Origin of the sequence: Streptococcus mitis (assembly GCF_000722695.1) — a bacterium.
In the GTDB taxonomy this organism is placed as follows: Bacteria; Bacillota; Bacilli; order Lactobacillales; family Streptococcaceae; genus Streptococcus; species Streptococcus mitis_O.
Window position 1 is genome coordinate 1 of sequence record NZ_JPFU01000004.1, and the last position, 57,671, is coordinate 57,671.

54 protein-coding genes, 4 tRNA genes and 2 pseudogenes (1 of these 60 running past the window's edge) are annotated in these 57,671 nt (G+C 39.9%); 49 read left to right on the top strand and 11 right to left on the bottom strand.

What is annotated here, in order from left to right:
• The first annotated feature begins 83 nt into the window (after window positions 1-83).
• The 30 genes from SK629_RS01325 (at window position 84) to SK629_RS11120 (ending at window position 27,601) form a co-directional block, all read left to right on the top strand.
• Window positions 84-155: transfer RNA gene (locus SK629_RS01325), tRNA-Gly, on the top strand.
• Between the two features lie 7 nt (window positions 156-162).
• Window positions 163-248: transfer RNA gene (locus SK629_RS01330), tRNA-Leu, on the top strand.
• A gap of 11 nt (window positions 249-259) precedes the next feature.
• Window positions 260-333, top strand: a tRNA-Arg gene (locus SK629_RS01335).
• A gap of 15 nt (window positions 334-348) precedes the next feature.
• Window positions 349-422: transfer RNA gene (locus SK629_RS01340), tRNA-Pro, on the top strand.
• Between the two features lie 606 nt (window positions 423-1,028).
• Window positions 1,029-2,306, top strand: coding sequence for a group II intron reverse transcriptase/maturase (ltrA, locus tag SK629_RS01345; protein ID WP_042900260.1), 1,278 nt, complete (start codon window positions 1,029-1,031; stop codon window positions 2,304-2,306).
• A gap of 495 nt (window positions 2,307-2,801) precedes the next feature.
• On the top strand, window positions 2,802-2,993 hold the full coding sequence (locus SK629_RS01350) for a hypothetical protein (protein ID WP_012972435.1): 192 nt from the start codon (window positions 2,802-2,804) through the stop codon (window positions 2,991-2,993).
• Window positions 2,990-3,184 carry a hypothetical protein gene (locus SK629_RS01355; RefSeq protein ID WP_042900261.1) on the top strand — a complete coding sequence of 65 codons (195 nt, stop codon included), beginning with the start codon at window positions 2,990-2,992 and terminating at the stop codon, window positions 3,182-3,184. Before SK629_RS01350 ends, SK629_RS01355 begins: the two co-directional genes overlap by 4 nt.
• A complete protein-coding gene (locus tag SK629_RS01360; RefSeq protein WP_042900262.1) occupies window positions 3,171-4,055 on the top strand; it encodes an ABC transporter ATP-binding protein in 885 nt (294 codons plus the stop codon). The genes SK629_RS01355 and SK629_RS01360 overlap by 14 nt, the downstream gene beginning before the upstream one ends.
• Window position 4,056: 1 nt before the next feature.
• The gene (locus SK629_RS01365) at window positions 4,057-4,794 is read left to right on the top strand and encodes an ABC transporter permease (protein WP_042900263.1); all 738 of its coding nucleotides are present in this window, start codon (window positions 4,057-4,059) and stop codon (window positions 4,792-4,794) included.
• Window positions 4,794-5,891 carry a sensor histidine kinase gene (locus SK629_RS01370; RefSeq protein ID WP_042900264.1) on the top strand — a complete coding sequence of 366 codons (1,098 nt, stop codon included), beginning with the start codon at window positions 4,794-4,796 and terminating at the stop codon, window positions 5,889-5,891. The genes SK629_RS01365 and SK629_RS01370 overlap by 1 nt, the downstream gene beginning before the upstream one ends.
• Window positions 5,892-6,491, top strand: coding sequence for a response regulator transcription factor (locus SK629_RS01375; RefSeq protein WP_042900265.1), 600 nt, complete (start codon window positions 5,892-5,894; stop codon window positions 6,489-6,491).
• A 312-nt stretch (window positions 6,492-6,803) separates the two neighbouring features.
• The gene (rpsL, locus tag SK629_RS01380; protein WP_001142332.1) at window positions 6,804-7,217 is read left to right on the top strand and encodes a 30S ribosomal protein S12; all 414 of its coding nucleotides are present in this window, start codon (window positions 6,804-6,806) and stop codon (window positions 7,215-7,217) included.
• A 19-nt stretch (window positions 7,218-7,236) separates the two neighbouring features.
• The gene (gene rpsG, locus SK629_RS01385; protein WP_000087873.1) at window positions 7,237-7,707 is read left to right on the top strand and encodes a 30S ribosomal protein S7; all 471 of its coding nucleotides are present in this window, start codon (window positions 7,237-7,239) and stop codon (window positions 7,705-7,707) included.
• Between the two features lie 275 nt (window positions 7,708-7,982).
• Complete coding sequence (gene fusA, locus SK629_RS01390) at window positions 7,983-10,064, top strand: elongation factor G (protein WP_000090355.1); 2,082 nt, start codon at window positions 7,983-7,985, stop codon at window positions 10,062-10,064.
• 103 nt (window positions 10,065-10,167) lie between these two features.
• Complete coding sequence (locus tag SK629_RS01395) at window positions 10,168-14,559, top strand: PolC-type DNA polymerase III (RefSeq protein WP_042900266.1); 4,392 nt, start codon at window positions 10,168-10,170, stop codon at window positions 14,557-14,559.
• A gap of 74 nt (window positions 14,560-14,633) precedes the next feature.
• Window positions 14,634-15,137, top strand: coding sequence for a DnaA ATPase domain-containing protein (locus tag SK629_RS01400; RefSeq protein WP_042900267.1), 504 nt, complete (start codon window positions 14,634-14,636; stop codon window positions 15,135-15,137).
• Window positions 15,138-15,152: 15 nt separating this feature from the next.
• Entirely contained in the window at window positions 15,153-16,103 is a 951-nt protein-coding gene (locus tag SK629_RS01405; protein ID WP_042900268.1) for a helix-turn-helix transcriptional regulator, read from the top strand.
• A 7-nt stretch (window positions 16,104-16,110) separates the two neighbouring features.
• The gene (locus tag SK629_RS01410) at window positions 16,111-17,421 is read left to right on the top strand and encodes a DUF262 domain-containing protein (protein ID WP_042900269.1); all 1,311 of its coding nucleotides are present in this window, start codon (window positions 16,111-16,113) and stop codon (window positions 17,419-17,421) included.
• The gene (locus tag SK629_RS01415; RefSeq protein WP_042900270.1) at window positions 17,415-19,286 is read left to right on the top strand and encodes a DUF262 domain-containing protein; all 1,872 of its coding nucleotides are present in this window, start codon (window positions 17,415-17,417) and stop codon (window positions 19,284-19,286) included. The genes SK629_RS01410 and SK629_RS01415 overlap by 7 nt, the downstream gene beginning before the upstream one ends.
• 89 nt (window positions 19,287-19,375) lie before the next feature.
• A complete protein-coding gene (locus SK629_RS01420) occupies window positions 19,376-19,639 on the top strand; it encodes a type II toxin-antitoxin system RelB/DinJ family antitoxin (protein WP_042900271.1) in 264 nt (87 codons plus the stop codon).
• Complete coding sequence (locus SK629_RS01425) at window positions 19,632-19,910, top strand: type II toxin-antitoxin system YafQ family toxin (protein WP_042900272.1); 279 nt, start codon at window positions 19,632-19,634, stop codon at window positions 19,908-19,910. The genes SK629_RS01420 and SK629_RS01425 overlap by 8 nt, the downstream gene beginning before the upstream one ends.
• A 20-nt stretch (window positions 19,911-19,930) precedes the next feature.
• Window positions 19,931-20,083, top strand: a complete 153-nt coding sequence (locus tag SK629_RS01430) for a hypothetical protein (protein WP_042900273.1) — start codon at window positions 19,931-19,933, stop codon at window positions 20,081-20,083.
• Window positions 20,084-20,104: 21 nt separating this feature from the next.
• Window positions 20,105-21,346 carry an aminopeptidase gene (locus SK629_RS01435; RefSeq protein ID WP_042900274.1) on the top strand — a complete coding sequence of 414 codons (1,242 nt, stop codon included), beginning with the start codon at window positions 20,105-20,107 and terminating at the stop codon, window positions 21,344-21,346.
• 9 nt (window positions 21,347-21,355) lie between these two features.
• Window positions 21,356-21,586 (top strand): GlsB/YeaQ/YmgE family stress response membrane protein, encoded by a 231-nt coding sequence (locus SK629_RS01440; RefSeq protein WP_042900275.1) that lies wholly within the window; start codon window positions 21,356-21,358, stop codon window positions 21,584-21,586.
• A gap of 72 nt (window positions 21,587-21,658) precedes the next feature.
• Window positions 21,659-22,381, top strand: a complete 723-nt coding sequence (locus tag SK629_RS01445) for a pseudouridine synthase (protein WP_042900276.1) — start codon at window positions 21,659-21,661, stop codon at window positions 22,379-22,381.
• 111 nt (window positions 22,382-22,492) lie between these two features.
• The gene (gene pepC, locus SK629_RS01455) at window positions 22,493-23,824 is read left to right on the top strand and encodes an aminopeptidase C (RefSeq protein ID WP_042900277.1); all 1,332 of its coding nucleotides are present in this window, start codon (window positions 22,493-22,495) and stop codon (window positions 23,822-23,824) included.
• A 141-nt stretch (window positions 23,825-23,965) separates the two neighbouring features.
• Window positions 23,966-25,282 (top strand): ISL3 family transposase, encoded by a 1,317-nt coding sequence (locus SK629_RS01460; RefSeq protein WP_033687283.1) that lies wholly within the window; start codon window positions 23,966-23,968, stop codon window positions 25,280-25,282.
• Window positions 25,283-25,543: 261 nt separating this feature from the next.
• Entirely contained in the window at window positions 25,544-26,122 is a 579-nt protein-coding gene (locus SK629_RS01465) for a DUF4230 domain-containing protein (RefSeq protein ID WP_050492332.1), read from the top strand.
• 166 nt (window positions 26,123-26,288) lie between these two features.
• Window positions 26,289-26,534, top strand: coding sequence for a hypothetical protein (locus SK629_RS01470; RefSeq protein WP_004238875.1), 246 nt, complete (start codon window positions 26,289-26,291; stop codon window positions 26,532-26,534).
• Between the two features lie 374 nt (window positions 26,535-26,908).
• Entirely contained in the window at window positions 26,909-27,601 is a 693-nt protein-coding gene (locus SK629_RS11120) for a leucine-rich repeat domain-containing protein (RefSeq protein WP_080702881.1), read from the top strand.
• 234 nt (window positions 27,602-27,835) lie between these two features.
• On the opposite strand, the gene SK629_RS01480 is transcribed toward SK629_RS11120, so the two are convergent.
• The 6 genes from SK629_RS01480 to SK629_RS01505 form a co-directional block, all read right to left on the bottom strand.
• Window positions 27,836-28,747, bottom strand: coding sequence for a PTS system mannose/fructose/sorbose family transporter subunit IID (locus SK629_RS01480; protein ID WP_000136858.1), 912 nt, complete (start codon window positions 28,745-28,747; stop codon window positions 27,836-27,838).
• A gap of 14 nt (window positions 28,748-28,761) precedes the next feature.
• On the bottom strand, window positions 28,762-29,574 hold the full coding sequence (locus SK629_RS01485; protein ID WP_033683013.1) for a PTS mannose/fructose/sorbose transporter subunit IIC: 813 nt from the start codon (window positions 29,572-29,574) through the stop codon (window positions 28,762-28,764).
• Window positions 29,575-29,648: 74 nt separating this feature from the next.
• Window positions 29,649-30,638 carry a PTS sugar transporter subunit IIB gene (locus SK629_RS01490; protein ID WP_042900278.1) on the bottom strand — a complete coding sequence of 330 codons (990 nt, stop codon included), beginning with the start codon at window positions 30,636-30,638 and terminating at the stop codon, window positions 29,649-29,651.
• Window positions 30,639-30,884: 246 nt separating this feature from the next.
• The gene (adhP, locus tag SK629_RS01495; RefSeq protein ID WP_042900279.1) at window positions 30,885-31,904 is read right to left on the bottom strand and encodes an alcohol dehydrogenase AdhP; all 1,020 of its coding nucleotides are present in this window, start codon (window positions 31,902-31,904) and stop codon (window positions 30,885-30,887) included.
• 108 nt (window positions 31,905-32,012) lie between these two features.
• On the bottom strand, window positions 32,013-32,243 hold the full coding sequence (locus SK629_RS11965; protein ID WP_042900280.1) for a hypothetical protein: 231 nt from the start codon (window positions 32,241-32,243) through the stop codon (window positions 32,013-32,015).
• 83 nt (window positions 32,244-32,326) lie between these two features.
• A complete protein-coding gene (locus SK629_RS01505; RefSeq protein ID WP_042900281.1) occupies window positions 32,327-33,139 on the bottom strand; it encodes a Cof-type HAD-IIB family hydrolase in 813 nt (270 codons plus the stop codon).
• A 189-nt stretch (window positions 33,140-33,328) separates the two neighbouring features.
• Here SK629_RS01505 and SK629_RS01510 point away from each other — a divergent pair, with 189 nt between their 5' ends.
• The 6 genes from SK629_RS01510 (at window position 33,329) to folB (ending at window position 39,409) form a co-directional block, all read left to right on the top strand.
• A complete protein-coding gene (locus tag SK629_RS01510; protein ID WP_042900282.1) occupies window positions 33,329-34,747 on the top strand; it encodes an NCS2 family permease in 1,419 nt (472 codons plus the stop codon).
• 57 nt (window positions 34,748-34,804) lie between these two features.
• On the top strand, window positions 34,805-35,512 hold the full coding sequence (locus tag SK629_RS01515; protein ID WP_042900283.1) for a CPBP family intramembrane glutamic endopeptidase: 708 nt from the start codon (window positions 34,805-34,807) through the stop codon (window positions 35,510-35,512).
• Window positions 35,513-35,605: 93 nt separating this feature from the next.
• Window positions 35,606-36,580 carry a dihydropteroate synthase gene (folP, locus tag SK629_RS01520; protein WP_042900284.1) on the top strand — a complete coding sequence of 325 codons (975 nt, stop codon included), beginning with the start codon at window positions 35,606-35,608 and terminating at the stop codon, window positions 36,578-36,580.
• 1 nt (window position 36,581) lies between these two features.
• Window positions 36,582-37,904, top strand: a complete 1,323-nt coding sequence (locus SK629_RS01525) for a bifunctional folylpolyglutamate synthase/dihydrofolate synthase (protein WP_042900285.1) — start codon at window positions 36,582-36,584, stop codon at window positions 37,902-37,904.
• Window positions 37,885-38,439 carry a GTP cyclohydrolase I FolE gene (gene folE, locus SK629_RS01530; protein WP_042900286.1) on the top strand — a complete coding sequence of 185 codons (555 nt, stop codon included), beginning with the start codon at window positions 37,885-37,887 and terminating at the stop codon, window positions 38,437-38,439. Before SK629_RS01525 ends, folE begins: the two co-directional genes overlap by 20 nt.
• A 157-nt stretch (window positions 38,440-38,596) precedes the next feature.
• The gene (folB, locus tag SK629_RS01535; RefSeq protein WP_042900287.1) at window positions 38,597-39,409 is read left to right on the top strand and encodes a dihydroneopterin aldolase; all 813 of its coding nucleotides are present in this window, start codon (window positions 38,597-38,599) and stop codon (window positions 39,407-39,409) included.
• A gap of 205 nt (window positions 39,410-39,614) precedes the next feature.
• Here the strand turns inward: folB and SK629_RS01540 are convergent, their stop codons facing one another.
• Complete coding sequence (locus tag SK629_RS01540; RefSeq protein WP_000886035.1) at window positions 39,615-39,932, bottom strand: DUF960 domain-containing protein; 318 nt, start codon at window positions 39,930-39,932, stop codon at window positions 39,615-39,617.
• A 237-nt stretch (window positions 39,933-40,169) separates the two neighbouring features.
• Between SK629_RS01540 and ccpA the strand changes: the two genes are divergently transcribed.
• Window positions 40,170-41,180: a catabolite control protein A gene (gene ccpA / locus SK629_RS01545; RefSeq protein ID WP_001090628.1), complete on the top strand. Its 1,011-nt coding sequence runs from the start codon at window positions 40,170-40,172 to the stop codon at window positions 41,178-41,180.
• Between the two features lie 54 nt (window positions 41,181-41,234).
• Here ccpA and SK629_RS01550 read toward each other — a convergent pair whose 3' ends face one another.
• Window positions 41,235-42,197 carry an asparaginase gene (locus SK629_RS01550; protein WP_042900288.1) on the bottom strand — a complete coding sequence of 321 codons (963 nt, stop codon included), beginning with the start codon at window positions 42,195-42,197 and terminating at the stop codon, window positions 41,235-41,237.
• A 65-nt stretch (window positions 42,198-42,262) separates the two neighbouring features.
• Here SK629_RS01550 and SK629_RS01555 point away from each other — a divergent pair, with 65 nt between their 5' ends.
• Complete coding sequence (locus SK629_RS01555; protein WP_042900289.1) at window positions 42,263-43,648, top strand: Cof-type HAD-IIB family hydrolase; 1,386 nt, start codon at window positions 42,263-42,265, stop codon at window positions 43,646-43,648.
• A gap of 33 nt (window positions 43,649-43,681) precedes the next feature.
• Here the strand turns inward: SK629_RS01555 and SK629_RS01560 are convergent, their stop codons facing one another.
• A complete protein-coding gene (locus SK629_RS01560; RefSeq protein WP_000079152.1) occupies window positions 43,682-44,134 on the bottom strand; it encodes a universal stress protein in 453 nt (150 codons plus the stop codon).
• Between the two features lie 161 nt (window positions 44,135-44,295).
• On the opposite strand from SK629_RS01560, the gene SK629_RS01565 reads away from it, so the two are divergent.
• The 3 genes from SK629_RS01565 (at window position 44,296) to SK629_RS10915 (ending at window position 46,776) form a co-directional block, all read left to right on the top strand.
• Window positions 44,296-44,598 (top strand): hypothetical protein, encoded by a 303-nt coding sequence (locus tag SK629_RS01565; RefSeq protein ID WP_042900290.1) that lies wholly within the window; start codon window positions 44,296-44,298, stop codon window positions 44,596-44,598.
• Between the two features lie 156 nt (window positions 44,599-44,754).
• The gene (locus SK629_RS01570) at window positions 44,755-45,969 is read left to right on the top strand and encodes a pyridoxal phosphate-dependent aminotransferase (protein ID WP_000666462.1); all 1,215 of its coding nucleotides are present in this window, start codon (window positions 44,755-44,757) and stop codon (window positions 45,967-45,969) included.
• Between the two features lie 231 nt (window positions 45,970-46,200).
• Complete coding sequence (locus tag SK629_RS10915) at window positions 46,201-46,776, top strand: DUF2625 family protein (protein WP_160165279.1); 576 nt, start codon at window positions 46,201-46,203, stop codon at window positions 46,774-46,776.
• Window positions 46,777-47,147: 371 nt separating this feature from the next.
• Here the strand turns inward: SK629_RS10915 and SK629_RS01580 are convergent.
• Window positions 47,148-48,316 (bottom strand): annotated as a pseudogene (locus tag SK629_RS01580) (IS30 family transposase).
• 250 nt (window positions 48,317-48,566) lie between these two features.
• Between SK629_RS01580 and rpmH the strand changes: the two are divergent.
• The gene (gene rpmH, locus SK629_RS01585; RefSeq protein ID WP_000831905.1) at window positions 48,567-48,701 is read left to right on the top strand and encodes a 50S ribosomal protein L34; all 135 of its coding nucleotides are present in this window, start codon (window positions 48,567-48,569) and stop codon (window positions 48,699-48,701) included.
• A gap of 136 nt (window positions 48,702-48,837) precedes the next feature.
• Window positions 48,838-50,802 (top strand): peptide ABC transporter substrate-binding protein, encoded by a 1,965-nt coding sequence (locus tag SK629_RS01590; protein ID WP_042900291.1) that lies wholly within the window; start codon window positions 48,838-48,840, stop codon window positions 50,800-50,802.
• A gap of 286 nt (window positions 50,803-51,088) precedes the next feature.
• Here the strand turns inward: SK629_RS01590 and SK629_RS01600 are convergent, their stop codons facing one another.
• A complete protein-coding gene (locus SK629_RS01600; protein ID WP_042900292.1) occupies window positions 51,089-52,933 on the bottom strand; it encodes an APC family permease in 1,845 nt (614 codons plus the stop codon).
• A gap of 157 nt (window positions 52,934-53,090) precedes the next feature.
• Here SK629_RS01600 and SK629_RS01605 point away from each other — a divergent pair, with 157 nt between their 5' ends.
• The 6 genes and pseudogenes from SK629_RS01605 to SK629_RS01630 form a co-directional block, all read left to right on the top strand.
• Entirely contained in the window at window positions 53,091-53,864 is a 774-nt protein-coding gene (locus SK629_RS01605; RefSeq protein ID WP_042900293.1) for a TatD family hydrolase, read from the top strand.
• On the top strand, window positions 53,864-54,424 hold the full coding sequence (rnmV, locus tag SK629_RS01610; protein ID WP_042900294.1) for a ribonuclease M5: 561 nt from the start codon (window positions 53,864-53,866) through the stop codon (window positions 54,422-54,424). The genes SK629_RS01605 and rnmV overlap by 1 nt, the downstream gene beginning before the upstream one ends.
• Before the next feature lie 71 nt (window positions 54,425-54,495).
• Window positions 54,496-55,407, top strand: coding sequence for a helix-turn-helix domain-containing protein (locus SK629_RS01615; protein WP_042900295.1), 912 nt, complete (start codon window positions 54,496-54,498; stop codon window positions 55,405-55,407).
• Between the two features lie 319 nt (window positions 55,408-55,726).
• The gene (locus SK629_RS01620) at window positions 55,727-56,206 is read left to right on the top strand and encodes a hypothetical protein (RefSeq protein ID WP_033676109.1); all 480 of its coding nucleotides are present in this window, start codon (window positions 55,727-55,729) and stop codon (window positions 56,204-56,206) included.
• A 756-nt stretch (window positions 56,207-56,962) separates the two neighbouring features.
• Window positions 56,963-57,258: pseudogene (locus tag SK629_RS01625) on the top strand (lactococcin 972 family bacteriocin).
• Window positions 57,259-57,334: 76 nt separating this feature from the next.
• Window positions 57,335-57,671: the beginning of a bacteriocin-associated integral membrane family protein gene (locus SK629_RS01630; protein ID WP_042900296.1), read on the top strand. 1,694 nt of this gene lie beyond the right edge of the window; only the first 337 of its 2,031 coding nucleotides appear in the window; its start codon is at window positions 57,335-57,337; its stop codon lies off the right edge, out of view.

The window sequence follows — 57,671 nt, forward strand, 5'->3', positions numbered from 1 at the left end:
CAGTTGGTAGAGCATCTGATTCGTAATCAGAGGGTCGCGTGTTCAAGTCATGTAGCCGGCATTTTTAGATAGAAGAAAATAGTGCGAACGTAGTTCAGTGGTAGAACACCACCTTGCCAAGGTGGGGGTCGCGGGTTCGAATCCCGTCGTTCGCTTAGAGAGGCCGGGGTGGCGGAACTGGCAGACGCACAGGACTTAAAATCCTGCGATTGGTAACGATCGTACCGGTTCGATTCCGGTCCTCGGCATAAACTAATGAGCACCCTTAGCTCAACTGGATAGAGTACCTGACTACGAATCAGGCGGTTAGAGGTTCGACTCCTCTAGGGTGCATTTTTCTTTTTAACTCGGGAAGTAGCTCAGCTTGGTAGAGTACTTGGTTTGGGACCAAGGTGTCGCAGGTTCGAATCCTGTCTTCCCGATTCATTACAGAGATGCGTAAGCGTATCTTTTTTATTTAACTAGATATTATATACATTAAGAGAGAAACAGTTTGCTTCTCTCTTTTTTGAAGTACGACGGGCATGTCGTACATCTGAGGTGTAAGTCCTCCGTGGGCACCCGCTACCGGTGAACCCAATAGCGATTCCCAAGCCTGACTATCGTGAGGTAGCGGGGAGAGGAAGGGATAGCGAAATCGTGGCTCTACGAACAGGAACGTGATAGTAAGGCGTATATAGCGGATAAGGGGGCTTCAAACTCTAAAGTCCAAAAAGGTAGTCGTAACCTATATGCGTAAATCACGAGAGTAAACGAGGAAAGATGTACAACTTATCCCGTGAGGTCTCATGAGCGCTGAAAGCGTAGTAACAACGAATCATGAGAAGTCAGCCGAGCCCATAGTAGTGAGGAAACTTCTGTAATGGAAGTGGAGCGAAGGGGTGAACAACTAATTGAAGTAATCCTACTTCACTTGTGTCTGTAAAACGAACGGTCTGATAGAACTGGACTCTATCACGTATTGACTAGATGAAGGTTCACCAATATAAGATGTCCCTCAGGCACCAAAACAAGAAAGGAATACGCACATGTCAAAATTGCTAGATAAGATATTATCACGCGAAAATATGCTGGAAGCCTACAATCAAGTAAAATCCAATAAGGGCTCAGCTGGGATTGATGGAATTACTATCGAAGAGATGGATAATTATCTCAGACAAAACTGGCGCCTGACTAAGGAACGGATAAAACAAAGAAAATATAAGCCTCAACCAGTTCTCAGAGTTGAGATTCCCAAACCAAACGGAGGCATCCGTCAACTAGGAATTCCAACAGTTATGGATAGAATGATTCAACAGGCCATTATTCAAGTCCTTACCCCCATTTGTGAACCCCATTTCTCTGAAACGAGTTATGGGTTCCGACCAAATCGGTCATGTGAAAAAGCCATCATGAAGCTCTTAGAGTACTTAAATGACGGCTATGAGTGGATAGTGGATATAGACCTTGAGAAATTCTTCGATACAGTTCCTCAAGATAGATTGATGTCCTTAGTACATAACATTATCGAAGACGGAGATACGGAATCCTTGATTCGTAAGTATCTTCATTCAGGTGTTATCATTAACGGTCAGCGTCATAAAACGCTAGTTGGCACACCACAGGGAGGAAATTTATCTCCTCTCTTATCCAATATCATGCTTAATGAATTGGATAAGGAATTAGAAAAGAGGGGACTTCGATTTGTGCGCTACGCAGATGATTGTGTGATTACGGTCGGAAGCGAGGCTGCTGCTAAGCGTGTGATGTATTCAGTCAGTCGTTTTATTGAGAAACGGCTAGGTTTGAAAGAAAACATAACCAAGACTAAGATTACTAGACCAAGAGAGTTGAAATATTTAGGTTTCGGGTTCTGGAAATCATCAGCTGGTTGGAAAAGTCGCCCCCATCAAGATAGTGTTCGGAGATTTAAGCTTAAATTGAAGAAACTAACACAGAGGAAATGGAGTATAGACTTAACAAGACGTATTGAACAACTGAATTTGTCCATTCGAGGATGGATAAACTATTTCTCATTGGGAAATATGAAAAGTATTGTCACCAGCATAGATGAGCGCTTGCGCACTCGCCTACGAGTGATTATCTGGAAGCAATGGAAGAAGAAATCTAGACGATTATGGGGATTGCTTAAGTTAGGAGTTCCTAAATGGATAGCAGATAAGGTATCTGGCTGGGGCGACCATTATCAATTAGTAGCTCAGAAGTCGGTACTTAAACGTGCTATATCAAAACCAGTCCTTGAGAAACGTGGACTGGTTTCGTGTTTGGATTATTACCTTGAACGACATGCGTTAAAAGTTAGTTGAACCGCCGTATGCCGAACGGCATGTACGGTGGTGTGAGAGGGGCTAGAGATTATCCCCTACTCGATTTTCAGTAATTCATTTTATACTCTGATTTTCATTGAAAATCAGAGTATACTTTTTTGTTTCCTACTCTGTTTAATAATACGGTAGTTAATTATACACATTGAAATTTTATAGATTTTATAACTCTTATTAATTCTTAATAAAGCAATAGAAGAGTTTTTGTTGAACCTATAATATATGTTTCAATGTTATAAAAATTGCTTCTATTACGAGTTTAGGTAAGTATTAGTTTACATTATAGTGTGAATGGGGTTTGATATTTCTTTTGAGGAAGCTGTCTTAAATTTTTCTATTTGTGTTTTATTGTATAGTGTATCTTGCTTGTTTTGAACAGAATTTTTATGACATTTGTCATATCTCCTCATGACAGAAACTTCTAGTGATTCTACCTTCAAAGAATTATACTAGATGTATCAAGTGGAGGAAGAAAAAATGAAACATAAAGTAATTGTCGCAATGAGTTTAGTAGCAGCAGGAGTTATGACCTATCTCATGTTTTCGGGATTGGATGAGGATTTCTACCATTTTCCTTGGGAGCTTTTTGCTGGCTTTGGAATGATGTCTTGGCTTATCAGAGAAGGTTTGAAATTAGTCTCAGATGTGAAAAAGGAGTTTGAAAAATGAAAAAAGCGTTTCTCTATCTTTTTATTGGACTATCACTAGTGGTATGGTTGGTAGAAATGTTTACAGGTTGGTTTGATCAAGCCTTCCTTCACCAATTCATCCGTGGTGTCTGGGGACTAGGATTTATGATTTTTATCGCCTTTCCTATGGGAGAGGAGTGGCTGAAAGGAGAATATCATGAACATGATTAAGGTAGAAAGCCTAAATAAAAACATCAAGGGCAAGGCTATTTTGAAGGATATTTCCTTTGAGGTAGCTGAAGGTGAATGCGTCGCCTTGATTGGGCCCAATGGTGCTGGGAAGACCACACTCTTGGACTGTCTGCTTGGAGATAAATTGGTCACCAGTGGGCAAGTATCTATCCAAGATTTGCCGGTAACGAGCTCTAAGTTAGACTATACAAGATCCTACCTCCCTCAAGAGAATGTAATCGTTCAGAAACTAAAGGTAAAAGAGTTGATTGCTTTCTTTCAAAAAATTTATCCAAATCACTTGAGTAATCAGGAAATCGATCAACTATTACAGTTTGATAAGCAACAAAAAGAGCAATTCGCAGAAAAATTATCAGGTGGACAAAAGCGTCTTTTCTCTTTTGTCTTGACCTTAATTGGGCGACCAAAGCTTGTCTTTTTAGATGAGCCAACTGCTGCCATGGATACCTCTACCCGTCAACGTTTTTGGGAAATTGTTCAGGACCTAAAAGCGCAGGGAGTCACCATTCTCTATTCGTCCCATTATATCGAAGAAGTAGAGCATACAGCTGACCGGATTTTGGTTTTAAATAAGGGAGAGTTGATTCGTGATACGACGCCTCTAGCTATGCGTAGTGAGGAGATTGAAAAGCATTTTATCCTTCCTCTAGCTTACAAGGAAGTCGTTGAGAAGTCAGTCTTGGTTGAAAGGTGGGTACAAAAACAAGATGCCTTGCAAGTAGTCACACGCGAAGCGGATGCTTTCTGGGAACTGTTAGTTCAAGCGGGATGTAACATACAAGAAATTGAAGTCAATAATCGTAGCTTGCTGGATACAATCTTTGAAGAAACACAAAAGGGAGATGACTAAGATGAAACAATGGATAGCATTAAATAAGATAGAATTTCTATTGACCAAACGACAATTAGTCTATTATCTATTATCCGTAGGGATGCCGACAGCCTTCTATCTATTCTTTTCTGGCATGTATCAGGACACACCAGGTGGACCCGCGAATTTTATGCGTGATTATCTTATCTCCATGACGGCCTTTTCCATGATGTCGACAGCTATCTTCTCATTCCCAGTTGTTTTACATACCGATAAGATAAACAACTGGCAGAAAACATTACGTCATAGCCCTGTAAATATGGTAGAATATTATCTATCAAAGATAACAAGTATGCTGGTTGATTATTTGGTTTCAATCTTGGTGGTTTTCTCAGTTGGGCATTTTGTAAGAGGTGTGGATATGCCTTTAGCAAGCTGGGTTGGTGCTGCGATTTTGCTTATTTTGGGAAGTATTGCCTTTGTAGCGCTTGGCTTGACCTTGACTCTCTTACCAACTAGTCAGCTGATGACTGTCGTGGGTAATCTTCTTTATCTAGGCTTGGCTGTGTTAGGCGGACTCTGGATGCCTATCTCTTTATTTCCAGACTGGATGCAAGCAGTTGGTAAGTCTTTACCAAGCTATCAGTTGATGGAGTTGGTCAAGACCTTCTTAAACGAGGGTGGCATCAATCTATCAGCCACAGTTTATTTACTTGTTTTTTCAGCAGTTTTGTTTGGTTTGACCATTTACCTTCAAGGTCATAAGGAGAATGATTAATGCTTGAAAGACTGAAAAGCATACATTATATGTTTTGGGCCAGTTTAATTTTTATGATTTTCCCCATCCTACCTGTAGTGACTGGGTGGCTTTCTGCCTGGCATTTATTGATTGATATTCTATTTGTAGTGGCGTATTTGGGTGTTTTAACAACTAAGAGCCAGCGCCTATCTTGGCTATATTGGGGCCTCATGCTGACTTATGTAGTTGGGAATACTGCCTTTGTTGCTGTTAATTATATCTGGTTTTTCTTTTTCCTATCCAATCTCTTAAGTTATCATTTCAGCGTAGGTGGTTTAAAGTCTTTACATGTCTGGACTTTTCTTCTTGCTCAAGTCCTTGTTGTGGGCCAACTTTTGATTTTTCAGAGAATCGAAGTTGAGTTTCTATTCTATCTACTTGTAATTCTTGCTTTTGTCGATTTAATGACTTTTGGCTTGATTCGGATTCGTATTGTGGAGGATTTGAAAGAAGCACAGGCTAGGCAAAATGCCCAGATAAATCTATTGCTTGCTGAAAATGAACGCAGTCGTATCGGTCAGGATTTGCATGATAGTCTGGGACATACCTTTGCCATGCTGAGTGTCAAGACAGATCTAGCCTTGCAGTTATTGCAGATACAGGCTTATCCACAGGCGGAAAAGGAATTAAGAGAAATACAGCAAATTAGCAAAGAATCAATGCGTGAAGTACGAACCATTGTGGAAAATCTTAAGTCTAGAACTTTGACATCCGAACTAGAGACTGTGAAAAAGATGTTAGAAATTGCTGGAATTAAGGTGGAAACGGATAACCAACTAGATACTGCTAGCCTAACTCAGGAATTGGAGTCAACGGCTTCCATGATTTTGCTTGAGTTAGTGACCAATATCATCAAACATGCAAAAGCATCGAAAGCTTACTTAAAATTAGAACGGATAGAGAAAGAACTCATTTTAACAGTAAGTGATGATGGCTGTGGCTTCGCTTCTCTAAAAGGGGATGAGCTCCATACAGTTCGAGATCGTGTTTTTCCATTTTCAGGAGAAGTAAAGGTAATTAGTTGGAAAGAACCGACAGAAGTTCAGGTTCGACTACCTTATAAGGGGAGAAAGTAGATGAAAGTATTAGTCGCAGAAGATCAAAGTATGTTGCGAGATGCTATGTGTCAATTGCTCACGCTTCAACCGGATGTAGAGTCTGTCTTTCAAGCCAAGAATGGGCAAGAAGCAATCCAACTATTAGAAAAGGAGTCTGTAGATATCGCCATCCTTGACGTAGAAATGCCTGTTAAGACAGGTCTTGAAGTCTTGGAGTGGATACGAGCAGAAAATCTAGAAACAAAGGTGGTTGTGGTGACGACCTTCAAGCGTCCTGGGTATTTTGAACGTGCGGTCAAGGCTGGAGTAGATGCTTATGTATTAAAAGAAAGAAACATTGCAGACCTCATGCAAACCTTGCACACCGTCCTAGAAGGACGCAAGGAGTATTCGCCTGAATTGATGGAAGTGGTGATGACGCATCCCAATCCGTTGACAGAACAAGAAATCGCAGTTTTAAAGGGAATTGCTCAGGGCTTCTCTAACCAAGAAATTGCAGACAAACTCTATCTATCCAACGGAACAGTCCGAAACTATGTCACCAATATTCTTTCGAAACTAGATGCAGGTAATCGAACAGAGGCAGCTAATATCGCGAAAGAATCTGGTTGGTTGTGATGGTATAATATTTTTCTGAACATTATGTGCTAAAATTGATGGGATTGAATGGAACAATACTAACTTTAGGAGGGTGGGATTCCTCCTTTTTCTTTTTTAGGGAGCACTACAAAAGAGCTAAAATTAACAATAAAAAAGAAAAATATCTTGACAACTAAGGGAAAATTTTGTTACAATAATAGACGGTACTTTTTACTTTTGGTCTCTCAAGAGTGTACAGGGACGTGCTGACAAATGTTGCAAAAGTACACACAGATGATAGCTGTCACCAAGTGTATCATCACCAAAAATAAAAAACACAGGAGAATGTAGATGCCTACAATTAACCAATTGGTTCGCAAACCGCGTAAATCAAAAGTAGAAAAATCTAAATCACCAGCTTTGAACGTTGGTTACAACAGTCATAAAAAAGTTCAAACAAACGTTTCTTCACCACAAAAACGTGGTGTTGCAACTCGTGTTGGAACAATGACACCTAAAAAACCTAACTCAGCCCTTCGTAAATTCGCTCGTGTACGTTTGAGCAACCTTATCGAAGTTACTGCCTACATCCCAGGTATCGGACACAACTTGCAAGAGCACAGCGTGGTGCTTCTTCGTGGTGGACGTGTAAAAGACCTTCCAGGGGTACGTTACCATATCGTCCGTGGTGCACTTGATACTGCAGGTGTTAACGATCGTAAACAAGGCCGTTCTAAATACGGTACTAAACGTCCAAAAGCATAAGGAAAGGGGATAAAGAGAAATGAGTCGTAAAAATAGAGCTCCAAAACGTGACGTATTGCCAGATCCGCTTTACAATTCACAACTAGTTACTCGTCTTATCAACCGCGTTATGCTTGATGGTAAACGTGGTACAGCTGCTTCAATCGTTTACGGTGCCTTTGAACAAATCAAAGAAGCTACTGGAAACGATGCACTTGAAGTATTTGAAACAGCTATGGAAAACATCATGCCTGTACTTGAAGTACGTGCACGTCGTGTTGGTGGTTCTAACTACCAAGTCCCAGTTGAAGTTCGTCCAGAACGTCGTACAACACTTGGACTTCGTTGGTTGGTAACAATCGCTCGTCTTCGTGGTGAACACACAATGCAAGACCGTCTTGCAAAAGAAATCTTGGATGCTGCTAACAACACTGGTGCAGCTGTTAAGAAACGTGAAGACACTCACCGTATGGCTGAAGCTAACCGTGCATTCGCACACTTCCGTTGGTAAGAATAAGATACTAAGGGCGTTAAAAAAGCGACTGAAAATTAGGAAGCTTGACGCGGAATCAACGATTCTAGGAAAGCTTATCTATTTTCCAAACTTTTAGCCTGAGTTCAATTGAGCTCAATCAGCTCTTAGCTACAACTCAACTTACCAGCTTGTAAGTTGAAACTAACAATAGCATGAAAACATTGAGAACGGGTAGGTCCTGCCTATCCGTTTTTATTAAAATCGTGTTATAATAGAATAGAAATCAAAAATAAATAGGAGAAATAAACCTCATGGCACGCGAATTTTCACTTGAAAAAACTCGTAATATCGGTATCATGGCTCACGTCGATGCTGGTAAAACAACAACTACTGAGCGTATTCTTTACTACACTGGTAAAATCCACAAAATCGGTGAAACTCACGAAGGTGCGTCACAAATGGACTGGATGGAGCAAGAGCAAGAACGTGGTATCACTATCACATCTGCTGCGACAACAGCTCAATGGAACAACCACCGCGTAAACATCATCGACACACCAGGACACGTGGACTTCACAATCGAAGTACAACGTTCTCTTCGTGTATTGGATGGTGCGGTTACCGTTCTTGACTCACAATCAGGTGTTGAGCCTCAAACTGAAACAGTTTGGCGTCAAGCAACTGAGTACGGAGTTCCACGTATCGTATTTGCCAACAAAATGGACAAAATCGGTGCTGACTTCCTTTACTCTGTAAGCACACTTCACGATCGTCTTCAAGCAAATGCACACCCAATCCAATTGCCAATCGGTTCTGAAGATGACTTCCGTGGTATCATCGACTTGATCAAGATGAAAGCTGAAATCTATACTAACGACCTTGGTACAGATATCCTTGAAGAAGATATTCCAGCTGAATACCTTGACCAAGCACAAGAATACCGTGAAAAATTGGTTGAAGCAGTTGCTGAAACTGATGAAGAATTGATGATGAAATACCTCGAAGGTGAAGAAATCACTAACGAAGAATTGAAAGCTGGTATCCGTAAAGCGACTATCAACGTTGAATTCTTCCCAGTATTGTGTGGTTCTGCCTTCAAGAACAAAGGTGTTCAATTGATGCTTGATGCGGTTATTGACTACCTTCCAAGCCCACTTGACATCCCAGCTATCAAAGGTATTAACCCAGATACAGACGCTGAAGAAACTCGTCCAGCATCTGATGAAGAGCCATTTGCAGCTCTTGCCTTCAAGATTATGACAGACCCATTCGTAGGTCGTTTGACATTCTTCCGTGTTTATTCAGGTGTTCTTCAATCAGGTTCTTACGTATTGAACACTTCTAAAGGTAAACGTGAGCGTATCGGACGTATCCTTCAAATGCACGCTAACAGCCGTCAAGAAATCGACACTGTTTACTCAGGTGATATCGCTGCTGCCGTTGGTTTGAAAGATACTACTACTGGTGACTCATTGACAGATGAAAAATCTAAAATCATCCTTGAGTCAATCAATGTTCCAGAACCAGTTATCCAATTGATGGTTGAGCCAAAATCTAAGGCTGACCAAGATAAGATGGGTATCGCCCTTCAAAAATTGGCTGAAGAAGATCCAACATTCCGCGTTGAAACAAACGTTGAAACTGGTGAAACAGTTATCTCTGGTATGGGTGAGCTTCACCTTGATGTCCTTGTTGACCGTATGCGTCGTGAGTTCAAAGTTGAAGCAAACGTAGGTGCTCCTCAAGTATCTTACCGTGAAACATTCCGCGCTTCTACTCAAGCACGTGGATTCTTCAAACGTCAATCTGGTGGTAAAGGTCAATTTGGTGATGTATGGATTGAATTTACTCCAAACGAAGAAGGTAAAGGATTTGAATTCGAAAACGCAATCGTCGGTGGTGTGGTTCCTCGTGAATTTATCCCAGCGGTTGAAAAAGGTTTGGTAGAATCTATGGCTAACGGTGTTCTTGCGGGTTACCCAATGGTTGACGTTAAAGCTAAACTTTACGATGGTTCATACCACGATGTCGACTCATCTGAAACTGCCTTCAAGATTGCGGCTTCACTTGCCCTTAAAGAAGCTGCTAAATCAGCACAACCAGCTATCCTTGAGCCAATGATGCTTGTAACAATCACTGTTCCAGAAGAAAACCTTGGTGATGTTATGGGTCACGTAACTGCTCGTCGTGGACGTGTAGATGGTATGGAAGCACACGGTAACAGCCAAATCGTTCGTGCTTACGTTCCACTTGCTGAAATGTTCGGTTACGCAACAGTTCTTCGTTCTGCATCTCAAGGACGTGGTACATTCATGATGGTATTTGACCACTACGAAGATGTACCTAAGTCAGTACAAGAAGAAATTATTAAGAAAAACAAAGGTGAAGACTAATCAGTCCTCACTCTAGAAGGAAGTCACTTGGTGGCTTCCTTTTGTCTTTAGAAAATGCCTCTAAATATGGTAAAATAGTAGGAGAATAATGTGAGGAAAATGAATGTCAAACAGTTTTGAAATTTTGATGAATCAACTGGGGATACCTACTGAAATGAGACAGGATCCTGCTTTATCACAGGCTGATATTGAGCGAGTTGTGGTTCATAAAATTAGTAAGGTATGGGAGTTTCATTTCGTATTTTCTAATATTTTACCGATTGAAATCTTTTTAGAATTAAAGAAAGGTTTGAGTGAAGAATTTTCTAAGACAGGCAATAAAGCTGTTTTCGAAATCAAGGCTCTGTCTCAAGAATTTTCAAATCAACTCTTGCAGTCCTACTATAGAGAGGCTTTTTCTGAGGGGCCATGTGCTAGTCAAGGTTTTAAGTCCCTTTATCAGAATTTGCGAGTTCGTGCGGAGGGCAATCAACTCTTTATTGAAGGCTCTGAGGCGATTGATAAGGAACATTTTAAGAAGAATCATCTTCCTAATTTAGCGAAACAACTTGAAAAGTTTGGTTTTCCAACTTTTAATTGTCAAGTAGAGAAAAATGATGTGCTGACCCAAGAGCAGGAAGAGGCCTTTCATGCTGAAAATGAGCAGATTGTTCAAGCTGCCAATGAGGAAGCGCTCCGTGCTATGGAACAACTAGAACAGATGGCACCTCCTCCAGCGGAAGAGAAACCAGCCTTTGATTTTCAAGCGAAAAAAGCTGCAGCTAAACCGAAGCTGGATAAGGCAGAGATTACTCCTATGATTGAAGTGACGACTGAGGAAAATCGTCTGGTCTTTGAAGGGGTTGTTTTTGATGTGGAGCAAAAAGTGACCAGAACAGGGCGTGTTTTGATCAACTTTAAAATGACAGACTACACTTCCAGTTTTTCGATGCAAAAGTGGGTTAAGAACGAGGAAGAGGCTCAGAAATTTGATCTAATTAAGAAAAATTCTTGGCTCCGAGTCCGTGGGAATGTGGAGATGAATAACTTCACACGCGATTTGACTATGAATGTGCAGGATGTGCAGGAAGTTGTTCACTATGAGCGGAAGGATTTGATGCCAGAAGGTGAGCGTCGAGTTGAGTTTCATGCTCATACTAACATGTCGGCTATGGATGCTTTGCCAGAGGTCGAAGAGATTGTTGCGACAGCTGCTAAGTGGGGACATAAGGCGGTTGCCATCACGGATCATGGAAATGTCCAGTCCTTCCCACATGGCTATAAGGCGGCTAAGAAAGCGGGAATTCAGCTGATATATGGAATGGAAGCCAATATCGTGGAGGACCGTGTTCCTATCGTTTACAACGAAGTGGAGATGGACTTGTCAGAAGCAACCTATGTGGTCTTTGACGTGGAAACGACGGGGCTTTCAGCCATCTATAATGATTTGATTCAGGTTGCGGCCTCTAAGATGTACAAGGGGAATGTTATTGCTGAATTTGATGAATTTATCAATCCTGGACATCCCTTGTCAGCTTTTACTACTGAGTTGACCGGAATTACAGATGATCATGTAAAAAATGCTAAACCACTGGAACAAGTTTTGCAAGAATTCCAAGAATTTTGCAAGGATACGGTCCTAGTTGCCCACAATGCGACCTTTGACGTTGGCTTTATGAATGCCAATTATGAGCGTCATGGTCTGCCAAAGATTAGTCAGCCAGTGATTGATACACTTGAGTTTGCTAGGAACCTCTATCCTGAGTATAAACGTCATGGTCTGGGACCTTTGACCAAGCGTTTTGGTGTGGCCCTAGAACATCACCACATGGCCAACTACGATGCGGAAGCAACGGGGCGTCTGCTCTTTATCTTTATCAAAGAGGTAGCAGAAAAACATGGTGTGACCGATTTGGCTAGACTTAACATTGATTTGATTAGTCCAGATTCTTATAAAAAAGCTCGGATCAAGCATGCGACTATTTATGTCAAGAATCAGGTAGGTCTAAAAAATATCTTTAAGCTAGTTTCTTTGTCCAATACTAAGTACTTTGAAGGGGTGCCACGAATTCCGAGAACGGTTTTAGATGCCCATCGGGAGGGCTTGATTTTAGGTTCAGCTTGTGCAGAAGGTGAAGTTTTTGATGCAGTCGTTTCCCAAGGTGTGGATGCGGCGGTTGAGGTGGCCAAGTATTATGACTTTATCGAGGTCATGCCACCAGCTATCTATGCTCCCTTGATTGCCAAGGAGCAGGTCAAGGATATGGAAGAACTCCAGACCATTATCAAAAGTTTGATAGAAGTGGGAGACCGTCTTGGTAAGCCTGTTCTGGCTACCGGAAATGTTCACTATATCGAACCGGAAGAAGAAATTTATCGTGAAATTATCGTCCGTAGTTTGGGACAGGGTGCGATGATTAACCGAACTATCGGTCACGGGGAACATGCCCAACCAGCACCACTTCCCAAGGCTCATTTTCGAACGACCAATGAGATGTTGGATGAATTTGCCTTCTTGGGAGAGGAACTGGCACACAAACTAGTTATTGAAAACACCAATGCCTTGGCAGAAATCTTTGAACCTGTTGAGGTGGTTAAGGGGGACTTGTATACGCCTTTCATCGACAAGGCTGAAGAGACGGTTGCTGAGTTGACCTATAAGAAAGCTTTTGAGATTTATGGAAATCCGCTACCAGATATTGTCGATTTGCGGATTGAAAAAGAACTAACCTCTATTCTGGGGAATGGATTTGCTGTGATTTATCTGGCTTCCCAGATGCTAGTGCAACGTTCTAATGAACGGGGCTACTTGGTTGGTTCTCGTGGGTCTGTCGGTTCCAGTTTTGTTGCGACCATGATTGGGATTACAGAGGTCAATCCTCTCTCTCCTCACTATGTCTGTGGTCAGTGTCAGTACAGTGAGTTTATCACCGATGGTTCTTACGGTTCAGGTTTTGATATGCCCAATAAGGACTGTCCAAACTGTGGTCACAAACTCAGTAAAAATGGGCAAGATATTCCTTTCGAGACCTTCCTTGGTTTTGATGGGGACAAGGTTCCCGATATTGACTTGAACTTCTCGGGAGAAGACCAGCCTAGAGCCCACTTGGATGTGCGTGATATCTTTGGTGAAGAATATGCCTTCCGTGCAGGAACAGTTGGTACGGTGGCTGCCAAGACTGCCTATGGTTTTGTCAAGGGTTACGAGCGGGACTATGGGAAGTTTTATCGTGATGCAGAGGTGGAACGCCTCGCTCAAGGTGCAGCTGGTGTCAAGCGGACAACAGGCCAACACCCGGGGGGAATTGTTGTTATTCCTAACTACATGGATGTCTACGACTTTACGCCTGTCCAGTATCCAGCGGATGATGTGACGGCTGAATGGCAAACGACTCACTTTAACTTCCATGATATCGACGAGAACGTCCTCAAACTCGATGTGCTGGGGCATGATGATCCGACCATGATTCGGAAACTTCAGGATTTGTCTGGTATTGACCCTAATGAAATTCCTATGGATGACGAAGGCGTGATGGCACTCTTTTCTGGGACTGACGTGCTAGGGGTGACTCCTGAACAAATCGGAACGCCAACGGGCATGCTGGGAATTCCAGAGTTTGGAACCAACTTTGTACGTGGGATGGTAGACGAGACGCATCCGACGACCTTTGCGGAGTTGCTTCAGCTGTCTGGATTATCCCATGGTACCGATGTCTGGTTGGGAAATGCTCAGGATTTAATCAAGCAAGGGATTGCGGATCTGTCGACCGTTATCGGTTGTCGGGACGATATCATGGTTTACCTCATGCATGCTGGCCTCGAGCCTAAGATGGCCTTTACTATCATGGAAAGGGTACGTAAGGGCTTATGGTTGAAGATTTCCGAAGAGGAACGAAATGGCTATATCGAAGCTATGGAGGCCAACAAGGTGCCAGAGTGGTATATCGAGTCCTGTGGGAAAATCAAGTACATGTTCCCTAAAGCCCATGCGGCAGCCTACGTTATGATGGCCTTGCGTGTGGCCTACTTCAAGGTTCACCATCCAATTTATTATTACTGTGCTTACTTCTCCATCCGTGCTAAGGCTTTTGATATCAAGACCATGGGTGCGGGCTTGGATGCCATCAAACGCAGAATGGAAGAAATCTCTGAAAAACGGAAGAACAATGAAGCCTCTAATGTGGAAATTGACCTCTATACAACTCTTGAGATTGTCAATGAGATGTGGGAGCGTGGTTTCAAGTTTGGCAAACTTGATCTCTACCGTAGTCAGGCGACAGAATTCCTCATTGATGGAGATACCCTCATTCCGCCATTTGTAGCAATGGATGGTCTGGGAGAGAACGTTGCCAAGCAGTTAGTGCGAGCGCGTGAAGAGGGAGAATTCCTCTCTAAAACAGAATTGCGCAAGCGTGGCGGACTCTCATCAACCTTGGTTGAAAGGATGGATGAAATGGGGATTCTGGGCAATATGCCCGAGGATAACCAGCTCAGTTTGTTTGATGAATTGTTTTAAAAAAAAATAACAGACGGACAAATATTGTCCATCTGTTTTGTTATACTTATGGTATAAAAGAGAAAGAGGTTTAAATGATGAATAATACAGGCTTAAATAAAAAATATCAATTTGAAAATTTTGTAGAAAAAGATGGTAATGTTTTAGCAAAGAAAGAAGCCGTAGAAGTAGTAAAGAACTTAGGCTTAAAATACAATCCATTTTATATTTATGGGGAATCGGGTTCAGGAAAAACACATCTCCTTCAAGCAATTGTAAATAAGGTTCTTGAGAACAATCCAGAAAAGCGAGTAAAATATATTTCTGCCGAAAACTTATTAGAAAATGAGCTAGAAATACAAAAAGTTAGAGGTGAGGAGTTGGATCTTCTACTAGTAGATGATATTCAGGTATTGGGAGAAAAAGATGATATGATTCAAGAAAAATTTTTCAATCTCTTTAATTCTTTCTTTGGTAGGAAAACGCAAATTGTTTTATCAGGTAATTCTGAACCAGATCAGTTGAAAAATATTCAATCTCGTTTGATTGTGCGTTTTAAGTGGGGAATGACAGCGTGTCTAAGATCGCTTGAAGATTAACAAAAAGGACTGCAGATGAATGATCAAGAGAGATTACTAACGATCTTTTTACGCTTACAGTTTGGGATCCCATTAGGAAAAAAGCAACTGGCTCAGGAATTTGAGGTTAGTGAAAAGACGATACAGAGAGATTTTTCGCTACTCCGTGATATTTTATCTAGTAACACCAGTTATAGTGGAGATTTGCTTTATAACCGTAAGACGAATAAGTATTGTTTAGCAAGTAAGTCAGTTTTTAATAAAAGGGATATACTCGTTATTTCAAAGATTTTATTGGAAAATCGAGCACTGAATCGGCCAGAAATTGATAGCTTACTAAAAAATTTACTGATTTTAGTTCCTCGTGATGACCAGAAAGAAATTGAGCAGATCATTGGTAGTGAAAAGCTTAATTATGCTCCCTTAACGGATCAGCAAAATAGAATAGGGAAAATATGGAATTTATCAGAAGCTATTTTGCATGAACAGGTTCTAGATATTGTCTATCAAAACCCGTATTCTGAGTCTTCTAAGAGGCAGATTATTTTACCAGTCTCTCTTTACTATGATAGTCATTATTTCTATCTGGTTGTCTACCAGTTGAAACATGCCACTTATATTACTTTAAGAGTAGACCGTATTCAGTCCTGGTCTCTTAGTGATATAGAGAAACCCTCTATTTCTTATCGAGATAAATTTAGAGATGGCGACATTCGTAACGAGAGAGTAGATGCTTTTATCGGGAAGAAAATCAGTATTGAGATCGAGTATTTGAATGATCCGACTATTGTGATGGATCAATTTCCAAATGCAAAAATAGTTGGGAAAAATGGTAGCTGGACTCATTTTCAGTTTGAAAGTCAGCATACACCGGGTCTTAAACGCTGGTTGCTGGGACAAGGGGAAGCAGTTACTGTTTTGTCTCCTCGGATTTTAGTAGAGGATATGAAGCGAATAGTTCAAGAAATGATAGATAAATATAAATGAGGATAAAATGAGTATTCAATTTACTTCTAAAAAGGTTGGAGAACTATTGAAAGAAGGGGATTTGCGGATTCCTTCTTATCAAAGACCTTATAAATGGAACAGAAAACATATCCGTAATCTTTTTTATGATTTACGAGATGCTATGGGGAAAAAGGAATATCAGATTGGCTCCGTTATCCTGCATAAGAATGATGGACACTTAGATATTGTCGATGGACAGCAACGGATAATTTCAATTTCTTTGTTTCTTCATTCGTTAGATGATTTAGAGAATTATAAGGGTGCGAATCAACTGTTGAGTGCTGAAGAATTTGGAGAGATATCTTGCTATCATGCGAGTGAAAATTATAATGAGTGGAAAAATTTAACTCAATTAGTTGGCGAAAATGAGGCAAAAGATATTTGCAACTTTTTATTAGAGAATTGTGCTGTCTCTGTGATTACTATGCCCCAAGAACGATTATCTGAAGCCTTTCAGTTATTTGATTCTCAGAATAATCGTGGTAAATCTTTAGAACCTCATGATTTGCTCAAAGCCTATCATCTTCGCAAGCAAGATTCAGAAGATGAAAGAATTGTGGAAAAGTGGGAGCAATTTGTAGAAGATAAAGATTTAAGTCTCAAAGAGTTGTTTGATAAACATCTTTTTCGTATGAGACGTTGGTCTCGAGGAGAGACAGGATTAACAAACAAGCGTTATGGCTCTTATCTCCGCTTTACAGAGGATTTTATTGACGATTTTAAAGGAGTTGATTTGAATCAGAACTTCCCATATCTAGAATTGTATCGTCATATTGAAAATCTCCCTATGTCAATTACTATGCCAATCATTGATGGAAGTAAATTTTTTGAGTATATTGAATCTGCTCATGAAACTATTAGAGTTCATAAAAATTTTTTAAATAAACAGTTAGGGGTCTCTGATGAGTCGGAGGGAGAAAAAAATGTAGCTTACCCAGAAGGTATGTTGAACATTTACAATAGCTCAAAAGGACGCTACCTCAAGTGTCACAATATATTCCTAAACATTTGCTCACTTTTTGCAGAGAGATTTGGAAAAGATGAGCTATCAAAGGAGATAGTAGAGACCTTGTTTATTTGGTCTTATTACCCTCGAGTTAAGTCTAAAGCTATATATGATGCGACGGTTGGGAACTATGCTGCTGGTGGAAGGTTTAGACAAAAAGAGGTTCAAAAGCTATTTCAACTTTTATCCCATGCTGTCACTCCGAATGATTTTATGATCAAGATAGATAGAGAATTATTTGAAAATTATACTGTGGACAAGATTATAGAAGAGGAAAAAAATAAATGGTAGAAACACATATAAGCTTATCAGTTAATCGTTTGTTAAATGAAGATACCTATGCTATCCCTCTTTATCAGAGAAATTTTGCCTGGACTTATGATGAAATTGAGCAGTTACTGAACGACGTAGCAGATGCTGTTCAAGAAAATAGAGACAATTACTATATTGGGACATTAGTCGTTAATAAAGAGAATGACATTTTCAAAATCATAGATGGTCAACAACGGACAACAGCTCTTAATTTGATTGCCTTAGCTTTGAAGCATGAGTTTGGTTTTGATAGATTGAAAGCTGTCAATCTTATCTTCCCAGCTCGGAAGAAATCAAATGAGAATATTCGAAAGCTATTTACCAAGCAAAAAATTTCAGAGGGCGATGAAAATGAGTTGACTAGAGGCTACAGACATGCTAAAGACGCATTGAAAAAAGTGTTAGAAGAGCGCCAACTGGCTCCTCAATCTTTCGTTGATTATCTTTTTAAGAAGGTCATCATTTTTCGGAGTATACTTCCTGAAGATTTAGATTTGAATCTTTATTTCGAACGTTTCAACTCTCGAGGTGAACAACTAGAGGCTCATGAGATTCTTAAGGCACAAATGATGTCTAAATTTGGTGAAGATCAAGAAATGGCACAAAAGTTTGCAAGAATTTGGGATGCCTGTGCAGAGTTTGATAAGCCGGTAATGAAAGCTTTTCAAATCCGAAGTAGACCAAAAAATACTGATGAAGAGGGGGAAAAAATTTTTGGTAAAGAATTTACTAACTTCAAATTGGAAAGTGTATTTGAGAAAATAAGAGTAAAAAAAATTGAGCAACGAAGTTTACTAGATGCAATTACTCAGACAAAATATGAAAGTAATAGCTTAGTAAATAATGGAGCAGACATTTCAAATTATACGACTGTAATTGATTTTCCAACATTTTTACTTCAAGTTTTTTTCATCATGGAAGGAAATGATGAAACTACATTTGATGATAAAAAATTATTGAAAATTTTTGAAATTGAACGACGAGATAGAGAATGGGTCCAACAATTTGGGCAACTACTTCTGACTATGAAGCATATATTTGATACGTTTATCGTAAAAAATGTCCAATTAGAAAATGAAACCGAATGGCAAATCAAACGAGGTCAGTATGAGACATATCAACGAAATGAAAATAGAGGATGGAAATATGTTCGAATTAATTTTCAAAAAAATACTTTTGACAATTTAAACAAAAATATTATCCTCCTTCAATCCATGTTTGATGTGACCTTTACTGCTAATCGTGATAGTCGTTGGTTATATGAAATCTTGCAATTCTTGTTTAACCATATTGAAGAGTTAAATCAAGCAGAATTTGCTGGTTCGTTTAAGAATTTTCTTGAGAAAATGGCAGTGAGATATGCAAAAGAAAGATTGTTCACAGAAGATAAAAGTATCAAAAAATACGGGGCAATTCCTGTTTATGCTTTTAACTTTGTAGATTATGTTTTATGGAAAAATCGTGAAGAATTGAAGAAAGATTACGATATTAAGTTTGAAGATTTCAAATTTGCCTATCGCCGTTCCATAGAGCATTGGTTTCCACAACATCTAAATAGTGAAGAAAGAGTTGAAAAAATTGATGATAAATTTTTGCACTCCTTTGGGAATCTCTGTATCATTACAGATAGTCAAAATTCGAAGTTTGGAAATTTAATTCCAAGTGCAAAATATAAACAGTGGGAAGGGATTTTCAATCGTCAGAGTTTAAAATTACAGATGATGGCAAAGATAACTTCTAAAAAAGATGATGGTTGGAGTCCGAAACAAATAACAGAACTGGAAAAAGAGATTTTGACTAGGGTAAATCATTTTATAGAAAATAAGACATCAGAACAACTATAATCATCTATCCAAAGAAGCTAATGTATATCTAATAGATTTACATTGGCCTTCTTTTTTGTTAAAATAATAAATAGAAAGAGGGTGAGAGTATGTCAAAGACGAGCATGAGCATCCGTTTGGATAGTGAGGTTAAGGAGCAGGCCCAACAGGTGTTTAATAATCTGGGAATGGATATGACAACAGCTATCAATATTTTCCTTCGTCAAGCTATTCAATATCAGGGTTTACCTTTCGATGTTAGACTAGACGAGAATCGGAAGTTGCTTGAGGTATTAACGGATTTAGGCCAAAATCGTAATATGAGCCAATCCTTTGAATCAGTCTCAGACTTGATGGAGGATTTGCGTGCTTAAGATTCGTTATCATAAACAGTTTAAAAAAGATTTTAAGTTGGCTATGAAGCGTGGTTTGAAGGCAGAATTATTAGAAGAAGTTTTAAATTTTCTTGTTCAAGAAAAAGAACTTCCTGCTAGATATCGTGATCATCAATTGACGGCATCCAAGCATTTTCAAGGAGTTCGTGAATGCCATATCCAGCCAGATTGGCTTTTGGTTTATAAAGTAGACAAGGAAGAATTGATTTTAAATTTGCTGAGGACAGGAAGTCATAGTGATTTGTTTTAATAAATTTTAAGGGGGTTCTCATGAAACTAAGAATATTCGCAGAAGATAAGCCGGCTGAGAAGGTATGTGAATATCAATTAGAACTTGCTGATCGTACAATTCTTCTATCAACAGCACTATTGTCGGGCGCTATTGCTTTAGCAGGGCTACTCTCTGCTTTGAAAGAAAAATAAAAATAGAAAAGAGAAAACAACATGGTTTTACCAAATTTTAAAGAAAATCTAGAAAAATATGCGAAATTGTTGGTCGCGAATGGAATTAACGTACAGCCTGGTCACACTTTGGCTCTCTCTATTGATGTGGAGCAACGTGAGTTGGCTCACTTAATCGTCAAAGAAGCCTATGCTTTAGGAGCGCATGAGGTTATTGTTCAGTGGACCGACGATGTGATTAACCGTGAGAAATTCCTACATGCTCCGATGGAGCGTCTGGACAATGTGCCGGAATACAAGATTGCTGAGATGAACTATCTTTTGGAGAACAAGGCTAGCCGTCTTGGAGTTCGTTCATCTGATCCAGGTGCCTTGAACGGAGTGGATGCTGACAAGCTATCAGCTTCTGATAAAGCTATGGGACTTGCTATGAAGCCAATGCGTATCGCAACTCAATCCAACAAGGTTAGTTGGACTGTAGCAGCCGCTGCTGGACTTGAGTGGGCTAAGAAAGTCTTTCCAAATGCTGTGAGCGATGAAGAAGCAGTTGATCTCCTTTGGGACCAAATCTTCAAAACTTGCCGTGTCTACGAAGCAGATCCTGTTAAGGCCTGGGAAGAGCATGCTGCTATTCTCAAGAGCAAGGCAGATATGCTTAATAAAGAACAATTTTCAGCCCTTCACTACATAGCGCCAGGAACTGATTTGACACTTGGCTTGCCAAAGAACCACGTTTGGGAATCAGCTGGTGCTATCAATGCACAGGGCGAAGGATTCTTGCCAAATATGCCGACAGAGGAAGTCTTCACAGCGCCTGACTTCCGTCGTGCAGATGGTTATGTCACTTCTACAAAACCGCTTAGCTATAATGGAAATATCATCGAAGGAATTAAAGTAACCTTTAAGGATGGACAAATCGTTGACATCACTGCTGAGAAGGGTGATCAGGTTATGAAGGATCTTGTCTTTGAAAATGCGGGTGCGCGTGCCTTGGGTGAATGTGCCTTGGTACCAGATCCAAGCCCAATTTCTCAGTCAGGCATTACCTTCTTCAACACCCTTTTTGATGAGAATGCTTCAAACCACTTGGCTATCGGTGCAGCCTATGCGACTAGCGTCGTTGGTGGAGCAGAGATGAGCGAAGAAGAGCTTGAAGTTGCGGGACTTAACCGTTCAGATGTTCACGTGGACTTTATGATTGGTTCTAATCAGATGGATATCGATGGTATCCGTGAGGATGGGACACGTGTACCGCTCTTCCGTAACGGAGATTGGGCAAATTAAGGAGCCAAGATGATAGGAAGTATGTTTGTTGGTCTCCTAGTGGGACTCTTGGCAGGTGCTTTGACCAATCGTGGAGAACGCATGGGATGCTTTGGGAAAATGTTTCTCGGGTGGATTGGAGCCTTTCTGGGTCACTTGCTCTTTGGAACTTGGGGGCCAGTTTTATCAGGAACAGCTATTATTCCAGCGATTTTAGGAGCTATGATTGTCTTAGCGATTTTCTGGAGACGAGAAAGTTAATTTCCTAAATCTAAAACGAAAAGGAAGTTGGTCATTGTACCAGCCTCCTTTTGAGTATGATATAATAGTTCTATGAGATTAGATAAATTTTTAGTTGCCTGCGCTGTGGGGAGCCGGACTGAGGTCAAAAACTTGCTCAAGGCTGGGCGCGTGACGGTAAATGGTAAAAAAGAGAAATCAGCGAAACTACAGATTGATGAAGAAAGAGATGAGATTCGCTTTGATGGGCAAGTGTTGGAGTATGAAGAGTTTGTCTACTATATGATGAACAAGCCTAAAGGAGTTATCTCAGCGACTGAGGATCCTAAGCACAGAACCGTTCTGGACTTGTTGGATGACTTGGCTCGGAGCAAGGAAGTTTTCCCGGTAGGACGCTTGGATATTGATACACATGGTCTTCTACTCTTGACCAATGATGGTCAGCTTGCCCATGCTCTTCTTTCACCAAAGCGTCATGTGGACAAGACTTATCTGGCCCATGTCAAGGGAATTATGACCCAAGAAGATGTGGAGATATTTGCTGAGGGTATTCCTCTCAAAGACTTTACCTGTCAACCCGCTAGACTGGAGCTTGTGTCCATAGATACAGAAAAGAATCAAAGCCAAATCCGTGTGACCATTGCAGAAGGGAAGTTTCATCAGGTCAAGCGTATGGTGGCCTACTGTGGCAAGGAAGTAGTAGACTTGCAACGTTTGACTATGGGAACTTTAGTTTTAGATGAGAACTTGCAGCGAGGAGAATGGCGTCGCTTGACCAAGGAGGAATTAGAAAATCTTCTTGATAGTATTGCTTAATTTGGTTTATATTCGAAAAAGGTGAGGGACAATATTCTCTCCTTTTATATTTTTCAGTTGCTTCCTTTGTGAAAAGAGTTATAATAGACTGTAGAATAAAAGGAGGAATCTATGAACGCGATTCAAGAATCATTTACTGATAAATTATTTGCCAACTATGAAGCAAATGTAAAATACCAAGCGATTGAAAATGCTGCTAGCCACAACGGAATTTTTGCAGCTCTAGAACGTCGCCAAAGCCATGTAGACAATACGCCTGTTTTCTCATTGGATTTGACCAAGGACAAGGTAACAAACCAGAAAGCGTCTGGTCGTTGCTGGATGTTTGCAGCTCTCAATACTTTCCGCCACAAACTCATCTCTCAATATAAATTGGAAAACTTTGAGTTGTCACAAGCCCACACTTTCTTCTGGGACAAGTATGAGAAATCAAACTGGTTCTTGGAGCAAGTCATTGAGACTGCAGACCAAGACTTGACGAGCCGTAAGGTTAGCTTCCTACTTCAAACACCACAACAAGATGGCGGTCAATGGGATATGGTCGTTTCTCTCTTTGAGAAATACGGTGTCGTTCCTAAGTCGGTTTACCCTGAATCTGTTTCATCTAGCAGTAGTCGTGAGCTAAATGCCATTCTCAACAAATTGCTTCGTCAAGATGCTCAAATCTTGCGTGACTTGCTCGCTTCTGGTGCAGACCAAGCGACTGTTCAAGCTAAGAAAGAAGACCTCTTGCAAGAAATCTTTAATTTTCTTGCTATGTCCCTAGGCCTTCCACCACGTAAATTTGACTTTGCTTATCGCGATAAGGATAACAACTACCAAAGCGAAAAGGGCATCACACCACAAGAGTTTTACAAGAAATATGTCAATCTTCCTCTAGAGGACTATGTTTCTGTTATCAATGCCCCAACTGCTGACAAGCCTTACGGCCAATCTTACACAGTTGAGATGTTGGGGAATGTGGTTGGTAGCCGTGCGGTTCGTTACATCAATGTACCGATGGAACGCTTGAAAGAATTAGCGATTGCCCAAATGCAAGCAGGTGAGACTGTTTGGTTTGGATCAGATGTCGGTCAACTCAGCAATCGTAAAGCTGGGATCCTTGCGACAGATGTTTATGACTTTGAATCAAGCATGGACATTAAACTCACTCAAGACAAGGCTGGACGTTTGGATTACAGTGAGAGCTTGATGACCCACGCCATGGTCTTGACAGGTGTGGATTTGGATGAAAATGGCAAGTCAACCAAGTGGAAGGTTGAAAACTCATGGGGAGACAAGGTTGGTACAGATGGTTACTTTGTTGCTTCAGATGCTTGGATGGACGAATACACTTATCAAATTGTTGTTCGTAAGGAATTACTAACAGCAGAAGAACTAGCTGCCTATGAAGCAGAACCAATCGTCCTTGCACCATGGGATCCAATGGGTGCCTTGGCATAATAAATGAGATATAAAAAGAACGGTTCTATAATTTTTAGGGTTGATGGAAATTTTCCACCAACCCTATTTTAGTGTATACAAAAAGGCCAACATCCATTATATTAAAAGCGCTGAAACCTAAAACAAAAGAATGATGACCATATGAACAATATACTAGAAGCTACACTACAAATCAAAGATAAAAACATTATTTGGGATAATAATGTTCAAGAGAAGATATTAAAAAATAGAAAATCTTTATTTTATTCAGCTACATATACGCATAAACCAGAATTTTGTGCCGTTTGTGGGTGCGTTAGCCAAAATAACAATATAGTTAAAAACGGGACGAAAACTTCTCGTATCACTCTCTGTTCTGTTTCAGGCCTTCCAGCCTACTTAAATCTACGAAATCAGAGATTTCTCTGTAGAGAATGTGGTTCTTCATTTACTGCAGATACTAGTCGAATTGTAGAAAAATACTGTCATATCTCGAAACGATTAAAAAATGAAATTAAGACAAAAATAAGTGAAACAGTATCTGAAACATATATTGCCAAAGAAACAAATGTTTCAATTCATACCGTTAGACGTATCATATATGATACAGCACGATTATTAACGATTAAACCATTACATGATTTACCTGAGCATTTGTGTTTTGATGAATTTAAATCTGTTAAATCTTCCGATTGCAATATGAGCTTCATTATTTTTGATAGCACTACACACAAGTTGGTCGATGTTGTACGAGATAGAAAATCTTACAGTTTGAAACAATATTTTTATCGTTTTGAGCCTAAGACTAGATTAAAGGTGAAAACTATCTCCATCGATATGTACTTGCCATACATTCAATTAATAAAAGAAATGTTTCCTAACGCAAAAATTATCATTGATCCTTTTCACATTGTACAAGCCTTGAATAGAGAATTAAATAGAACTCGGGTACGTATCATGAATCAGCATCGTTATAAAAATCCTAAATTATATCGAAAGTTAAAATATTATTGGAAGTTAATTTTAAAGAACTCTAATGAACTTCAGAACTATAAATATAATCGTTATAAGCTTTTTGAAAGCTTCATAACAAGTAAAGGAATCGTAGATTATATCTTAGAAAAAAATCCATCTCTTAAAAATGATTATGAGGTTGTATATTCACTTCGTGAATGTATACAGGATAGAGATTATATAGAATTCAAGGAAACGATTGAAGCAGCTACGCAATTAGACCTATCTCCTGGTTTAAAAAGAGTTTTAAAGACTCTTATGACTTACTTGCCATATATTCAAAATACTTGTGAGTATCCAACTAGAACAAATGGCCCTATTGAAGGAATAAACAATAAAATAAAAGCGCTTAAAAGAAATGCCTACGGCTTTAGAAACTATTACCATTTTAGAAATAGGATTATTTTAATAACAAAAATGTTTGGCCCAAAACAAAAAGGAATTAAGCAACAATTAGTTGTTTAATCCCTTCCTAAATTTCTTCATCAACACTATTTGACAAAGAGCCCTTTTTTAGTGCTCAAAATAGCACTCAATTTTAAATGGATTTGGTGTTCAAAAAATATAATCAAATGCAACAAACTAATTTCATTTTTAATAGGCACAATTAATTTTAGAAGATAGTACGAAAAAATATTGACTATTTTCTTTAGAAAGTGTAAAATTTAGATAGATTATTTAAAATGAGGTTTTTTTATCTTGTCTATATTAAAGAAGAAAGTTAATATGTTTAGTGTACTATTGAATGTGGTATTAATAGCTATTATAGCTATTGGAGTGCTATTTTTCTTACCTAAGGAACATAAATCAGAAGTCAAATCGTCAATTAATATCGAAAGTATTGAAAAAGTGAATGAAGTTGTATTTTTGAATGCGGGAATTAATGAAATTATTTCTGAAACAAAAACAACTCAAGTTTTTGGGTTTGATGTGCCGTTCTCTAAAAAAGCAGCATTAGTAATTTTAAATTATAAAGCTAAATTTGGAATTAAAAGTAGTGTAAAGGTTGAACAAATAAGCGAAAAAGAATATAAGGTTATTGTTCCAAAATTGGAAGTAATTGGTGTTGAACTTTCAAAAGATAATCCTTATGATTTATATGATAGTCATGGAGAGTTATTAAGTGGAACTACAGAAGATATTGATACTGGGAAATTGGTCGCTAACCAACTTTCTAGTGATAGACAAGCAGAGTATTTAGATAAATTTAAGAGTGAAATTAAAGAATCTGCAATCAATTATTATAAAACAATATTTTCTTCAATGGATTCTGAAGTAAAAGTAACTATAGAATTTACAGAATAATTTTTGAAATACAAACCCCTGGCCATCTCTGGTCAGGGTTTTGTGTGGTTCTATAATTTTTAGGGTTGATGGAAATTTTCCACCAACCCTATTTTAGTGTATACAAAAAGGCCAACATCCATTATATTAAAAGCGCTGAAACCTAAAACAAAAGAATGATGACCATATGAACAATATACTAGAAGCTACACTACAAATCAAAGATGCACACAATGAAGGTGTTACATTCCATTTCTTAGAGAATATTAAAGAAGTATTGCGTGATGAGAGTGGGAAAGTAACTGGTGTAAAGGTTATTACAATGGAACTTGGTGAATCAGATGAAAGTGGAAGAAGATCAACGCATGAAGTGGCAGGTAGTGAACATATTATTCCATGTGACCTTGTCGTTGCAGCAATTGAACAAAAGTAGACTTTAGTGTTCTAGATGAAAGGTAAAAATTTGACTTTCGGTCAACATCAGAATACAATAGAAATGAACTAATAACAGGGGATGCATATTTAGGTCCTCAATCTATCGCAACCGCAATTAAAGGCGGGTGAGAAGTTGCGACAGAAGTACATGAGTCGTTTAAAGAAAACACATAAATAACTTGTGGTGCCTTTCGTTTTTTTACTGGTGGGAAAATTAAGGAACTATAGTTATAAATCCTTGAAGATATTAATATATTAACATGCGTATATTTATGGGAAGATTAAATAGAAATATTTGATATTAGCAAGAATATCTACATCCTATAACAATACAAGTATTAATATATTCATAAAATATTAGGAGGAGAAATAATGAACAAGAAACTATTATCAGGCTTATGTGCAGCAGTACTCTTATCAGGTTTAGTAGGATGCGGACCTAAGGAGTCAAAACAAAATACCACAACAAGTACTTCTACAATAGAAACAAAAAATAACACAACAAATAACTCTGAAGTAACAGAGAAGAACTTCAAAGACTTCCCAGAGACAGATGAAAAGTACTTCACATATGATGAATGGCAAGAAGGTTATGTCATCTATAGTTGTACTTCTGACGATAAGGTTGTTCGTGTACCAAAGGAAATTAAAGGTAAACCTGTTATCGCAATTGGAGAACGTGGTCTTGCGAACTTGAAACATTGTGAGGCAATCGTTTTACCAGATACAGTACGATATATTGGAAAAGGTGCGTTTGCGATTGACAATAAGTTAAAGTATGTCCACTTTGGTAAGTCAATAGAAACAGTAGAAGATGATGTTTTCAACTCTGACAGTTCATTAGAATCAGTTGTATTCCCAGAAGGAACAAAGAGTATTGGAATATTAGTATTCTGGGGGACATCATCAATTAAATCTATTACAATTCCAGCAAGTGTAACAGAAATTACAGAATACTTCTATTTTGTGGATAACTGTAACCCAGATGTAGAAATCCATACACCTAAGGGATCAAAGGCAGAAGAAGTAGCTAAAGCAATGCAACTTAAAGTAGTAAATGACTAAAGGGGAATAGTATGAACAAGAAATTACTATCAGGCTTAGGGACTGACCCCAAAAAGTGAGAATTTAATAAAAACACCCTAGGGCTACCGTCTTCGGTATTCAACCGGAGACAGGTAGTCCAATTTTTGTTGGATTCTTTTTTCATTAGGTTCTTCATCAACACTATTTGACAAAGAGCCAAAAGAATCAGGTGATAAACCTGATTCTTTTTTTGTTTGTACATTCTCACCAAGATTACATGATACCGAAGAAACGAGCTGCGATACCTACTGCAAAGAGTGCAAGGATGATTGAGATTGGTGATACTTTTTTCTTAAGCAACCACATGCAAAGGAAAGTAAGGAGAAGTCCCATCAATCCTGGAATCAATGAGTTCAACTGACCTTGAAGGGTTTGTGGTTGAATCTTATCTAGGCTCAATCCACCAAGGGCTTGACCAAGGATACCTTTCAATTCAGCACCTGATACAGGTCCTTCTGGGAAGTTGATGTAGGCACCTTCAGCCAGTTGTTTACCTGGAAGGTTAACAGTAAAGTTAATCGATACCCAACGTTGTACAAGAACGGCAAGAATGAACATACCAAGGATAGAAGCACCTTTAGTGATGTCTTTCAAGATACCACCAGACATGTCTTTAGTGATTTCAGAACCAGCCTTGTAACCAAACTCTTGTGTGTACCATAGGAAGGCCATACGGATAGCATTCCATCCGAAGAAGAAGAGAAGTGGACCAACCAAGTTACCAGATGCAGCAAGTGATGCACCAAGAGCTCCAAGGATAGGACGAACTGTAAACCAGAATACTGGGTCACCGATACCTGCAAGAGGTCCCATCATACCGATTTTAACCCCTTGGATAGCAGCATCATCAATTTCAACACCGTTTGCACGTTCTTCTTCAAGTGCAAGAGTAACCCCCATGATTGGAGCAGCTACGTATGGGTGTGTGTTGAAGAACTCAAGGTGACGCTCAAGAGCAGCAGCTTGGTCTTCTTTAGTAGTGTACAATTTTTTGATAGCTGGGATCAATGAGTAAGCCCAACCCAAGTTTTGCATACGCTCGTAGTTCCAAGAACCTTGAAGGAATTGTGAACGCCACCAAACTTTTTTACGATCTGATTTTGATAATTGAAGTTTTTCAGTCATGATTGTTCCCCTTTCTAGTAGTCTTCTAGGATATCACCGATTGGGTCGTTAGAAGTCGCAGCTCCGCCGCCACCGTTACCACCTTGTTTTGAAAGGTTAAGGTAGATGAAGGCAAGGGCAACACCGACTACACCAAGGGCAATCAAAGTCAATTGAGAAATCGCAGCAAGTGCAAAACCGATTGCGAAGAATGGCCATACTTCACGAGTTGCCATCATGTTGATAACCATAGCGTAACCAACGGCAACGACCATAGCACCACCGACAGCCATACCACCGTTCAACCAGTCTGGCATCAATTTAAGAGCATCTTGAACGGCAGAAGCTGGGATAGCGATAAGGAAGGCTGCAGGGATTGCAATACGAAGACCTTGAAGAAGAAGGGCGATAAAGTGAGCACGTTCGACAGCTGCAATATTTCCTTCTTTAGCAGCAGCATCAGCAGTGTGAACCAAACCAACTGAGATTGTACGAACAATCATTGTCAAGAAAAGTCCAGCTACGGCAAGAGGGATAGCTGTTGCTGTTGCAACTGCGATACCTTCAGTAGTAAAGTTACCACCTTTGATCAAGATGATTGCTGCGGCAACAGATGCAAGGGCAGCGTCAGGAGCTACGGCAGCTCCGATGTTTGCCCAACCAAGGGCGATCATTTGAAGTGATCCACCAAGCATAACACCTGCTTCGAGGTTACCAGTTGCAAGTCCGATAAGGGTACATGCGACGATTGGTTGATGGAATTGGAATTGGTCGAGGATACCTTCAAGACCTGCAAGGAAGGCAACAACTACAACCAAGACAGCAGAAATAATTGAAATATCTGACATGGTTTTATTCCTTTTCTATTTAATTGTAATAAAGTGAAAAAATTTCTTAGAATTCTTCTATAGTTTGATATTTGTTATTGAACGTTGGCTTTGTTAATCAAGTCAAACAAATCTTTTTTGGTGTCGTTTGGTACTTTACGTACGTCAAATTCAACACCGAGGTCACGCATTTTTTCAAATGTAGCAACGTCTTCTTTGTCCATAGACAAAACGTTGTTGACCATTGTTTTACCTGTTGAGTGAGCCATTGATCCTACGTTAAGGGTCTTGATTGGCACGCCACCTTCGATTGCACGAAGGGCATCTTGAGGTGTTTCAAACAAGATAAGGGCATGTGTTTCTCCAAAGCGTGGGTCTTTTGAAACCTCGATCAATTTTTGAATTGGAACCACATTGGCTCTGACATTACTTGGAGCAGCTTGTTTAATCAATTCTTTACGAAGGTCGTCGTTGGCAACGTTATCTGAAGCAACGATAATACGGTCTGCTTTTGAATCTGGAGTCCAAGCAGTTGCAACCTGACCGTGAAGGAGACGTGTGTCAAGACGGGCAAGATTGATTTTCAGTTTACCGTCACCGATAACAGTTCCTTCTGGGATAGCAGCTTGGGCAACTGGAGCAGCTGCAGCACTTGCAACTTCTTCAACTGGATTTAACTCTTCTGGAAGAGCTTTGATGCCATCTTTGGCTTCTTTGATAATATTCGCAGCGACTTTTTCCACACCTGCTGTAGCGTCCATGAGGCGCTCTGTATAGGCTTGGATTAACATCGGTAAGTTAAGTCCTGTGATGATGGCAAACTTACGATCAGGATTTTCTCCCATCACGCGACTAGCTTGGTTGAATGGAGAACCACTCCAAAGGTCAGCCAAAACTAGCACCTCATCTTCTGCGTCAAATGCAGCCACAGCGTTGTTAAATTTAGCATATAGGTCATCTGGACCTTCATTTGGCATAAAGGTTACAACTTGAACCTTTTCTTGTTCACCAAAAATCATAGATCCTGACTGATGAATACCTGCAGCGAATTCGCCGTGGCTCGCAATAATGATTCCGATACTCATTATTGTCATTCCTCCTTATAAAATGTTGTGCCCATTGTTTAAGAAAACTTTAAGACTAGATTAGTATAAACCGTTTTCATAAAAAAATCAACTATTTGATATATAATTTTTTTAAAAAATAAAATACATATGTTTTGAAATATTGATATATAAATATTTTCGAGAAGAGAATATTTTTTATTTTAAAAATTTAATATAAAAAAGTTGGAAGAGGCATCCAACTTTTTTATATAGGTTTTCATTGAATTAGTTTGTGAAATCAAGTACCATACGTCCTTGGATTTGACCTTTTTCCATTTCGTCGAAAATTGCCACAGCATCTTCGACTGGACGTTTTTGAACAACTGGGACTACCAGACCTTCTGCACCGAATTGGAAGGCTTCTTCCAAGTCTTTACGAGTTCCGACAAGAGAACCAATAACTTGGATTCCATCGAGGACTGTTTTAACGATGCTGAGTTCCATCATTTCAGAAGGGAGACCAACAGCAACTACGCGTCCACCAGCACGAACTGAGTCAACAGCCTGATTGAAGGCAACTTTAGATACAGCAGTTACCACAGCTGAGTGGGCACCTCCATCAGTTTTTTCCTTGATGAGTCCTGGCACATCTTCGACTTCGAGACCGTTAATAACGATGTCAGCACCGACTTCTTTTGCAAGGGCAAGTTTGTCATTGTTGATATCAACCGCAATGACATGAGCATTAAATACTTTTTTAGCATATTGAACGGCTAGGTTACCAAGTCCACCAGCACCATAAAGAACAACCCATTGGCCTGGTTCAACTTTTGCTTCCTTAATAGCTTTATAGGTTGTTACACCAGCACATGTGATAGAAGAAGCTTGGGCTGGATCAAGTCCGTCAGGAACTTTAACAGCATAGTCTGCAGTTACGATACACTGTTCAGCCATACCACCGTCTACTGAGTAGCCAGCATTTTTTACTGTACGGCAAAGGGTTTCGCGACCAGTTGTACAGTATTCGCAAGTGCCACATCCTTCAAAGAACCAAGCAACACTGACGCGGTCGCCGACTTTAAGGCTTTTAACATCTGGGGCAATTTCCTTAACGATACCAACACCTTCGTGTCCTAAAACACGTCCTGGTACTTGACCAAAGTCACCATGGGCAACGTGGAGGTCAGTGTGGCAAACACCACAGTATTCAATTTCTACAAGTGCTTCCCCAGTTTCAAGTGGACGGAGTACTTTTTCTTCAATAGCAACACCAGTGCTTTCTGGATTTACAACAACAGCTTTCATAGCTATCCTCCTTGATATTGGCCGAGAACAGGGACAACAGGACTGGATTGATTTTGTTTCAACAGAGTCGAGTGTGACGAGCTCTCTTGTATTTATATGTGAAGTATATCACAAAAGAAAGCCTTTTCCAAGGTTTTGGGGGTAAAAAATAGAACAATCGATTAACCAGTTGATAAGACTGTGAAAAGAACACAAAGACCAGCTTGCAAGCTGGTCATACTCTTCTAAAATCTCTTCAAACCACGTCAGCTTCGCCTTGCCGTATATATATGTTACTGACTTCGTCAGTTCTATCTGCAACCTCAAAACAGTGTTTTGAGCTGACTTCGTCAGTTTCATCTACAACCTCAAAGCAGTGCTTTGAGCAACCTACGGCTAGCTTCCTAGTTTGCTCTTTGATTTTCATTGAGTATCAGTATAGGTTATAAGAATAAGTCTTGCAGGGTTTTGGCAACCCCATCTTGGTCATTTGTCAGGGCGATTTGCTCATCCGCATAAGGGAGCAGGACTGGATTGGCATTTTTCATGGCGTAGCCCTTTCCAGCAAAAGCTAGCATTTCGGTATCATTTTGTTCATCTCCAAAGGCAATCAAATCTTTTTTGTCACGGTTCGTTACCTTGAGCAAGTAGTCCAAAGCAAAGGCCTTGTTGACACCTTTTGGGGTACACTCAAGGATATTGAGCGGACCTCCCCAGGTATTGATAGACAGTTGATGCTGGTAGAAAGCATTCATTTCTTCTGCCAGGGCATACTTGTCACTAGCTCTGGTCTGCAAGAGAATACAGTTAGGGTCTTTGGTCACCAATTCAGGCTTGAATTGATCTTTAGGCTGGAAAGCTTCTACACCAAATAGTTTGGGATTGGCAATTTCTTCATTAGGATTTGTAATGTAGAATTTTTTACGGTATTCTCCAGCGATAAAATCTGCTTGAATATCCTCAGAACGTCGAACCATGTCTAAAAGATATTTTTTGTCTACTGTCAAACACTTTTCAAAGTCCCAAACTTGGTCTGGTAAATGAGTAAGGGAGCCGTTGAAATTAATCATAGGAGTATCTAAGCCTAATTCATGGTAGAAATCTTTTGACATGCGGTAAGGGCGACCTGTCGTAATAATGACCTGATGCCCTTTTTCAGCAACTTTTTTAATAGTTTCTTTGGTAAAATCAGAAATCTGACTGTCTGAGTTGAGCAGGGTTCCATCTAGGTCAACTGCAATAATTTTTTTCGTCATATGGACCTTTCTAGTGTCTTTCCAGATAAGATGTCTACTATTATAACAAAAAGCAGAGAGAAAAGCAGATTCCAAACAAAAAATTAAATTCCATCATTTTATTAAATAAATCAAACAAAGATATTGAAAAAGTGAATGATAAATGATATAATTCTTTTATTGTTCGTAAAAATTAAAAGGAGATTGATAATGGACAAATTATTTAAACTAAAAGAGAACGGTACAGACGTTCGTACGGAGGTTCTCGCTGGTTTAACAACTTTCTTTGCAATGAGCTATATTCTCTTTGTAAACCCACAAATTCTTTCACAAACAGGAATGCCTGCTCAGGGTATCTTCCTAGCAACGATTATTGGTTCTGTGGTAGGAACTCTTATGATGGCTTTTTATGCTAACTTACCATATGCCCAAGCACCAGGTATGGGACTGAATGCTTTCTTTACCTTTACAGTTGTCTTTGGACTTGGTTATTCTTGGCAAGAAGCCTTGGCTATGGTCTTCATTTGTGGTATTATTTCATTGATTATTACTTTGACAAATGTACGCAAAATGATCATTGAATCCATTCCTACTGCTCTTCGTTCAGCTATTTCAGCAGGTATCGGTGTCTTCCTTGCTTACGTAGGGATTAAGAATGCTGGACTTTTGAAATTTACGATTGATCCAGGTAACTATACTGTTGTAGGAGAAGGGGCTGACAAAGCTCAAGCAACGATTGCAGCAAACTCTTCAGCGGTTCCAGGATTGGTTGATTTTAATAACCCAGCTGTTTTGGTAGCTCTTGCAGGACTTGCCATTACTATCTTCTTTGTCATCAAAGGCATTAAGGGAGGGATTATCCTTTCTATCTTAACAACAACAGTTCTTGCAATTGCAGTAGGTTTAGTTAATATTTCTAGCATTGATTTTTCAAATAATCACTTGGGTGCTGCGGTAGAAGATTTGAAGAAAATTTTTGGTGCAGCTCTTGGTTCAGAAGGTTTAGGAGCTTTGATTTCAGATACAGCTCGCTTACCTGAGACTCTTATGGCTATTCTTGCCTTTTCATTAACAGATATTTTCGATACAATTGGTACTCTAATTGGTACTGGTGAAAAAGTTGGAATCATTGCTTCTAAAGGTGAAAACAAGGAATCAGTTAAATTGGATAAAGCTCTTTATTCTGATTTAATTGCTACAACAATTGGTGCAGTAGCTGGTACTTCAAACGTAACGACTTATGTTGAGTCTGCTGCTGGTATAGGTGCAGGTGGACGTACTGGTTTGACAGCCTTGGTTGTAGCTATCTGTTTTGCAATTTCAAGCTTCTTTAGCCCACTTCTAGCGATTGTACCAACAGCCGCTACAGCTCCAATCTTGATTATCGTTGGGATTATGATGTTGGCTAGCTTGAAAAATATCCATTGGGATGATATGTCTGAAGCGGTTCCTGCTTTCTTCACATCTATCTTTATGGGATTCAGCTACTCTATCACTCAAGGGATTGCAGTTGGTTTCTTGACTTACACTTTGACTAAGATTGTTAAAGGTCAAGCTAAAGATGTCCATGTCATGATTTGGATTTTGGATGCCTTGTTTATCCTTAACTACATTAGCATGGCCCTATAATAGAATTACCCAGGGGGATTTCCCCCCTTTTTTAATACAAAGTCTAGGAGATGAATGATGGAAGAGAAAAGTATGTGGCAAGAATTGTTGAATCGTGCAGGTTGGCTATTAATTTTTTTGCTGGCGACAATTTTATATCAGATTCCTATAGGGGTTACTGCTATTTTAACTTTAAATGCAGTACCACTGTTACAGTCAGGACTGATAGTTGCTGGTATTTCGATTGTAGTGTTGGCACTATTTATTTTTGGAGCTCGTAAAATGCAGTTAGCAAGTTTTAATTTTTCTTTTTTCAGAGCTAAGGATTTGGCACGCTTGGGCTTGAGTTATTTAGTTATTATCTGTTCAAATATACTTGGTTCTATCTTGTTACAACTGTCAAATGAGACGACAACAGCTAACCAGTCTCAGATTAACGATATGGTTCAAAATAGCTCTTTGATTTCTAGTTTCTTCTTGCTAGCCCTACTTGCTCCGATTTGTGAGGAAATCTTGTGCCGTGGGATTATTCCTAAAAAGGTTTTCAGAGGTAAGGAGAGCTGGGGATTTGTAGTCGGTACGATTGTGTTTGCTTTATTGCATCAACCAAGTAATTTACCTTCTTTATTGATTTATGGAGGTATGTCGATCGTTCTGTCTTGGACGGCTTACAAGACCCAACGTTTGGAAATGTCTATCTTGCTTCACATGATTGCTAATGGGGTTGCTTTCTGTTTGTTGGCTCTTGTGGTGATCATGAGTCGGACATTAGGGATTTCTGTTTAAGATTTTTGACAATTGCTTACTTGTTTCTACTGGGAAAAAGATGAATGCAATCGTGTCCATCTTTTTCTTTTTATGGTAAAATAGAGAAATAATATGATGAAAATCCTTGAGGGAGTGACCGATATGTCAAGTAAAGCCAATCATGCAAAGACAGCTATTTGCGGAATTATCAATGTAACCCCAGACTCCTTTTCGGATGGTGGTCAATTTTTTGCTCTTGAGCAGGCACTCCAGCAGGCTCGTAAATTGATAGCAGAAGGAGCCAGCATGCTAGATATCGGTGGAGAATCAACTCGGCCGGGAAGTAGCTATGTTGAGATAGAAGAGGAAATCCAGCGTGTTGTTCCAGTAATCAAAGCTATTCGCAAGGAAAGTGATGTCCTCATCTCTATTGATACTTGGAAGAGTCAGGTAGCAGAGGCTGCTTTGGTTGCTGGTGCCAATCTAGTCAATGATATCACTGGCCTCATGGGTGATGAAAAAATGGCCCATGTGGTAGCTGAAGCGAGAGCGAAAGTGGTCATCATGTTTAATCCTGTTATGGCTCGACCTCAGCATCCTAGCTCGCTCATATTCCCTCATTTTGGTTTTGGTCAAGCTTTTACAGAAAAAGAGTTAGCTGACTTTGAGAAATTGCCAATAGAAGACTTGATGGATACTTTCTTTGAACGAGCACTAGCGAGAGCAAATCAAGCTGGAATCGCACAAGAAAATATCCTGTTGGATTCAGGAATTGGCTTTGGGCTGACTAAGAAGGAAAATCTACTTCTTTTACGGGACTTGGATAAACTACATCAGAAGGGGTATCCAATCTTTCTTGGAGTGTCGCGCAAGCGATTTGTCATCAATATCCTTGAAGAAAGTGGTTTTGAAGTCAATCCTGAGACAGAAATTGGTTTCCGAAATCGGGACACAGCTTCGGCTCATGTAACTAGTATCGCTGCAAGACAGGGTGTAGAAGTGGTGCGCGTGCATGACGTAGCTAGTCACAGGATGGCAGTTGAAATTGCCTCCGCCATTCGTCTGGCTGATGAAGCGGAAAATCTAGATTTAAAACAATATAAATAAGATGAAAAAATTTGAAAATAATCAGTGGATTGCCCACTATCGGACGGACCAACCGCATTTTGGCTTGGAACGAATGGTGGAACTATTAGCTTTGCGTGGCAATCCCCATCTCAAATTCAAGGTCATCCATATCGGAGGGACCAATGGCAAGGGCTCGACCATTGCTTTTTTGAAAAAGATGCTAGAAAAGCTAGGGCTGAGAGTTGGCGTGTTTAGCTCGCCCTATCTCATTCATTATACAGACCAGATTAGCATCAATGGGGAATCTATCCCAGAAGCGAGGCTAGAAGCCCTCATGGCAGACTATCAGTCTTTTCTGGGGGGAGAAGTGGCCGTTAATTTACAGGGCATAACCGAGTTTGAGATTATCACAGCCATAGCCTATGACTACTTTGCCTCAGAGCAAGTAGATGTGGCTATCATGGAAGTGGGCATGGGTGGACTCTTGGATAGTACCAATGTCTGCCAGCCTATTCTAACAGGCATCACGACTATTGGACTGGACCATGTAGCCCTACTTGGTAACACTTTGGAAGCCATAGCAGAGCAGAAAGCTGGTATTATCAAACAAGGTATTCCCTTGGTGACAGGTCGTATTGCTCCAGAAGCTTTGGCTGTGATTGACCGCATTGCGGAAGGGAATGATGCGCCGAGACTTGCCTATGGGAAAGATTATCAAGTTAGTCATCAAGAGAGTGTAGTAACGGGTGAAGTCTTTGACTATACTAGTTCTCTCAGACAAGATCGCTTCCAGACTGGCCTGCTTGGCTTGCACCAGATAGAGAATGCTGGGATGGCCATAGCTTTACTTGATACTTTTTGTCAAGAGGATGGTCGAGAACTACCAGCTAATATCTTGATTGCTCAAGCCTTGGAAGAAACAAGGTGGCCAGGGCGTTTGGAGGTCGTGTCAAGGAACCCCTTGATGATTTTGGATGGGGCCCACAATCCCCATGCTATCAAGGCTTTATTGACAACCTTGCAAGAACGCTTTGCGGATTATCGTAAGGAAATCCTCTTTACTTGTATCAAAACCAAGGCCTTGGAGGATATGTTGGACTTGCTGGGGACAATGCCAGATACCGAGCTTACCCTGACACATTTTGACGATAGTCGGGCGACTGATGAAAGCGTGCTGAAAGAGGCAGCTAAGTCTAGAAATCTCAGCTACCAAGGTTGGCAGGATTTTCTAGAGCAGAAATTGACAGATAAAAAAGAAGAGAAAAAAACAGTTAGGATTGTCACGGGTTCCTTGTATTTCTTGAGCCAAGTGAGAGCCTATCTGATGGAGAGGAAGAACGAGAATGGATACACAAAAGATTGAAGCAGCTGTAAAAATGATTATCGAGGCTGTAGGAGAGGATGTTAATCGCGAGGGCTTGCAGGAAACACCTGCTCGTGTGGCCCGTATGTACCAAGAGATTTTTTCAGGGCTTGGTCAAACAGCGGAGGAACATTTGTCAAAATCTTTTGAGATTATTGACGATAATATGGTGGTAGAAAAGGATATCTTTTTCCATACCATGTGTGAACACCACTTTCTACCATTTTATGGGAGAGCACATATTGCCTACATTCCAGATGGCCGTGTGGCAGGTTTGTCTAAGCTAGCCCGTACGGTTGAAGTTTATTCGAAAAAACCACAAATTCAAGAACGATTGAATATCGAAGTGGCCGATGCCTTGATGGACTATCTAGGTGCTAAAGGAGCCTTTGTTGTCATTGAGGCGGAGCATATGTGTATGAGTATGCGTGGTGTCAGAAAACCAGGCACTGCAACCTTGACGACAGTAGCTCGTGGTCTATTTGAAAAAGATAAGGACCTCCGAGATCAGGCTTATCGTTTAATGGGACTATAATACTCTTCGAAAATCAAATTCAAACCACGTCAGCTTCCATTTGCAACCTCAAAACAGTGTTTTGAGCAGCCTGCAGCTAGCTTCCTAGTTTGCACTTTGATTTTCATTGAGTATAAAAGAATCCGCTTCAAGCGGATTTTTCTAGAAAGGAATCATTATGGATCAACTGCAGATTAAGGATTTGGAAATTTTTGCCTATCATGGTCTTTTTCCCAGTGAGAAAGAATTGGGGCAGAAGTTTGTCGTTTCAGCTATCCTATCTTATGATATGACCAAGGCAGCTACAGACTTTGATTTAACAGCCTCTGTCCATTACGGAGAATTGTGCCAGCAGTGGACGGCTTGGTTTCAGGAAACAACTGAGGACTTGATTGAAACGGTAGCCTACAAACTGATAGAACGTACTTTTGAGGCTTATCCTCTTGTCCAAGAAATGAAGTTGGAACTGAAAAAACCTTGGGCACCGGTGCATTTGCCACTAGATACTTGCTCAGTAACCATTCATCGCCGTAAGCAGCGAGCCTTTATCGCCCTAGGAAGCAATATGGGGGATAAGCGAGAAAACTTAAAACAAGCCATTGAGAAAATGCGAGCTCGAGGTATCCATATTCTCAAAGAGTCCAATGTCTTGACGACGGAGCCTTGGGGTGGTGTGGAGCAGGATAGCTTTGTAAATCAAGTGATTGAAGTAGAAACATGGTTGCCTGCCCCAGTGCTATTAGAGACCTTGTTAGTCATTGAGTCAGAGATGGGACGGGTGAGAGAAGTGCATTGGGGACCTCGTTTGATTGATTTGGACTTGCTCTTTGTGGAGGACCAGGTCATTTATACAGATGACCTTATCTTGCCTCATCCTTACATAGCGGAACGCCTTTTTGTCCTTGAGTCCTTACAGGAAATTGCGCCTCATTTTATCCATCCGACATTAAAGCAACCGATCCGCAACTTGTATAATGCTTTGAAAAAATAGAAAAAACTCTAGTTTTCAGTCACTTGCAACTGAAGGCTAGAGTTTTTACACTCTTCGAAAATCTCTTCAAACCACGCCAGCTTCCATCTGTAACCTCAAAACAGTGTTTTGAGCTGACTTCGTCAGTTCTATCCACAACCTCAAAACAGTGTTTTGAGCAACCTGCGGCTAGCTTTCTAGTTTGCTCTTTGATTTTCATTGAGTATTAAAATAGGTCATTTTCTTCTGGGAGGAGGATAGTTTCTCTACCGTCCATATCTAAAACTAGTACTCTCGGGGGATAAAGAGGGTCGAAAGGATGGTTAAAGTCAAAATCAATAGCTGTAGGGAGGTGTTGACTTGAAAAATGGAAGGTAATTTTTCCTTGGTTATTAAGCAATTGAAACTCGAGTTCTTCTTCCAATTCAAAGACATTTTTTAAGAAATGGTCAATAATATACCAAAAAGAGTCAATGACATCATCAGGCAAGCTGGTAACAATGCCAAAACTAGCTGACCGCATATGGGTGTTGGTAAAAGCCATATCTCTGCCCCCTTTCTTTTCCCTTATCATACAGCAAATAGGATTAAAAATCAAGAAAAGGCGATTTTTTCTTCATAAACATAGTTTTCTATGAAATTTTTTTCAAACAATCTTCAAAAAATGCTTGAAAGTGTTTACAAATAGTGATAAAATGGAATAAGTAGAATCATGAAAACGAAATTTTCATATCGTCTCTTTTTTGGAGTCTCGTGAGGTATGATATAGAAAGGAAAAGGAATGAATACAGACGATACAGTAACGATTTATGATGTCGCCCGTGAAGCAGGGGTTTCAATGGCGACGGTTAGCCGTGTAGTCAATGGCAATAAGAATGTAAAAGAGAACACCCGTAAAAAAGTGCTTGAGGTGATTGACCGTTTGGATTATCGTCCAAATGCCGTGGCGCGTGGTCTTGCAAGTAAAAAGACAACCACTGTCGGTGTCGTGATTCCAAATATTACCAATGGCTACTTCTCAACGCTTGCTAAAGGGATTGATGATATCGCTGAAATGTACAAGTACAATATCGTCCTTGCTAATAGTGATGAGGATGATGACAAGGAAGTTTCAGTTGTCAATACACTGTTTTCTAAGCAAGTGGATGGTATCATCTTTATGGGTTACCACTTGACTGAAAAAATTCGTTCAGAGTTTTCTCGCTCTCGGACACCAGTTGTTCTTGCAGGAACTGTGGATGTAGAACATCAGCTTCCAAGTGTCAATATTGACTACAAACAAGCAACGATTGATGCAGTAACCTACCTTGCTAAAGAAAATGAGCGCATTGCTTTCGTTAGCGGTCCACTAGTGGATGATATCAATGGTAAGGTTCGTTTGGTTGGCTACAAGGAAGCCTTGAAAAAAGCAGGGATTTCTTATAGCGAAGGATTGGTATTTGAGTCTAAATATACTTATGAAGATGGCTATGCCTTGGCAGAACGCTTGATTTCATCAAATGCAACCGCAGCAGTTGTAACAGGTGATGAATTGGCGGCAGGTGTCTTGAACGGTCTTGCTGATAAGGGTGTGTCAGTACCAGAAGAGTTTGAAATCATTACTAGTGATGATTCGCAAGTCTCACGCTTTACCCGTCCAAACTTGACAACTATTGCCCAACCTCTTTATGACCTTGGAGCTATTAGCATGCGTATGTTGACGAAGATTATGCACAAGGAAGAGTTGGAAGAACGTGAAGTTCTCTTACCTCATGGTTTGACAGAACGTCGTTCCACACGAAAACGTAAATAGAAAAAAATCAGGGAATCGTGAAGATTTCCTGATTTTGCTTTCTGGAGAAGAGACTTAGCCTTCCATATAGTCTTTCAAAGCTTGCCCTGTTAGTCCGGCATTGAGGGCAATGAGGAGTTTCAAGCGGGCTTTTTGGGCGTTGAGTTCTTTAACAAAGAAAATGCCTGCCTTTTGCAACTGCACGCCCCCACCTTGGTAGGCATAAACAGGTTCAGCAATACCGTTAAAGCATCGTGAAACCAGGGCGACTGGGATTCCTCTTTTCAGAAGGCTTTCTAATTTTTGAGCCGTTTCTTTGGGAATATTACCAGCTCCGAAGGCTTGGATAATCAAACCGTCCAATTGTTCCAAATCCAGCATATCAATCAGCTCATCTGTCATACCAGCATAAGCAGAGATGATAGGGACTAAGCCTTGTATGTGATTAAGGTCAAAGCGGACACGAGGTTCAGCTGTTTTAAAGTAGAGTATTTCCTGTTTCATGATCAGACCAAGTGGCCCGTGTGTTGGAGTCTGGAAGGTGCTGACGTTGGTCGTATGTGTTTTGGTGACATACTTGGCAGCGTGGATTTCATCGTTCATAACAACCAAAACTCCTTTGTCAGCAGCCTTGTCATCGCTAGCTACCCGCAAAGCACTCAGATAATTATAAACACCGTCACTACCGAGTTCGTTAGAGCTGCGCATGGCCCCTGTTAGAACGATAGGCATATGGGGAACTTCCATGGTATCAAGGAAATAGGCTGTTTCCTCTAAAGTATCGGTCCCGTGTGTGATCACCACTCCATCGTAGTTATCAGCTTCATCTCTAACTTTCTGGTAGAGGGCCAGCATATGCTTGGGTTTGATATGGGGGCTTGGCAGGTTAAACAAGTCCAAGGCGTGGACTTGGATTCCTTCAAGTGGGTTGGATACATGGTTCATGGGATTATCTGAACTAGTCACAACAGCGCCAGAAGCATCGGCCTGCATGGAAATAGTCCCACCCGTATGTAAAACAAGGATTTTCTTAGGCATGATTTACTCACTCTTTCTGAAATGTGGTATAATCATTGTATCACAAAAGGGGAGATTGGGATAGGATGGAAGTCAAAGCTGTTTTTTTTGATATCGATGGAACCTTGGTTAACGATCGCAAGAGTGTTTTGAAATCCACTAAGGACGCGATTAAAATTGTCAAAGAACAAGGGGTGTTGGTTGGTGTAGCGACAGGGCGAGGACCTTTTTTTGTTAAGGAATTGATGGATGATTTGGATCTGGATTTTGCGGTAACCTACAATGGCCAGTATATCTTTACTAAAGACAGAGTCTTGTTTACGAGCCCTATTTCCAAGTTACATTTGCGTCAGCTAATTTCTTATGCTAAAAAAGAGGGCAAGGAGATTGCCCTAGGGGCCAAGGATGCCATGCTGGGTTCTAAAATCATGTCTTTTGGTCTAGGGTCTTTTTCTCAACGAATCAGTCGCTTCGTCCCCTCAGTTTTAACTCGGGCAGTGAGTCATTCCTTTAATCGTATGGTCAGTAAGGTTGTTCCCCAAAAGGAAGAAGACCTACTTTACCTCATGAATCAGCCTATTTACCAAGTTTTGATGTTGATGACGCCAGAAGAATCTGAGAAGGCGGCAGCTGATTTTGAAGACTTGAAATTGACACGTAGCAATCCTTTTGCTGCGGATGTCATCAATCAGGGAAATTCAAAATTGGAAGGTATACGCCGAGTCGGGAAAGAATATGGCTTTGACCTCAACCAAGTCATGGCCTTTGGTGACTCAGATAACGACCTAGAAATGCTTGCGGGTGTCGGTATGTCCGTTGCTATGGGAAATGGTAGTAGCAGTGTTAAGGAAGTGGCCAAGCATATTACAACCAGCAATCAGCAAGATGGAATCCACAAGGCCTTGGAACATTTTGGTGTTTTGGCTTCAGAAAAAGTCTTTGTCAGCCGTGACTATCATTTCAATAAGGTCAAGACCTTCCACCACATGATGGATGAACGAACCCAAGAAGAACCTCGAGCTTGGGATTTAGAAGGTGCAACCCACAGGGCTGGTTTTAAAATAGAAGAATTGGTGGAGTTTGTTCGAGCTGCCAGCCCTTCTGAAGAGGATTTTGGTCAAGCTCTATCTCAACTTCATCAAGCCCTTGATAAGGCAGCAGATAAAGTAGCTAAGAAGACGCCTGCCCAGCAAGATTTGGTGGGGCAGGTGGATGCCTTGATTGACACGCTTTACTTTACCTACGGTAGTTTTGTCTTGATGGGGGTGGACCCAGAGCGTATTTTTGATATCGTCCATCAGGCTAATATGGGGAAAATTTTTCCAGATGGCAAGGCTCATTTTGATCCGGTGACCCATAAAATCTTAAAACCAGATGATTGGGAAGAAAAATATGCTCCAGAACCTGCCATTAAAAAGGAACTGCAGCGCCAGCTCAAGGCTTATGAACGCCATAAAGAGAGAAATAAATAGTAAAAAGGAGCTCTGTGCTCCTTTTCTTTGTGATTATAAGGTTTTTTCTTGTTCTCTCACAACCAGCAAATCGACCTTAGCATGGCGGAGGATGTATTCAGATGAAGAACCGACCAAGAGGCGTTCAAAGGCGTTGAGACCAGTTGCACCAACGAGGATGAGGTCCACTTCTTCAGCATCGGGAATAGTACGTGCTAGTAGGGTCTTTGGATTGCCCATTTCAATGACGATGTGAACATCTGTCACACCAGCATCTTTAGCACGTTTTTCGTACTCTTTCATCAGACTTTCAGCGTCTACTTGGAGTTCTTCGTAAACTTCAGCATCAAAGGTGGATACGCTTTGGAGTGCGCGTGTGTCAATGACATGTGCGATGGTGAGTTTAGCGTCGTTTCGTAGAGCAGAATGAACTCCCTTGACAAAAGCCAAGTCTGCTTCTTTAGAACCATCGATTGCGACCATGATATTTTGGTAACGTTGTGCCATAATGAAACCTCCTGAAATTTTCTTACTATAATTGTAAACCTTTTCACTATAGAAGTAAAGCAAAAAAAGTATTTTTCAAAAGAATGTTAGCGATTAAAATCTATATAAATATATGATAAAATAAAAGAAAGGATAGCAGGAAAGAAGTGAAGGGAGGGAGAATGATGAAAAACGCTTTTCAAGAAACAAAAAAATCAAATTTCCTTTATTATGGAATCATCCTAGTTTCAGTCTTGGTAGAAGTTGTCATAATCTGGCAATTAGAGAGACTGATTCCCCTTATTTATCCAGGTTTTGTTGGCTTTTTAGTCTTTCATTTACTCTACCATTTGGTATTATTCCTAGTTGCAAAACGAAGTGGGCGTTGGGATTACTTGATGATATGGGGACTTTTCCTCATGTTCAATCTTCTTTATGACTCCTTTTTAGGCTTGCTTTTTCTAGGTTTATCTTTTGGTATGTGATGTGACTTTGGCAAAATACCTGCTATCTCCCCTGTCTTGGCCTCGCTTTTAGCGAGGTTTTTCTTCTATCTTAATCTAGTAAAACATTTCAGCAAACTTGTCGCATTTTCTTTCTAGTGGTATAATGTTACTATCCTGAAGAATTGAGGAAACAAGATGAAAGAATATAACAAGTCTAGTAAGTTAGAGCATGTTGCTTATGATATCCGTGGTCCTGTTTTGGAAGAAGCCATGCGGATGCGAGCGAACGGAGAAAAGATTTTACGTCTGAATACAGGAAATCCAGCAGAATTTGGCTTTACAGCGCCAGACGAGGTCATTCATGACTTGATTATGAATGCGCGTGATAGTGAAGGGTATTCTGACTCTAAAGGGATTTTCTCAGCCCGTAAGGCCATCATGCAGTATTGCCAATTAAAGAAATTCCCAAACGTAGATATTGATGATATTTACCTTGGAAATGGTGTCAGCGAGCTAATTGTCATGTCCATGCAGGGGCTTTTGGACAATGGGGATGAGGTTTTAGTCCCAATGCCAGACTATCCTCTATGGACGGCCGCTGTCAGCCTAGCTGGGGGAAATGCCGTTCACTATATCTGTGATGAAGCTGCAGAATGGTACCCAGATATTGACGATATCAAGTCAAAAATCACTTCCAATACTAAGGCAATCGTTCTTATCAATCCCAACAACCCAACTGGAGCCCTTTATCCTAAGGAACTTTTGCTGGAGATTATTGAGATTGCCCGTCAAAACGATTTGATTATCTTTGCGGATGAAATTTACGACCGCATGGTCATGGATGGACATGTGCATACTCCTGTGGCGAGCCTGGCACCTGATGTCTTCTGTGTCAGCATGAATGGTCTGTCAAAATCTCATCGTATCGCTGGTTTCCGTGTAGGATGGATGGTCTTATCAGGACCTAAGACACATGTCAAGGGCTATATCGAAGGGCTCAATATGTTGTCCAATATGCGCCTTTGCTCTAACGTTTTGGCACAACAAGTCGTCCAAACTTCCTTGGGTGGTCACCAATCAGTCGATGAATTGCTCCTTCCTGGTGGACGAATTTACGAGCAAAGAAATTTCATCTACAATGCTATTCAAGAGATTCCAGGTCTCTCTGCTGTTAAACCCAAGGCGGGGCTCTATATCTTCCCTAAAATCGACCGCAATATGTACCGTATTGATGATGATGAGCAGTTTGTCCTTAATTTCTTGAAACAGGAAAAGGTTCTCTTGGTTCATGGTCGAGGTTTTAACTGGCAGGAACCAGACCACTTCCGTATCGTTTACCTTCCTCGTGTCGATGAACTAGCCCAAATACAAGAAAAGATGACTCGTTTCTTGAAACAGTATCGTAGATAGGGGTTCTATAAGGCTCAACTAGATTTTAGCGTTTTATCTCAGAGAAAGCGAACATTTTTATGATTTAAACGTTACCTCTCTGAGATTTTTATTTTCTTGGAAGAATACTGGGCAGGTATAACATCTTGAAAGATTAGAATTTATTAGAATCTTTAATATTACAAACATTAGTAACTATGAACTACAAGAGTAAAGATGAGTAGTGGAGAATAGGTAAATAAAATGATCACTATGAGAGAGATTCTTGAAAAATTTGATGAAAGTTCCAATGATATTAAGTTTTTAGAATTTAATAAAAAAATAACGGATACTATAGAAACACCACAAGAACTGAAGTTTATCTTAGAACATTTTTCTTATATAACTGTTAATGGTTATTTAAAGATTTTGGGGAATGACTCAGAGAATGGATTCATCTATTGTAATGAATTGTTTTCAAAATGTTATAATCCTAATCGTTGTTTGATAGCTTATGATATTTTGGGTGGTCTATTTGCAATAAATATTGAAAAATTAAATTCAATAGAATATTTTGCCCCCGATACATTAGAATGGGAGGATTTGGAGATAGATTATAAGGGATTTTTATATTGGGTGACTACAAATCAGTTAGACCTATTTTATCAAGAACTTATAGTATCAGATTTGTTCGAATTAGATTTATCGCTTGAAACGAATGAAGTTGTTTTGACCTATCCATTTATGTGGTCAATGGAGTACACTCCATCAGGTGCGGTTAGAAAAATAGTTCCTTTTAAAGAATTGTTAGAAATGAATGCTAATTTTTGTAGACAGTTTGGGATATGAAATCGGTGGCTTCAATATAGGAAATGTATGTTAGCAAGAATTATTTTTTACTGATTTATTCGCATCTGAAGAGAATGTTACTCTTAACTGTTTCTGATAAGGGCTTACATTCGAAAAAGGCTAAATTCGCAAATTAAGTTCCACCGCTAGTAGAAGTGGAAGTTAGTCTGATAAAAATCATAAAAACCAGTAGAATTCCGTGTCAGGGTAAGTTCCACTGGTTTTACTCATGCTTGATTTCATCGCTTCTGTAGCCGAAAGGAATCGAAAAAAAGAGCGCACAAAATCCCCTCATCTGAAAGCGTTTCAGATTAAGTTCCGCTATGGTGGAAGTTAGTGTGAGACGTTTGAATGGGGTTAAAGATTAGTTTTTAGAACTTATGTTGAAGTAATTTAGAAGACTGGCAGACGTCTTCTGCAGGTATTTTAGAAATGCCAAGAAGCTTAGGAATCTCTTCTCCATAAGTAAAGGCAAAGAGTTCATAGGCTGACTTTCCATTCAAAGCAGCGCGTTTGACACTGTTGACATGCGAGCAGACGAGATTGATGTCCTCTTGAGTTAAATTGTCAAAAGAAGTTCCCTTTGGTAGAATGTCGCGAATCAGCGTGTGATTTTTCTCGATTCTCCCTTTCTGGTCAGAGCGATTAGGGTCACAAAAGAAGAGTTTACTCTCTCCTCGCACATCCATTTCGATGTCATCAACCCTGGCAAACTCTCCACCATTATCTGTCAGGATGACAGGAAAGAGTTGGAAGAAATCTTTGTTCGCTTGGTAAAGAGTGTTCTTGATATCATAGAGGTGTTTGGTAACCTCAAGGGCAGTTTTATTATCCAGAAGTCTAGCGAAGATAAAGTTACAGAAAGATAGATTGAAGGTGAGTAGGACTTTATCTCCCATCCTCCCTATAACGGTGTCCATTTCCAGCCAAGAATTCAGTTGATTAAGGAATAAATAATTTTGGAAATCCTCATAGGAGCGGCCTTTTTTGGCTTCTTTAGGAATAGAAGGTAGTTTACTTTTCCGTCTTTCTTTAAATTTAACGGCTCTAGCAAGATCAATCGGAGCGATAGATAGGTAACCTTTTCGGATGTGTCGATAGACGGTTGAGGAGCTGACATCAAGGTTATGAGTTTTGAGGATATGAGATAGATGTGTTGTCCCTTTTTAACACCCTCAGAAATGATTTTATCCATTTTCCAGAAGGTTTTGGAATTGAGGGGAGTTCCTTCACGAGATTCAACAAGAGTTTGTTCGTACTGTTTTTGAGCTTGTTTAGCGAGGTAGAAGATTTTCTGATAGCCACAATTTTGTCTTCTTTTAGGGCATCCATTACAGACAAAGGGAACTTTATCGAGTAGAGGGCAAGGAAGGTTATGGCATGTAGACTCTCGGACTTGTCTGTTTCGTTTGACTTCTTTAGAAACAGTGGTCGGGTCTTTTAGAATAAGTTGGCCAATAGCTTTGAAGGTTTCACTGCGCTCTAAACCTAGTTGGATATCGTTACGGTCTGAAAGGGTAAGGTGTTTATGTTTTGTCATAGTAGACCTCATTTCTAACTCAAACGTCTCACACTTAATTCCACCATAAAAATCCGTTTTAGACTAATTTCCACTTTGGTCAGGCAAGTGGAAGTTACTTTGAGAAGTTACCCATTCGAAAAAGCTGGAAACATTTGCCTAGAGCTATTGACAAAAGTAAAAGAATCAGATAGAATAGTAAAGTATGTTTAGTAACTGATCACTTTATAGCCGGCTAAACGAATACAAAATCTATGAGGAGGTATTCATCGTGAAACGTACTTATCAACCAAGTAAACTTCGTCGTGCGCGCAAACACGGATTCCGTAACCGTATGTCAACTAAAAACGGTCGTCGCGTATTGGCAGCTCGTCGTCGTAAAGGACGCAAAGTTTTGGCTGCATAATCCAAACGAACTCTATCAAAAATCAGTAGGAACTCGAGTCTACTGATTTTTATTTTTGTAAAAAAGTACAAAAAGCTTTATATTTTTGCTCAAATGGTGTATAATATTTCACATACTGTAAAAATGGAGAATAATCATGAAGAAATCAAAAGTTATGCTTTTTGGAGCTATGGCTTTGACAGCAGGTCTAGCTCTAGCAGCATGTGGGTCTTCCCAATCAAGTAATGCAGACAAGACTTACTCTTATATCTTTGTCAATAACCCAGATACCTTGGATTATATTACTTCTACCCGAGACTCTACATCTAGTATCACAACCAACTTGATTGATGGGTTGTTGGAAAACGACCAGTATGGCAATCTTATCCCATCTATGGCTGAGTCGTGGACTGTGTCAAAAGATGGTTTGACCTACACTTATAAAATCCGTCAGGGGGCTAAATGGTACACTTCTGAAGGAGAAGAGTATGCGGATGTAACAGCTCATGACTTTGTGACTGGTCTTAAGTATGCGGCTGATAAAAAGGCTGAAAACTTGTACTTGGTACAAGATTCTATCAAAGGGCTAGCAGACTATGTTGAAGGGAAATCATCCGATTTTGGAACTGTTGGTGTTAAGGCAGTGGATGATTACACACTCCAATACACCCTCAACCAACCTGAGACTTATTGGAACTCTAAAACAACAGCAAGTATTCTTAGTCCTGTAAACGAAGCTTTCTTGAAGTCTAAGGGAGATGACTTTGGAAGTGTGACGCCATCAAGTATCTTGTCAAATGGTCCTTACTTGTTTAAGTCCTTCACATCAAAATCTTTGATTGAATTTGATAAAAATCCTAACTATTGGGATAAGGACAATGTCAAAATCGAGAAAGTGAAACTTTCTTTCTTTGACGGTTCTGACCAAGATAGCATTACAAGAGGATTTTTGGAAGGTAACTACACAGACGGACGTATCTTCCCAACAAGTTCAGTCTTTGCTGAACTCAAGAAGGGAAACGAGGATAAGATTACCTATACACCGCAAAACTCAGTTACTTTCTACTATCTTTTCAATGTGAATCGTCAAAGTTACAAGCAGACTATGAAACAGTCTGATAAGGAAAAGACAGATTCACGCGCAGCTATGCAAAATAAAGATTTCCGTCAGGCTATCAACTTTGCCTTTGACCGTCATGCTTATGCAGTGCAGACAAATGGTGAAGATGGAGCAGACCGTATATTACGTAACACAGTTACACCAAGTAACTTTGTCCAAGTTGGCGATAAGAACTTCGGTGACATTGTCAATGAGAAAATTGTCAACTACGGCAAAGATTGGGCAAATATCAACCTAAACGATGGTAAGCAAGCCTTCTTGAATCCTGACAAGGCTAAAGAGAAGTTGACTAAGGCCAAAGAAAGTCTGCAAGCTCAGGGAGTAACCTTCCCAATTCATTTGGATATGCCAGTTGACCAGACTGCTAAGTTAGATGTGCAACAGGCTGGTTCTTTCAAGCAAACAGTAGAAGCTACTCTTGGTAAGGAGAATGTAGTCATCGATGTTATCCAACTTTCTCCAGATGAAAAAGACCAAGCAACCTACTTTGCAGATACAGCAGAACAAAAAGACTACGATATTGACATCTCAGGATGGGGTGGAGACTACTCAGATCCGAAGACTTACCTAGCTATCCTTGATCCAGAGACAGGTTCTCAGTTGAAAAACATGGGCTTGTCTGAAGGAAAAGACAAGGAAGTGAAGGATAAGATTGGTCTTTCTAACTACAAGAAACTCTTGGATCAGGCAGATTCGGAAATCACAGATACTCAAGCTCGCTATGAAAAATATGCTGAAGCCCAAGCTTGGTTGACAGATAGCGCCCTCTTCCTACCAGTTCAAAGTGGTGGAGCTAATCCAATCTTCCGTAAGACTGTACCGTTTACAGGTCCATTCTCATTCGTTGGTCATAAGGGAAATGCGGACAACTACAAATATGTTGAATTGCAAAAAGAGCCAGTAACTGCTAAACAGTACCAAGAACTCTATGAAAAATGGCTAAAAGAAAAAGCTGAGTCAAATAAAAAAGCTCAGGAAGATTTAGCTAACCACATTCAATAATATTCCTAGTCATTCTTTTCAGTTAGTACTCAATGAAAATCAAAGAGCAAACTAGAAGCTAGCCACAGGCTGCTCGAAGCACTGCTTTGAGGTTATAGATAGAACTGACGAAGTCAGCTCAAAACATGGTTTTGAGGTTGTAGATGAAACTGACGAAGTCAGTAACCATACCTACGGCAAGGTGAAGCTGACGTGGTTTGAAGAGATTTTCGAAGAGTATAAGCATAGTGACTGGATTCAGAAAAAGGCCTTACCAGAGCTTCTTGGTTCTGGTAGGGCCTTTTCTTTATTCTTTTAAGTGATAAGAATAGCTAGCGACAACGACATCTTGGTGCCAACGGAGGGCGTATTTGAGTTTGAGACTCATCTGATTGTGCAGGATATTCTGCCAAGGTTTATTAGGGATAAACTGGGGGACGAGGACAGTGACTGTATAGTTCTTTTTCTGTGCTTCCTCGGAAATCCGTTTGACATACTTGACAGTAGGGGTGATGATGTCACGATAGCTAGTCTGGATGTTTTTCAGAGTAATGGTTGGGAAGTAATCGGCAAATTCTTGGAGAATTTCTTGATCTTTTTCTGCTGTTTCCTTGGTAGAAATATGTATGGCTAGGACTTCGTCACCGATACTTTGAGCGTAGTTAATGGCCCCGACACTGACTCGGGTGACATTTCCTACTAGGACCAGAACCAGATTGCCGTCGTAAGTACGTTTTTCGATTCCTTCATAGAGTCGCAGTTGTTGGGCTACTTTTTGGTAATGACTGTGAATTGCCAAGAAGAGTAGGGTGAGTACGAGAATAATCGGGAAGAAAGGCCAGATATCACTGAGACGGAAAAAGAGCAAGATTAGTACAATCGCGTAGCAAATGATTGCCCCAAGGATATTAGCAAGAGCAGGTTTTAAGAAGTTGGCCCCTTTTTCCTTTTTCCAATGACGAATCATCCCAGTCTGAGATAGGGCGAAGGGAACGAAGACTCCGATAGTATAAAGAGGAATCAAGCGTTCAGTATTCCCATTAAAAATGAGAAGAAGAATCATAGCCCCAAAAGCCAGAGTTAAAATTCCATTGGAGTAGCCTAGGCGGTCTCCTTTTTCCATAAAGAGATGGGGCATGTATTTGTTTTTAGCCATATTGTAAGCCAGCATAGGGAAGGCCGAAAAGCCAGTATTTGCAGCTACGGCCAAAATCAAGGCTGTGGAGAATTGGAAGATATAATAGCCAAGGTGACCTAAGAAGGAAGTGCCGAGGATGCCTTGAGCCATCTGTGAAAGAATAGTTTCTCCGTGTTGAGGCAGAATCCCCATCCAGTAGTTTAGGAAGGTGATACCAGCAAAAAGAAAACCTAAAATCAGTGACATAATGGTCAAGGTTTGAGCGGCATTCTTTTCTTTTGGAGCCTTGAAAAAGGGAACCGCATTTGAAATAGCTTCAACCCCTGTCAAAGAGGCAGATCCGCTGGTAAAAGCTCTTAGAATGAGAACGATAGACAGGCTCGGAACAGCATGCCCAATAGGTGAAGTTGCCTGATAGCTGAGAGAACCTGTCATTAGTTGAAAGATTCCATAGAGCAAGAGAAAGACAGTGCTGATGATAAAGAGATAGACAGGAATCATCAGTGAACTGGCAGATTCTTTTAAGCCCCGTAAGTTCAAGAGCATGAGCAAGCAAACCAGAAAAATGGAGATGTGGAGGTTGTAAGGGTGAAGGGCAGGGAGGGCAGCTGTAATGGCATCTGCGCCAGATGCTACAGAAACGGCTACGGTCAGCATATAGTCAACTAGAAGGCTGCCTCCAGCAATTAAGCCTAGCTGGGGCGATAGATTTTCTCGAGTAACCATATAGGCCCCTCCCCCTTGAGGGTAGGCATGGATGATTTGACGGTAGGAAACGGTCAGACTAGCTAGGAGCAGGAGTACAAAGAGGCCGATAGGAAGGCTCCACCATATAGCTAGAGGAGAGAGACTAGCCAAGACGAGGACTACTTGCTCAGGTCCATAGGCGATGGAGGACAGAGCGTCGCTTGACAACATGGCCAAAGCCTGCATTTTTCCCAGCAGACCTCCCTCGCCTTCTGTTAAGGACTTAAGAGGACGACCGATAAAGGTCTGTTTTAATTTTGTAAACATAGTTGTTTCCTTTGTTGAAAAATTCAATAAGTGTTATTATACTGCTTTGGAAAAGGAGCGTCAAGAGATGATGATGGGTTTTAGAATATTTTTTTCAGATGAGGAGAGAGGTCAGTTTTTTTGCTATAATAGTAGATAGAAAACGAGGTTAGAAGAGATGATTTTTGATACACATACACACTTGAATGTAGAAGAATTTGCAGGTCGTGAGGCAGAAGAAATTGCCTTGGCTGCTGAGATGGGTGTGACACAGATGAATATTGTTGGTTTTGATAAACCGACGATTGAGCGTGCCTTGGAGTTGGTAGATGAGTATGACCAGCTCTATGCGACTATCGGTTGGCATCCGACAGAAGCTGGAACTTACACAGAGGAGATTGAAGACTACTTGCTTGATAAGTTCAAGTATCCCAAGGTTGTTGCTTTAGGTGAGATTGGTTTGGATTATCATTGGATGACAGCGCCGAAAGAGGTGCAGGAGCAGGTTTTTCGCCGTCAGATTCAGCTATCTAAGGACTTGGATTTGCCTTTTGTTGTCCATACCCGTGATGCGCTGGAAGATACCTATGAGATTATCAAGAGCGAGGGAGTTGGTCCTAGGGGTGGCATTATGCATTCTTTCTCAGGGACGCTTGAGTGGGCAGACAAGTTTGTCGAGCTTGGCATGACCATTTCCTTCTCAGGAGTAGTGACTTTCAAGAAGGCAACTGATATCCAAGAAGTAGCTAAAGAGTTACCTTTGGACAAGATTTTGGTAGAAACAGATGCCCCTTACTTGGCACCAGTTCCTAAACGGGGTCGTGAAAATAAAACAGCCTATACTCGCTATGTAGTGGACTTTATAGCTGACTTGCGTGGGATGACGGCAAAAGAGCTAGCGGCAGTAACGACTGCAAATGCAGAACGAATTTTTGGATTGGACAGCAAGTAATGAAAGAGAAAATTTCCCAAGTTATCGTGGTTGAAGGGCGCGATGATACGACCAATCTCAAACGTTATTTCGATGTAGAGACCTATGAAACCCGAGGTTCTGCCATCAATGATCAGGATATAGAGCGGATTCAGCGCCTGCACCAAGGTCATGGAGTCATTGTCTTTACAGACCCAGATTTTAATGGGGAACGGATTCGGCGCATGATTATGACGGTCATTCCAACAGTTCAGCATGCCTTCCTCAAACGAGATGAAGCTGTTCCCAAGTCCAAGACCAAGGGGCGATCTCTGGGAATTGAGCATGCCAGCTATGAAGACCTGAAAACGGCTCTAGCTCAGGTGACGGAACAATTTGAATATGAGAGCCAGTTTGACATCAGTCGTAGCGACTTGATTCGCCTTGGTTTTCTAGCAGGAGCAGATAGTCGTAAGCGACGAGAATATCTAGGAGAAGCTCTCCGAATTGGCTATTCCAACGGCAAGCAACTTCTCAAACGCTTAGAGTTGTTTGGGGTCACCTTGGCAGAAGTGGAAGAAGCTATGAAATCTTATGAGTAGGAAAGATGTGATTGTTACAATTTTTTGAGCTTCACAGTATTTTTCGAAGCAGGTAGAAGAGGAGGCGTCTGATGTTAATTGGTCAAAAAATTAAAGAGATTCGGATAGAAAAAGGAATTAGTCGTCCAGATTTTTGTGGAGATGAGCAAGAACTGACAGTTCGTCAACTGTCGCGAATTGAAAGTGGAGCTTCGCAACCGAGTTTGCCCAAGTTAGACTATATTGCTCGCCGTTTAGGAGTTCCAGCTTATAGCCTTATGCCGGATTTTTCAGCTCTTCCTTCTGCTTATTTAGAATTGAAATACCAGATTTTACGTGAACCAATCTATGGTAAAGAAGAGGAATACGATAAGAAAGAAGCGTGTTTGGAAGAGATAGAGAACTTGTTTTATGAGCAACTTCCTAGTGAGGAAAAAGTATGGTTTGAAGCTACTAGAGCAACGATAGATGTTATTCGAAGCGAACGACCAGAATATGGGGAAACCGTACTGGACGATTATTTTAAAACAATTTATGATAAGGAATTGTTTTTGATAAATGAATTAGAAGTTATCAACTTATATTTTGCTATAGTGCTTACAAAGATAAAACAAGGTCAAAATCAGATTGAAGAAATTAACAGAATTCATTCGTTTTTAGTTCGTTTGACAAATCACGTAGAATTAATTGCACCAGAATATCTTTTTGCGTTAAGTAATACTTTGTTTTCAGGTCTAGCCTGCTTGGATAATTTATCGTCTTATGATTCGCTATCAACTTATATATTTAGCCTTAATCAGATAATGGAAAAGACACAAGATTTTCAAAAAAAACCAATAGTATTAATGTTGGAGTGGAAATTATCTCTAATAATAAACAATGATTATGTTTCTGCCGAACAGTTCTATCAGAAATCGAAGCTATTTGCTGATATAATAGAAAATTCTTATTTAGTTACTATGTTGGAGAAACAATGGCAAGAAGATTTAAAAAAATATTTATAAACATAGTGAAGTAGTGACAAGAATGTCCTTGTTTTAGCATGGAAACAGTTCTAAAGTTCGTCTTTAGGACTATTTTTTTATATATAAGCTAAAAATGACACGAAATGGTTGTATTTTAAGGACATTGATGTCATTGATAGTGTGATAAAGATGGAGTATAATGACTATAAAAGTTCATTTCAGGGTGCTATTTTGACAATTTAGAGAAAAACAAATAATTTTAGAATATCATTTGGTAATATAATAGTATCAACGTTGATAATGGAAAGAGGAGCAAGTAACTCAATAATCTTGCGACAAAATAAGAGGAGGAAACAAAATGAAAAACAAAATTATAACAAAAACAGTAGTTGTTTTAAGTTGCTTTTTAACATTAAGTACTGTTGCTCTCCCATCTGCAACTGTTTTTGCTTCTACATATTCAGTTTCGGATAAAGCAACTCAAGTTTCAAAACGTTCTACGGCAACTAATAGTGAAGGAAAACATATCTACGTAGATAACGGACGTATATTAGAATTTGATAAAGATACTGTTTCGCAAGAGGATATCCAAGCTGCTAAAATGGACAGAGGAAAGTGGTCTTTTTCAGTTACAGCTATTCGAAAAGGTTATAGTAAACTCCCTTCGAATGTTAAAAGATGGATAAATCAATATATAGGATTGAATTCTATATTGAGTACACTAGAACACTTTACTGGTTGGATTGAAGATGGAATCTACCAGGCCTGTAAGCGTGCAGGTATGCCAGATTGGATGGCTTGGACAGTAGCTAAAGCTTTGACCTTGATAGCACTATAGTTTATGAAAAATTAAAAAAATACCTTCCATTCTTTTTCTGTTTACTATACCTAATACACGGAATACTTGATTTATCAACTTTAAATATTTTAGGTGCAATCTTTAAAATTATAATTAGTACTTTGGGTATAATAGTTACATATCCGTTTTATAAAGAAGGAGATGAATAATTTAAAGAAATAATTCTGTAATCAGTCTTACTTAGTTATTCTCATAGTAGTAGGAATAATCCGTGTTTACCATCTGCGAGTAATAAATAATAATCCTTAAAAAAGTCTCTGACAACTAGTGATTGATTTTTCTCGGATTAGTTTCACACAATTGTTTATACGAATGATTGGAGATTATGTTAAATTTACTTTGTGGTATTTTGCAATCAGAGTACATCAAATAGGCATCTTTTTATGTGTCCTTCGTTTTACAATAGGGTAAGAATATTTATAAACATAGTGAAGCAATGACAAAAATGCCCTCGTATCAAAACAGTTCTAAAGTTCGTCTTTAGAACTGTTTTTTAGATATAAGCTAAAAATAATATGAAATAGTTAGATTTTAAGGACATTGATGTCCTTGATAGTGTGATAAAGATGGAGTATAATGACTATAAAAGTTCATTTCAGGGTGCTATTTTGATAATTTAGAGAAAAACAAATAATTTTAGAATATCATTTAGTAATATAATAGTATCAACGTTGATAATGGAAAGAGGAGCAAATAACTCAACAATCTTGTAATCAAAAATAGAGTAGTATCAATATGAAACAAACAGTTAAAAAATTAGCCCTTGTAGCGAGCATTGCAGAACATTAGGTGGAGGTGTAGCAGTTGTCTCTGCTGCCGTTCAATACCCAGAAGGTGGTGTTTGGACTTATGGTTCAGCTAACGGCGGTGCTTACTCAAACTACTATCACTCTTCAAAATATCATAGCTCAACAGTTGTTAGCAGAAAAACTGGTTCATCTGACAAGGGATATGCTGATGCTGGAGGGACTTCTCGTGCATGGATTCGTACTTCTTGGGGAGAGAAAGTTGCATTCTACTATAATGTTTAGAATGGTATAGCCCTATTGTTTAGCTTTACTTGGTCACCTTCTCACTAAGTGACCAAGTAACTTTTTGGAGGAAATGATGAAACGTTTATTTATTTTGATTTCAATGGTATTGGTATCGCTTTATATGGTGATAACTTCCGTTGACCATCGAGAAGAGATTTTATTTGGTAACTATCCCTCTGTTGATGTGACAGGAATGGTGATAAATCAACCAGTAGCTGGTCGTGAAGAGGTGACAGAGGCTTTGAGTCACTTGGCGGTAGAGCATAATAGTCTCATCGCCCGTCGGATTGTTGAGCCAAATGAAGCTGGAGAAACACGCTTTACCTATGCCACTTATGGTCAGGGAGAGCTTCCAGCAGGTCTGACCATTTCCTCCAAGGAGAGTGCAGAAACGAGTGATTTATTAGGGT

Coding starts and splice junctions, on each gene's coding strand:
- SK629_RS10915 (WP_160165279.1), top strand. CDS start 46,201: ATGAGAGAGATTCTTGAAAAATTTGATGAAAGTTCCAATGATATTAAG.
- folP (WP_042900284.1), top strand. CDS start 35,606: ATGATGAAAATCCTTGAGGGAGTGACCGATATGTCAAGTAAAGCCAAT.
- SK629_RS01550 (WP_042900288.1), bottom strand. CDS start 42,197: ATGCCTAAGAAAATCCTTGTTTTACATACGGGTGGGACTATTTCCATG.
- SK629_RS01360 (WP_042900262.1), top strand. CDS start 3,171: ATGAACATGATTAAGGTAGAAAGCCTAAATAAAAACATCAAGGGCAAG.
- adhP (WP_042900279.1), bottom strand. CDS start 31,904: ATGAAAGCTGTTGTTGTAAATCCAGAAAGCACTGGTGTTGCTATTGAA.
- SK629_RS11120 (WP_080702881.1), top strand. CDS start 26,909: ATGAACAAGAAACTATTATCAGGCTTATGTGCAGCAGTACTCTTATCA.
- SK629_RS01350 (WP_012972435.1), top strand. CDS start 2,802: ATGAAACATAAAGTAATTGTCGCAATGAGTTTAGTAGCAGCAGGAGTT.
- SK629_RS01480 (WP_000136858.1), bottom strand. CDS start 28,747: ATGACTGAAAAACTTCAATTATCAAAATCAGATCGTAAAAAAGTTTGG.
- SK629_RS01615 (WP_042900295.1), top strand. CDS start 54,496: ATGTTAATTGGTCAAAAAATTAAAGAGATTCGGATAGAAAAAGGAATT.
- SK629_RS01570 (WP_000666462.1), top strand. CDS start 44,755: ATGAAAGAATATAACAAGTCTAGTAAGTTAGAGCATGTTGCTTATGAT.
- SK629_RS01375 (WP_042900265.1), top strand. CDS start 5,892: ATGAAAGTATTAGTCGCAGAAGATCAAAGTATGTTGCGAGATGCTATG.
- SK629_RS01605 (WP_042900293.1), top strand. CDS start 53,091: ATGATTTTTGATACACATACACACTTGAATGTAGAAGAATTTGCAGGT.
- SK629_RS01410 (WP_042900269.1), top strand. CDS start 16,111: ATGAGTATTCAATTTACTTCTAAAAAGGTTGGAGAACTATTGAAAGAA.
- SK629_RS01440 (WP_042900275.1), top strand. CDS start 21,356: ATGATAGGAAGTATGTTTGTTGGTCTCCTAGTGGGACTCTTGGCAGGT.
- SK629_RS01485 (WP_033683013.1), bottom strand. CDS start 29,574: ATGTCAGATATTTCAATTATTTCTGCTGTCTTGGTTGTAGTTGTTGCC.
- SK629_RS01405 (WP_042900268.1), top strand. CDS start 15,153: ATGAATGATCAAGAGAGATTACTAACGATCTTTTTACGCTTACAGTTT.
- SK629_RS01460 (WP_033687283.1), top strand. CDS start 23,966: ATGAACAATATACTAGAAGCTACACTACAAATCAAAGATAAAAACATT.
- rnmV (WP_042900294.1), top strand. CDS start 53,864: ATGAAAGAGAAAATTTCCCAAGTTATCGTGGTTGAAGGGCGCGATGAT.
- SK629_RS11965 (WP_042900280.1), bottom strand. CDS start 32,243: ATGAAACTGACGAAGTCAGCTCAAAACACTGTTTTGAGGTTGCAGATA.
- SK629_RS01490 (WP_042900278.1), bottom strand. CDS start 30,638: ATGAGTATCGGAATCATTATTGCGAGCCACGGCGAATTCGCTGCAGGT.
- SK629_RS01590 (WP_042900291.1), top strand. CDS start 48,838: ATGAAGAAATCAAAAGTTATGCTTTTTGGAGCTATGGCTTTGACAGCA.
- SK629_RS01505 (WP_042900281.1), bottom strand. CDS start 33,139: ATGACGAAAAAAATTATTGCAGTTGACCTAGATGGAACCCTGCTCAAC.
- SK629_RS01400 (WP_042900267.1), top strand. CDS start 14,634: ATGATGAATAATACAGGCTTAAATAAAAAATATCAATTTGAAAATTTT.
- ltrA (WP_042900260.1), top strand. CDS start 1,029: ATGTCAAAATTGCTAGATAAGATATTATCACGCGAAAATATGCTGGAA.
- SK629_RS01515 (WP_042900283.1), top strand. CDS start 34,805: ATGGAAGAGAAAAGTATGTGGCAAGAATTGTTGAATCGTGCAGGTTGG.
- SK629_RS01555 (WP_042900289.1), top strand. CDS start 42,263: ATGGAAGTCAAAGCTGTTTTTTTTGATATCGATGGAACCTTGGTTAAC.
- SK629_RS01525 (WP_042900285.1), top strand. CDS start 36,582: ATGAAAAAATTTGAAAATAATCAGTGGATTGCCCACTATCGGACGGAC.
- SK629_RS01470 (WP_004238875.1), top strand. CDS start 26,289: ATGAACAATATACTAGAAGCTACACTACAAATCAAAGATGCACACAAT.
- SK629_RS01560 (WP_000079152.1), bottom strand. CDS start 44,134: ATGGCACAACGTTACCAAAATATCATGGTCGCAATCGATGGTTCTAAA.
- SK629_RS01415 (WP_042900270.1), top strand. CDS start 17,415: ATGGTAGAAACACATATAAGCTTATCAGTTAATCGTTTGTTAAATGAA.
- SK629_RS01430 (WP_042900273.1), top strand. CDS start 19,931: ATGAAACTAAGAATATTCGCAGAAGATAAGCCGGCTGAGAAGGTATGT.
- SK629_RS01420 (WP_042900271.1), top strand. CDS start 19,376: ATGTCAAAGACGAGCATGAGCATCCGTTTGGATAGTGAGGTTAAGGAG.
- SK629_RS01565 (WP_042900290.1), top strand. CDS start 44,296: ATGATGAAAAACGCTTTTCAAGAAACAAAAAAATCAAATTTCCTTTAT.
- folE (WP_042900286.1), top strand. CDS start 37,885: ATGGATACACAAAAGATTGAAGCAGCTGTAAAAATGATTATCGAGGCT.
- SK629_RS01435 (WP_042900274.1), top strand. CDS start 20,105: ATGGTTTTACCAAATTTTAAAGAAAATCTAGAAAAATATGCGAAATTG.
- fusA (WP_000090355.1), top strand. CDS start 7,983: ATGGCACGCGAATTTTCACTTGAAAAAACTCGTAATATCGGTATCATG.
- SK629_RS01445 (WP_042900276.1), top strand. CDS start 21,659: ATGAGATTAGATAAATTTTTAGTTGCCTGCGCTGTGGGGAGCCGGACT.
- SK629_RS01540 (WP_000886035.1), bottom strand. CDS start 39,932: ATGGCTTTTACCAACACCCATATGCGGTCAGCTAGTTTTGGCATTGTT.
- folB (WP_042900287.1), top strand. CDS start 38,597: ATGGATCAACTGCAGATTAAGGATTTGGAAATTTTTGCCTATCATGGT.
- SK629_RS01620 (WP_033676109.1), top strand. CDS start 55,727: ATGAAAAACAAAATTATAACAAAAACAGTAGTTGTTTTAAGTTGCTTT.
- SK629_RS01510 (WP_042900282.1), top strand. CDS start 33,329: ATGGACAAATTATTTAAACTAAAAGAGAACGGTACAGACGTTCGTACG.
- SK629_RS01355 (WP_042900261.1), top strand. CDS start 2,990: ATGAAAAAAGCGTTTCTCTATCTTTTTATTGGACTATCACTAGTGGTA.
- rpsL (WP_001142332.1), top strand. CDS start 6,804: ATGCCTACAATTAACCAATTGGTTCGCAAACCGCGTAAATCAAAAGTA.
- SK629_RS01365 (WP_042900263.1), top strand. CDS start 4,057: ATGAAACAATGGATAGCATTAAATAAGATAGAATTTCTATTGACCAAA.
- pepC (WP_042900277.1), top strand. CDS start 22,493: ATGAACGCGATTCAAGAATCATTTACTGATAAATTATTTGCCAACTAT.
- SK629_RS01370 (WP_042900264.1), top strand. CDS start 4,794: ATGCTTGAAAGACTGAAAAGCATACATTATATGTTTTGGGCCAGTTTA.
- rpsG (WP_000087873.1), top strand. CDS start 7,237: ATGAGTCGTAAAAATAGAGCTCCAAAACGTGACGTATTGCCAGATCCG.
- SK629_RS01465 (WP_050492332.1), top strand. CDS start 25,544: ATGTTTAGTGTACTATTGAATGTGGTATTAATAGCTATTATAGCTATT.
- SK629_RS01395 (WP_042900266.1), top strand. CDS start 10,168: ATGTCAAACAGTTTTGAAATTTTGATGAATCAACTGGGGATACCTACT.
- SK629_RS01600 (WP_042900292.1), bottom strand. CDS start 52,933: ATGTTTACAAAATTAAAACAGACCTTTATCGGTCGTCCTCTTAAGTCC.
- ccpA (WP_001090628.1), top strand. CDS start 40,170: ATGAATACAGACGATACAGTAACGATTTATGATGTCGCCCGTGAAGCA.